This is a genomic window from Desulfomicrobium salsuginis, assembly GCF_054657795.1.
Window position 1 is genome coordinate 447,972 of the sequence record NZ_BAAHYA010000002.1, and the last position, 57,671, is coordinate 505,642.

45 protein-coding genes and 2 pseudogenes (2 of these 47 cut by a window edge) are annotated in these 57,671 nt (G+C 64.7%); 29 read left to right on the forward strand and 18 right to left on the reverse strand.

Annotated elements, in window-relative coordinates; translation table 11 throughout:
* The 10 genes from ACYQ3G_RS09305 to ACYQ3G_RS09350 form a co-directional block, all read left to right on the forward strand.
* Positions 1-357 carry the 3' end of a glycosyltransferase family 9 protein gene (locus ACYQ3G_RS09305; RefSeq protein ID WP_459825169.1) on the forward strand. The gene continues 900 nt to the left of window position 1, outside the view, so 357 of the gene's 1,257 nt are visible here — the last part of the coding sequence; the start codon falls outside the window, past its left edge; its stop codon occupies positions 355-357.
* Entirely contained in the window at positions 350-1,630 is a 1,281-nt protein-coding gene (locus tag ACYQ3G_RS09310) for a CgeB family protein (RefSeq protein ID WP_459825171.1), read from the forward strand. The genes ACYQ3G_RS09305 and ACYQ3G_RS09310 overlap by 8 nt, the downstream gene beginning before the upstream one ends.
* Positions 1,631-1,707: 77 nt before the next feature.
* Entirely contained in the window at positions 1,708-2,352 is a 645-nt protein-coding gene (locus tag ACYQ3G_RS09315; protein ID WP_459825174.1) for a phosphatidylserine decarboxylase family protein, read from the forward strand.
* 20 nt (positions 2,353-2,372) lie between these two features.
* Positions 2,373-3,131, forward strand: coding sequence for a CDP-diacylglycerol--serine O-phosphatidyltransferase (gene pssA, locus ACYQ3G_RS09320; RefSeq protein ID WP_028578362.1), 759 nt, complete (start codon positions 2,373-2,375; stop codon positions 3,129-3,131).
* Between the two features lie 118 nt (positions 3,132-3,249).
* Positions 3,250-4,782 carry a 2-isopropylmalate synthase gene (locus tag ACYQ3G_RS09325; RefSeq protein WP_459825176.1) on the forward strand — a complete coding sequence of 511 codons (1,533 nt, stop codon included), beginning with the start codon at positions 3,250-3,252 and terminating at the stop codon, positions 4,780-4,782.
* Positions 4,767-6,026 (forward strand): 3-isopropylmalate dehydratase large subunit, encoded by a 1,260-nt coding sequence (gene leuC, locus ACYQ3G_RS09330; RefSeq protein WP_459825178.1) that lies wholly within the window; start codon positions 4,767-4,769, stop codon positions 6,024-6,026. Before ACYQ3G_RS09325 ends, leuC begins: the two co-directional genes overlap by 16 nt.
* A gap of 9 nt (positions 6,027-6,035) precedes the next feature.
* Positions 6,036-6,530 carry a 3-isopropylmalate dehydratase small subunit gene (locus tag ACYQ3G_RS09335; protein WP_459825180.1) on the forward strand — a complete coding sequence of 165 codons (495 nt, stop codon included), beginning with the start codon at positions 6,036-6,038 and terminating at the stop codon, positions 6,528-6,530.
* 904 nt (positions 6,531-7,434) lie between these two features.
* Complete coding sequence (leuB, locus tag ACYQ3G_RS09340) at positions 7,435-8,508, forward strand: 3-isopropylmalate dehydrogenase (RefSeq protein ID WP_459825183.1); 1,074 nt, start codon at positions 7,435-7,437, stop codon at positions 8,506-8,508.
* A 97-nt stretch (positions 8,509-8,605) separates the two neighbouring features.
* On the forward strand, positions 8,606-9,319 hold the full coding sequence (locus tag ACYQ3G_RS09345; protein WP_459825185.1) for a hypothetical protein: 714 nt from the start codon (positions 8,606-8,608) through the stop codon (positions 9,317-9,319).
* A 15-nt stretch (positions 9,320-9,334) separates the two neighbouring features.
* Positions 9,335-11,332, forward strand: coding sequence for an elongation factor G (locus ACYQ3G_RS09350; protein ID WP_459825187.1), 1,998 nt, complete (start codon positions 9,335-9,337; stop codon positions 11,330-11,332).
* Positions 11,333-11,412: 80 nt separating this feature from the next.
* Here the strand turns inward: ACYQ3G_RS09350 and ACYQ3G_RS09355 are convergent, their stop codons facing one another.
* The 6 genes from ACYQ3G_RS09355 to ACYQ3G_RS09380 all read right to left on the reverse strand — a co-directional run bounded on the left by ACYQ3G_RS09355 (position 11,413) and on the right by ACYQ3G_RS09380 (position 15,391).
* Complete coding sequence (locus tag ACYQ3G_RS09355) at positions 11,413-11,943, reverse strand: rhodanese-like domain-containing protein (RefSeq protein WP_459825190.1); 531 nt, start codon at positions 11,941-11,943, stop codon at positions 11,413-11,415.
* Positions 11,934-12,437, reverse strand: a complete 504-nt coding sequence (locus tag ACYQ3G_RS09360; protein ID WP_459825193.1) for a MauE/DoxX family redox-associated membrane protein — start codon at positions 12,435-12,437, stop codon at positions 11,934-11,936. Before ACYQ3G_RS09360 ends, ACYQ3G_RS09355 begins: the two co-directional genes overlap by 10 nt.
* 66 nt (positions 12,438-12,503) lie before the next feature.
* Positions 12,504-13,232, reverse strand: coding sequence for a pseudouridine synthase (locus ACYQ3G_RS09365; protein ID WP_459825195.1), 729 nt, complete (start codon positions 13,230-13,232; stop codon positions 12,504-12,506).
* 2 nt (positions 13,233-13,234) lie between these two features.
* The gene (locus ACYQ3G_RS09370; RefSeq protein ID WP_459825198.1) at positions 13,235-14,011 is read right to left on the reverse strand and encodes a substrate-binding periplasmic protein; all 777 of its coding nucleotides are present in this window, start codon (positions 14,009-14,011) and stop codon (positions 13,235-13,237) included.
* On the reverse strand, positions 14,008-14,709 hold the full coding sequence (locus tag ACYQ3G_RS09375) for a hypothetical protein (RefSeq protein ID WP_459825200.1): 702 nt from the start codon (positions 14,707-14,709) through the stop codon (positions 14,008-14,010). The genes ACYQ3G_RS09370 and ACYQ3G_RS09375 overlap by 4 nt, the downstream gene beginning before the upstream one ends.
* Before the next feature lie 37 nt (positions 14,710-14,746).
* Positions 14,747-15,391 carry an arylesterase gene (locus ACYQ3G_RS09380; RefSeq protein ID WP_459825202.1) on the reverse strand — a complete coding sequence of 215 codons (645 nt, stop codon included), beginning with the start codon at positions 15,389-15,391 and terminating at the stop codon, positions 14,747-14,749.
* On the opposite strand from ACYQ3G_RS09380, the gene ACYQ3G_RS09385 reads away from it, so the two are divergent.
* Both ACYQ3G_RS09385 and ACYQ3G_RS09390 read left to right on the forward strand, forming a co-directional pair.
* Positions 15,390-16,064: an ABC transporter ATP-binding protein gene (locus ACYQ3G_RS09385; protein WP_459825205.1), complete on the forward strand. Its 675-nt coding sequence runs from the start codon at positions 15,390-15,392 to the stop codon at positions 16,062-16,064. The two genes, ACYQ3G_RS09380 and ACYQ3G_RS09385, sit on opposite strands and share 2 nt — an antisense overlap.
* The gene (locus ACYQ3G_RS09390) at positions 16,061-18,577 is read left to right on the forward strand and encodes an ABC transporter permease (protein WP_459825208.1); all 2,517 of its coding nucleotides are present in this window, start codon (positions 16,061-16,063) and stop codon (positions 18,575-18,577) included. Before ACYQ3G_RS09385 ends, ACYQ3G_RS09390 begins: the two co-directional genes overlap by 4 nt.
* An 83-nt stretch (positions 18,578-18,660) precedes the next feature.
* On the opposite strand, the gene ACYQ3G_RS09395 is transcribed toward ACYQ3G_RS09390, so the two are convergent.
* The gene (locus tag ACYQ3G_RS09395) at positions 18,661-19,701 is read right to left on the reverse strand and encodes a T6SS phospholipase effector Tle1-like catalytic domain-containing protein (protein ID WP_459825211.1); all 1,041 of its coding nucleotides are present in this window, start codon (positions 19,699-19,701) and stop codon (positions 18,661-18,663) included.
* Positions 19,702-20,122: 421 nt separating this feature from the next.
* Between ACYQ3G_RS09395 and ACYQ3G_RS09400 the strand changes: the two genes are divergently transcribed.
* From ACYQ3G_RS09400 to ACYQ3G_RS09410, 3 genes are all read left to right on the forward strand, one after another.
* On the forward strand, positions 20,123-20,341 hold the full coding sequence (locus ACYQ3G_RS09400) for a hypothetical protein (protein ID WP_459825214.1): 219 nt from the start codon (positions 20,123-20,125) through the stop codon (positions 20,339-20,341).
* Between the two features lie 750 nt (positions 20,342-21,091).
* Positions 21,092-22,306, forward strand: coding sequence for a DUF4297 family anti-phage-associated protein (locus ACYQ3G_RS09405; protein WP_459825217.1), 1,215 nt, complete (start codon positions 21,092-21,094; stop codon positions 22,304-22,306).
* A gap of 17 nt (positions 22,307-22,323) precedes the next feature.
* A complete protein-coding gene (locus tag ACYQ3G_RS09410) occupies positions 22,324-24,009 on the forward strand; it encodes an ATP-binding protein (protein WP_459825220.1) in 1,686 nt (561 codons plus the stop codon).
* 289 nt (positions 24,010-24,298) lie between these two features.
* Here the strand turns inward: ACYQ3G_RS09410 and ACYQ3G_RS09415 are convergent, their stop codons facing one another.
* From ACYQ3G_RS09415 to ACYQ3G_RS09430, 4 genes are all read right to left on the reverse strand, one after another.
* On the reverse strand, positions 24,299-24,733 hold the full coding sequence (locus tag ACYQ3G_RS09415) for a type II toxin-antitoxin system VapC family toxin (protein ID WP_459825223.1): 435 nt from the start codon (positions 24,731-24,733) through the stop codon (positions 24,299-24,301).
* Complete coding sequence (locus ACYQ3G_RS09420) at positions 24,730-24,981, reverse strand: type II toxin-antitoxin system Phd/YefM family antitoxin (protein WP_459825226.1); 252 nt, start codon at positions 24,979-24,981, stop codon at positions 24,730-24,732. Before ACYQ3G_RS09420 ends, ACYQ3G_RS09415 begins: the two co-directional genes overlap by 4 nt.
* 572 nt (positions 24,982-25,553) lie before the next feature.
* Positions 25,554-25,853, reverse strand: coding sequence for a hypothetical protein (locus ACYQ3G_RS09425; RefSeq protein ID WP_459825229.1), 300 nt, complete (start codon positions 25,851-25,853; stop codon positions 25,554-25,556).
* Positions 25,843-26,112, reverse strand: coding sequence for an AbrB/MazE/SpoVT family DNA-binding domain-containing protein (locus ACYQ3G_RS09430; protein WP_459825232.1), 270 nt, complete (start codon positions 26,110-26,112; stop codon positions 25,843-25,845). The genes ACYQ3G_RS09425 and ACYQ3G_RS09430 overlap by 11 nt, the downstream gene beginning before the upstream one ends.
* A gap of 269 nt (positions 26,113-26,381) precedes the next feature.
* Here ACYQ3G_RS09430 and ACYQ3G_RS09435 point away from each other — a divergent pair.
* Positions 26,382-26,837: pseudogene (locus ACYQ3G_RS09435) on the forward strand (DUF3465 domain-containing protein).
* A gap of 269 nt (positions 26,838-27,106) precedes the next feature.
* Here the strand turns inward: ACYQ3G_RS09435 and ACYQ3G_RS09440 are convergent.
* The 6 genes from ACYQ3G_RS09440 to ACYQ3G_RS09465 form a co-directional block, all read right to left on the reverse strand.
* Positions 27,107-29,095: a CHASE2 domain-containing protein gene (locus ACYQ3G_RS09440; protein WP_459825235.1), complete on the reverse strand. Its 1,989-nt coding sequence runs from the start codon at positions 29,093-29,095 to the stop codon at positions 27,107-27,109.
* Between the two features lie 2 nt (positions 29,096-29,097).
* Entirely contained in the window at positions 29,098-29,688 is a 591-nt protein-coding gene (locus ACYQ3G_RS09445; protein WP_459825238.1) for an OmpA family protein, read from the reverse strand.
* On the reverse strand, positions 29,685-30,131 hold the full coding sequence (locus tag ACYQ3G_RS09450; protein WP_459825241.1) for a FecR family protein: 447 nt from the start codon (positions 30,129-30,131) through the stop codon (positions 29,685-29,687). Before ACYQ3G_RS09450 ends, ACYQ3G_RS09445 begins: the two co-directional genes overlap by 4 nt.
* A 235-nt stretch (positions 30,132-30,366) precedes the next feature.
* Positions 30,367-31,797: a PAS domain-containing protein gene (locus ACYQ3G_RS09455; protein ID WP_459825244.1), complete on the reverse strand. Its 1,431-nt coding sequence runs from the start codon at positions 31,795-31,797 to the stop codon at positions 30,367-30,369.
* A 414-nt stretch (positions 31,798-32,211) separates the two neighbouring features.
* Positions 32,212-32,571 (reverse strand): hypothetical protein, encoded by a 360-nt coding sequence (locus tag ACYQ3G_RS09460; RefSeq protein WP_459825247.1) that lies wholly within the window; start codon positions 32,569-32,571, stop codon positions 32,212-32,214.
* Between the two features lie 476 nt (positions 32,572-33,047).
* A complete protein-coding gene (locus tag ACYQ3G_RS09465) occupies positions 33,048-34,556 on the reverse strand; it encodes a Fic family protein (protein ID WP_459825250.1) in 1,509 nt (502 codons plus the stop codon).
* A 773-nt stretch (positions 34,557-35,329) separates the two neighbouring features.
* On the opposite strand from ACYQ3G_RS09465, the pseudogene ACYQ3G_RS09470 reads away from it, so the two are divergent.
* Positions 35,330-36,163 (forward strand): annotated as a pseudogene (locus tag ACYQ3G_RS09470) (sulfide/dihydroorotate dehydrogenase-like FAD/NAD-binding protein); the annotation flags it as partial.
* Positions 36,164-36,214: 51 nt separating this feature from the next.
* Entirely contained in the window at positions 36,215-37,594 is a 1,380-nt protein-coding gene (gene gltA, locus ACYQ3G_RS09475; protein WP_459828304.1) for an NADPH-dependent glutamate synthase, read from the forward strand.
* 161 nt (positions 37,595-37,755) lie between these two features.
* Here the strand turns inward: gltA and ACYQ3G_RS09480 are convergent, their stop codons facing one another.
* The gene (locus tag ACYQ3G_RS09480; protein ID WP_459825253.1) at positions 37,756-38,712 is read right to left on the reverse strand and encodes a hypothetical protein; all 957 of its coding nucleotides are present in this window, start codon (positions 38,710-38,712) and stop codon (positions 37,756-37,758) included.
* Between the two features lie 393 nt (positions 38,713-39,105).
* On the opposite strand from ACYQ3G_RS09480, the gene ACYQ3G_RS09485 reads away from it, so the two are divergent.
* The 11 genes from ACYQ3G_RS09485 to ACYQ3G_RS09535 form a co-directional block, all read left to right on the forward strand.
* A complete protein-coding gene (locus tag ACYQ3G_RS09485) occupies positions 39,106-41,211 on the forward strand; it encodes a vWA domain-containing protein (protein WP_459825256.1) in 2,106 nt (701 codons plus the stop codon).
* 8 nt (positions 41,212-41,219) lie between these two features.
* On the forward strand, positions 41,220-41,978 hold the full coding sequence (locus ACYQ3G_RS09490; RefSeq protein ID WP_459825259.1) for an ABC transporter ATP-binding protein: 759 nt from the start codon (positions 41,220-41,222) through the stop codon (positions 41,976-41,978).
* Complete coding sequence (locus ACYQ3G_RS09495; protein WP_459825262.1) at positions 41,975-43,804, forward strand: ABC transporter permease; 1,830 nt, start codon at positions 41,975-41,977, stop codon at positions 43,802-43,804. Before ACYQ3G_RS09490 ends, ACYQ3G_RS09495 begins: the two co-directional genes overlap by 4 nt.
* Positions 43,794-45,479, forward strand: coding sequence for a formylglycine-generating enzyme family protein (locus ACYQ3G_RS09500; RefSeq protein ID WP_459825265.1), 1,686 nt, complete (start codon positions 43,794-43,796; stop codon positions 45,477-45,479). Before ACYQ3G_RS09495 ends, ACYQ3G_RS09500 begins: the two co-directional genes overlap by 11 nt.
* 23 nt (positions 45,480-45,502) lie before the next feature.
* Positions 45,503-46,150 carry a YMGG-like glycine zipper-containing protein gene (locus tag ACYQ3G_RS09505; protein WP_459825268.1) on the forward strand — a complete coding sequence of 216 codons (648 nt, stop codon included), beginning with the start codon at positions 45,503-45,505 and terminating at the stop codon, positions 46,148-46,150.
* The gene (locus ACYQ3G_RS09510; protein WP_459825271.1) at positions 46,147-46,689 is read left to right on the forward strand and encodes a hypothetical protein; all 543 of its coding nucleotides are present in this window, start codon (positions 46,147-46,149) and stop codon (positions 46,687-46,689) included. Before ACYQ3G_RS09505 ends, ACYQ3G_RS09510 begins: the two co-directional genes overlap by 4 nt.
* Before the next feature lie 2 nt (positions 46,690-46,691).
* Entirely contained in the window at positions 46,692-47,777 is a 1,086-nt protein-coding gene (locus ACYQ3G_RS09515) for a S41 family peptidase (RefSeq protein ID WP_459825274.1), read from the forward strand.
* A 64-nt stretch (positions 47,778-47,841) separates the two neighbouring features.
* Entirely contained in the window at positions 47,842-54,240 is a 6,399-nt protein-coding gene (locus ACYQ3G_RS09520; RefSeq protein ID WP_459825277.1) for a hypothetical protein, read from the forward strand.
* A 300-nt stretch (positions 54,241-54,540) separates the two neighbouring features.
* Entirely contained in the window at positions 54,541-55,665 is a 1,125-nt protein-coding gene (locus ACYQ3G_RS09525; RefSeq protein WP_459825280.1) for a WD40/YVTN/BNR-like repeat-containing protein, read from the forward strand.
* A 25-nt stretch (positions 55,666-55,690) separates the two neighbouring features.
* On the forward strand, positions 55,691-57,007 hold the full coding sequence (locus ACYQ3G_RS09530; RefSeq protein WP_459825283.1) for a hypothetical protein: 1,317 nt from the start codon (positions 55,691-55,693) through the stop codon (positions 57,005-57,007).
* A gap of 54 nt (positions 57,008-57,061) precedes the next feature.
* Positions 57,062-57,671, forward strand: the start of a protein-coding gene (locus ACYQ3G_RS09535) for an outer membrane protein assembly factor BamB family protein (protein WP_459825286.1). 932 nt of this gene lie beyond the right edge of the window; the window shows 610 of its 1,542 coding nt (coding positions 1-610); its start codon is at positions 57,062-57,064; the stop codon falls past the right edge of the window.

Genomic DNA, 57,671 nt, shown 5'->3' on the forward strand with positions numbered 1-57,671 from the left:
CAGGCCACGACCGACTGCGCCCCCTGCCTGGAGACGGCCCCGTGTCCCCACGACATCGCCTGCCGGCGGGTTTTTAGCGACCCGGCCGTCTTGCGCCGCGTCAGCGGCCGCGCAACGGGGGATATGCCTAGGGGGTGCGCCCTCATGGCCGGTGGCTTCGACTGGCTGGGCGCGACCTTCACGGCCGTGGTCGGGGATGACGCCGGCGCCGGGCGCAGGCGGGCCTTCAGGACCATGGCCGCGGCTTGCGCCGGGGTGCCGGGGCTCGGGGGCGGCGAGCGCGCGACGGATGAATCCTGGATGATGGAGAGGGACTGGATGCTGCCCCAAACACTGCGAGGTCGGGCCCATGAATGAGAGCCGGCGAATCCTGCTGGTGCTGCCCATGTACGGAGGCTCCCTGCCCGTCGGCAGGTACTGCGAAAACGCCCTGCGCGAGCTCGGGCACATGGTCGAGACCTTCGAGGCCCCCGGTTTTTACGGCGCCTTCTCGGCCCTGAAGACCCTGCGCGTGGGCACGGACCGCCTGGACTATCTGGAGAACAGCTTCCTGCAGGTCGTGTCCCAGGCCGTGCTGGCCAAGGTCGAGGCCTTCGCCCCGGACCTGGTCCTGGCCATGGCCCAGGCCCCGCTTTCGCGGCAGGCCCTCAGGCGCCTGCGGCGGGACAAGGTGGCCACGGCCATGTGGTTCGTCGAGGACCACGAGGTATTCCCCTACTGGCAGGCCTTCGCGCCCCTGTACGACCTTTTCGCCGTCATCCAGAAGGGGGACTTCCCGCGCAAGCTGGCCGAGGCCGGGCAGCCCAACTCCATCTACCTGCCCATGGCGGCGGACCCGTCCGTGCACCGCCCGTTGGAACTTTCGCCGGTTGAGCGTCGGCGCTACGGCAGCGAGCTGTCCTTCGTGGGCGCGGGCTACCCCAACCGCCGCCTGGCGTTTCGGCAGTTGGCCGGATTCGACCTGCGCATCTGGGGCAACGACTGGGACGGCGAGACGGCCCTGGCGCCGTTTCTGCAGCGCCAGGGGGAGCGCATCGAGACCGACGAGGTGGTGAAGATCTTCAACGCTTCGGCCATCAACCTGAACCTGCACTCATCGGTTCGTCCGGGCGTGCTGGTCGGCAACGGCGACTTCGTCAATCCGCGCACCTTCGAACTGGCCGCCTGCGGGGCCTTCCAGCTCGTCGACCGTAGGGGCCTGCTGCCGGAACTTTTTGGCGAGGGCGAACTGGCCCTCTTTTCGGACATGGAGGAGCTGCTGCAGGCCATCGAACATTTCCGCGCCCGTCCCGAGGAACGGGCGGCGGTGGCGCAACGGGGCAGGGCGAGGGTGCTGGCCGAACACACCTATGCCCACCGTATGCGCACCCTGCTGCAGCACGCCGAGGCCCTCATGCCGGAACGGGCCTCCCGGCCTTCGCAGTGGCGTGAGGAGATACCCGAGAGCCTGAGGGACCAGCTCGACGCGCTTCTGGCTCGACTGGGTCTGGCACCCACGGTGGCCTTCGACGACCTTGTCTGGGCCGTGCGCGGCCGCCAGGGCGAACTGAATCGTCTGGAAACGGCCATCCTGTTTCTGGACGAGTGGAAGAAACAATATTCGGGCGATCGCCCCGGCAAGGACGCCTAAATTAGCGCTTGCCTCGTGTTCGGCCCGGCGGTACAGATTCAGGTTCCTTTCGCATATCAGATAATTTTGGAGTTTTCATGCATAAGCCATCCATCGGCCTCTCCCTGGAAGGGATGCCCTTCATCTTTTTGACCACGGTCGCCACCCTGACCTTCGCGGTCCTGGACTGCTGGTTCATGGCCACGCTGCTCCTGGTGGTCCTCTTCCTGGTCCTCAACTTCTTCCGCGACCCCGAGCGCGTCGTGCCCCAGGAGCCCGGCGTGGCCGTGTCCCCGGCCGACGGCAAGGTCATCAAGGTCGAGACCATGCGTGACCCCTTGACGGGCGAGGACCGCACGGCCGTGTGCGTGTTCATGAACGTCTTCAACGTCCACGTGAACCGCATGCCCGTGGCCGGCCGCATCGCGCGCATTTCCTACTTCGGCGGCAAATTCATCAACGCCTCCTTCGACAAGGCTTCCGAGGACAACGAGCGCAACGCCGTGCTGGTGGAGGATGCCGATGGGAAGACCTGGACGGTGGTCCAGATCGCCGGGCTCATCGCGCGCCGCATCATCTGCTGGGCCGAGGAGGGCGACAGCCTGGCCCGTGGTCAGCGATTCGGACTGATCAAGTTCGGTTCCAGAGTTGACCTTTACCTGCCGAGTGACTATGAATCGGTCGTCCGCATCGGAGAAAAGGTCTTCGCCGGCCAGAGCATTCTGGCCCGGAAAAAGCGGTAGAAACAATTTTTCAGGATACAATGGACCACCCAAAGCCCAAGCACAAGGGGTACTACCTGCTCCCCAACATGATGACCATGGCCAGCCTGCTGACCGGGTTCATGGGCATTTTGTGGTCCATCGACGGCCGTTTCGAGATGGCGGCCGTAGCCATCATCGTCAGCTGCGTCTTCGACGGGCTCGACGGCAAGCTGGCCCGCCTGACCAACTCCGCCTCGGACTTCGGCGTGCAGCTGGACTCCCTGGTCGACCTCGTCGCCTTCGGCGTCGGGCCGGCGGTGATGATCCACCAATGGTGCACCCACGAGTTCGGGCGCCTGGGCATCATGGCCTCCTTTCTGGTCATGGCCTGCGGGGCTCTGCGCCTGGCGCGCTTCAACATCCAGACGGGCAAGATCAGCAAGAAGTTCTTCATCGGCCTGCCCATTCCTGCCGCGGCCTGCACCCTGGCCACCTTCGTCCTGTTCTCTTCGTACATCCCCGAGACCATGGTCGACTGGATTCCCCGGATCACCCTGGTTCTGGCCTTTCTCGTGTCCATCCTGATGGTCAGCAACGTCCGCTACGCGTCCTTCAAGGACGCCGAGGTCATCCGCGCCCATCGCTTCAGCGCCACGGTCACGGCCCTGCTGGTCTTCGTTTTGGTCGCCTCCGAGCCGAAGCTCCTGAGCTTCGTCTTCTTCATTTGCTACATCATTTCCGGCCTCATCTACTCCTACTTCATTCTGCCCCTACGCGGGAAATCCTTCCTACGAGAGTCTTCTCACAAGATCTCGTAAAGGAACACGCAACCCCCTCAGCATCGTTTGCAGGAAACGGCAATTCAGGGCGCGACAGCCGCCCAAGAACAGTATTTATCATCAATCGATTATAAATTATTGAAAAAGGAGAACAGCCATGTCCGACAGAATTTTCATTTTCGACACGACCTTGCGCGACGGCGAGCAGTCTCCGGGCGCGACCATGAACGGCAGCGAAAAGGTGCGTCTGGCGCGCCAGTTGGAGAATCTGGGCGTCGACATCATCGAGGCCGGCTTTCCGGCGGCCAGCCAGGGCGATTTCGAGGCCGTGCAGGCGATCGCCGCGGCCGTGCAGAACTGCCAGGTGGCCGGCCTGTGCCGGGCCCTGCCCGCGGACATCGACCGGGCCTGGGAGGCCGTCCGTGGCAACCCGCAGGCGCGCATCCACACCTTCCTGGCCACCTCTGACATCCACATGAAGTACAAGCTGCGCAAGGAGAGGCACCAGGTGCTGGAGATGGCCGAGGCCGCGGTCAAGTACGCCGCGTCCAAGACCTCCAACGTCGAGTTCTCGGCCGAGGACGCCTCGCGTTCGGACTGGCCTTTCCTGGCGCAGGTTTTCGAGCGCGTCATCGCAGCCGGCGCCACGACCATCAACGTGCCCGACACCGTGGGCTACACCCAGCCTCAGGAGTTCGCGGAACTCATCAAGTACCTGCTCGAAAACGTGAAGAACAGCCACAAGGCCGTCTTCTCCGTGCACTGCCACAACGACCTCGGTCTGGCCACGGCCAACACCCTGGCGGCCCTGAAGGCCGGGGCGCGTCAGGCCGAGGTGACCCTGAGCGGCATCGGCGAGCGCGCCGGCAACGCGGCGCTCGAAGAAGTGGTCATGTCCATGGACGTGCGCAAGGACTTCTACCAGCTGACCACGAACATCAGGAAGGAGCAGATTTTTCCATCGACCCGGCTCTTGTCTTTGATCATCGGTCAGCCTATACCACCGTACAAATCGATTATCGGTTCCAACGCCTTCGCCCACGAGTCCGGCATCCATCAGGACGGAGTGCTCAAGAACCGCCAGACCTACGAGATCATGACGCCAGAGTCCGTGGGCCGCAAGGAAGAGGACATGGTGCTGGGCAAGCATTCGGGCCGGGCCGCCTTCGACAAGCGCCTGAAGGACCTGGGCTACCGCCTGGACGAGGAACAGCTGGGCATCGTCTTCACCGCCATGAAACGCCTGGCGGACCGCAAGAAGGAGATTTTCGTCGAGGATCTCGAAGCCGTGGTGCTGGACGAGATCTTCCGCATCCCGGACAAGTACCGGCTGGAGTACCTGAGCGCCATCAGCGGCAACATGGCCATTCCCAACGCGGTGGTCAAAATGTACGTGGATGGTGAGGAGCGCATCCTGTCGGACTTCGGGACGGGCCCCATCGACGCCGTGTTCAACACCATCGGCAAGGTCGTGGGCCGCAGCCCCAAGCTGGTCCGCTACGCCGTCAACGCCATCACCGGCGGCACCGACGCACAGGGCGAGGTGACCGTCAAGATCGAAGAGAATGGAAGAACCTCGGTGGGCCGCGCATCCGACGCGGACATCATCGTGGCCAGCGCCAAGGCGTACCTGAACGCCCTGAACCGCCTGGCCAAAAGACAGGAGGATACGATATGCGACAGACTTTAGCCCAGAAGATACTGCAGCGCCACACGGACCAGCCCATCACGGCCGACGGACAGATCGTCCAGTGCCGCGTGTCCCTGGTCCTGGCCAACGATATCACGGCGCCCCTGGCCATCAAGTCCATCCGCGGCATGGGCGTGAAGCAGGTCTTCGACAAGGACAAGGTGGCCCTTGTCTGCGACCACTTCACCCCGAACAAGGACATCGACTCGGCCGAGCAGGTCAAGGTTGTGCGCGACTTCGCCCGCGAGATGGACATCACGCACTACTACGAGGGCGGCAACGTCGGCGTGGAGCACGCCATCCTGCCCGAGTACGGCCTGGTGGGCCCCGGCGACATCATTGTCGGCGCCGACAGCCACACCTGCACCTACGGCGGCCTGGGCGCCTTCGCCACGGGCCTGGGCAGCACCGACGTGGCCGCGGCCATGGCCCTGGGCGAGACGTGGTTCAAGGTGCCCGAGACCATCCGCGTCAACTTCACGGGCAAGCTGCCCGAGCACGTGGGCGGCAAGGACCTCATCCTCTTCACCATCGGCCAGACCGGCGTGGCCGGGGCCCTGTACAAGGCCCTGGAGTTCGGCGGCGAGGTCATCGACGATTTGTCCGTCGAGGCGCGCATGACCATGGCCAACATGGCCATCGAGGCTGGCGGCAAGGTCGGGCTCTTCGCGGCCGACGAGAAGACCCTCGAATACTGCCGGGCCCACGGCCGCATGGGCGACGAGCCCATCGCCGCCGACCCCGGCGCGGCCTACTGGAAGGAGATGACCTTCGACGTGTCGTCCTTTTCGCCCCAGATCGCCTGTCCGCACCTGCCGGACAACGTCAAACCCGTGGAGGAAGTCTCGGACGTGCGCGTGGACCAGGTGGTGCTCGGCTCCTGCACCAATGGCCGCATCAGCGACCTGCGCGAGGCGGCGGCCATCATCAAGGGCCGCAAGGTGGCCAAGGGCGTGCGCTTTATCGTCATCCCGGCCTCTCCCGGCGCCTATTCCATGGCCCTGGACGAGGGCCTGTTGCGCATCTTCCTCGACGCCGGGGCCATCATCAGCCCACCGACCTGCGGGCCGTGTCTGGGCGGCCACATGGGCATCCTGGCCGGCGGCGAGCGCTGCCTGGCCACGACGAACCGCAACTTCAAGGGCCGCATGGGCAGCCTGAAGTCCGAGGTCTACCTGGCAGGTCCGGCGGTGGCCGCGGCCACGGCCGTGACCGGCTTCATCACGCACCCGGGCAAACTGTAGGAGGACGCCATGACTTTCAAGGGAAAGACCCACGTGGTGGGTGACCATATCGACACGGACGCCATCATCCCGGCCAGGTTCCTGGTCACGGCCGACACGGCCGAGCTTGGCAAAAACTGCTTCGAGGGCCTGGAGGAGGGCTGGGTCAAGCGCGTCACCCCCGGCGACATCCTGGTGGCCGGGGAGAACTTCGGCTGCGGCTCGTCGCGCGAGCACGCGCCCCTGGCCATCATCGGCGCGGGCATGCCCGTGGTGCTGGCCAAGAGCTACGCGCGCATCTTCTACCGCAACGCCTTCAACATGGGCTTGTTGCTCCTGGAACTGGGCGACGACATCGGCCGCATCAAGGACGGCGACGAACTGGAGATCGACGTGGCGGCCGGTAAGATCGCCAACCTGACCAGCGGTGAGACCATCGGCTTCAACCCGGTCCCGAAATTCATGATGGACATGCTGTCCGGCGGCGGGCTGGTGGAGTACGTCAAGCGCAAGGTGGCGCAGTAAAGTGAATGCCTGGGGAGTGCGTGCACTGGCTTCTTGAAACGGGAAAGGCATGGATTCCCGCCTTCGCGGGAATGACACGTATGCCAGTGCGGTATTCGGATTGTTTATTGGAAGCGCACTTTCGCATCATCGCGACGTCATCCCCGCGAAGGCGGGGAGCCATGCCTTTCCGGACTAACGTACATAACCAACATTGCCGCATCGGCTGAGACGTCATCCCCGCGAAGGCGGGGAACCATGCCTTTCCGGACTGACGTACGTAACCAACATTGCCGCATCGGCTGCAATGTCATCCCCGCGAAGGCGGGGATCCATGCCTTTCCGGACTGACGTACGTAACCAACATTGCCGCATCGGCTGCAATGTCATCCCCGCGAAGGCGGGGATCCATGCCTTTCCGGACTGACGTACGTAACCAACATTGCCGCACCGGCTGCAATGTCATCCCCGCGAAGGCGGGGATCCATGCCTTTCCGGACTGACGTACGTAACCAACATTGCCGCACCGGCTGCAATGTCATCCCCGCGAAGGCGGGGATCCATGCCTTTCCGGACTGACGTACGTAACCAACATTGCCGCATCGGCTGCAATGTCATCCCCGCGAAGGCGGGGATCCATGCCTTTCCGGACTGACGTACGTAACCAACATTGCCGCATCGGCTGCAATGTCATCCCCGCGAAGGCGGGGATCCATGCCTTTCCGGACTGACGTACGTAACCAACATTGCCGCACCGGCTGCAATGTCATCCCCGCGAAGGCGGGGATCCATGCCTTTCCGGACTGACGTACGTAACCAACATTGCCGCATCGGCTGCAATGTCATCCCCGCGAAGGCGGGGATCCATGCCTTGTTTGACTGACGCACACAAACAACATTTGATTCGTTCAAGCTGGAGTTCTCAATGAACATGAAGATATGCCTCATGCCCGGCGACGGCATAGGCCCCGAGATCGTGACCCAGACCGTGAAGGTGCTGGAGAAGGTTGCGGCCAAATTCGGCCACGCCATCGAAACCACACAGGCCCTCATCGGCGGCGCGGCCATCGACGCCGTGGGCAACCCTCTGCCCGATACGACGGTGGCGGCGTGCAAGGCGGCGGACGCGGTGCTTCTGGGGGCGGTGGGCGGACCCAAGTGGGACACCATCGACCCGGCCATCCGGCCCGAGAAGGGGCTCCTGGGCATCCGCAAGGCACTCGGGCTGTTCGCCAACCTGCGTCCGGCGGCGCTGTTCCCGGAACTGGCGGCTGCGTCGTACCTGCGCCCCGACATCGTGCGCCAGGGCCTGGACATCATGGTCGTGCGTGAGCTGACGGGCGGCGCCTATTTCGGCGAGCCCCGGGGCGAGACCGTGGTCAACGGCGAGCGCGCGGCCTTCAACACCATGATCTACTCCGAGTCCGAGGTGGAGCGCATCGTGCGCGTGGCCTGCGAGATCGCGCGCAAGCGCGGCAAGCGTCTGTGCTCGGTGGACAAGGCCAACGTTCTCGACGTGTCGCGGTTGTGGCGCGGGGTGGCCATCCGCACGGCGGCCGAGTACCCGGACGTGGAGCTGTCGCACATGTACGTGGACAACGCGGCCATGCAGCTCATCCGCGACCCCTCGCAGTTCGACGTTATCGTGACCGAGAACCTGTTCGGCGACATCCTGTCGGACGAGGCCTCGATCATCACGGGCTCCATCGGCATGCTGCCCTCGGCGTCCATGGGGTCGGGCGGCCCGGCCCTGTTCGAGCCCATCCACGGCTCGGCGCCGGACATCGCCGGGAAGGACGTGGCCAACCCGCTGGCCACCATTTTGTCCGTGGCCATGATGCTCAGGTTCTCCTTCGGCCTGGAGGCCGAGGCCGCTGCCATCGACGCGGCGGTCAAGGGCGTGCTGGCCAGGGGCTACCGCACCGGCGACATCTATGTCGGCGAGGGGACGAAGGTCGGCTGCACGGAGATGGGCAGGCTGGTGGCGGACGCCATCTGAACTTCGCGGGGCGCGGCCTGTTGTGCAACGCCCTGAAATATGGAAAAGTCGGGCAGGTCATGCGTGACCTGCCCATTTTTTTTGCAAGGAGCCCCATGTGATCGAGGAACTGCTGGCGGACAACGGTATCGAGCCGGACATTGACGACGACGCCCTTGGCGAGGCCTACGACCGCTGCCCGGCGGTGCACAAGTCGGTCATCAAGAACGCCGTGGCCTTTGCCTGGGCCCTGGCCCAGGAGGGGAGCGAGCCGGTGACGGAAACGCGGCGTTTCGCCCACGTGGACCGCACGGTCGGCCACGAGCGGCTGGACTGGGCCTTCTTCGCCGTGGACCAGCGCCTCTTCCCGCTGCCGGCCGTGTTTTCGGCCATGGTCCAGGCACTGGCGGCGCGGGTGGAGAGCCTCGTGGTCCATGTCAGCGGCCCGGTCACGGACGCGCTCTTGTTCGGCTGCGACCTGCTCTCGGCGAACCAGATCTTCACCCGGGAGCCCGGCCCGCTGTTGAAGCTATTGGCTGGCGCGGGCGAGGGCGTGTGCATCGACCTGGCCGGCATCGCCATCGACCATCACCGCGTCGTGCGGCCCGATCCGCAGGCCTACGGCGCGTTCCTGGAGCTGCCGGACAGCGAATACGTCCAGGCCTACCGGGCTGTGACGGCCGAACTTACGGTCCAGGGGCGTCCCTACATCTCCTACGGCGGCGAGGCCGGAGCGGCGCCGGTGGTCATGGCCGAGCGGTTCCTGGGCTGCTGGCTGTGGGACGTCATCACTGCGGACACGTTCCGGCGCACTTCCACGACATTCTTCTAACCCCTTCGCGCACCCATGAAGAAACACGACATCTCGCGCAACATCGGCATCATCGCCCACATCGACGCCGGCAAGACGACCCTGACCGAGCGGCTGCTCTTCTATTCGCACAAGATCCACAAGCTCGGCGAGGTCCATGACGGCGCCGCGACCATGGACTACCTCGAAGAGGAGCAGAAGCGCGGCATCACCATCACCTCGGCCTGCACGACCATCCAGTGGCACGGCACGCGCATCAACATCATCGACACGCCGGGCCACGTTGACTTCAACGTCGAGGTGGAGCGGGCCCTGCGCGTCTGCGACGGGGCCGTGGTGGTCTTCTGCGGCGTGAACGGCATCGAGTCCCAGAGCGAGACGGTCTGGCGGCAGGCGCGCAAGTACGGGCTGCCGCGGCTCGTTTTCATCAACAAGACGGACCGGCCCGGCGCGGACTACTGGCGCGTGGTCGGTGACATAGGCGACCGTCTGGCCGTGCGGCCCGTGCCGGTGACGGTGCCGTCTCTGGCCGTGGAGGGCGGGGTGCTGCATCTGCTGCGCGGATTGGTGCTGACCTTCGACCTGGCGGATCATGGCTCGACGGTGCACGAGCATGAGCCGCGGGGCGCGGACACGGAGCAGCTGGAGGCCCGGCGGCGCGAGGTCGTCGAGACCCTGGCTGACTTCGACGACGTGGTCATGGAGAAGTACCTGGGCGAGGAGGATCTGGGCGACGACGAACTGAGCGCGGCCCTGCGCCGGGCGACGCTCTCGGGTCAGGCCGTGCCTGTCTATTGCGGCAGTGCGCTGAAGAATATAGGCGTGCAGCCGCTGATGAACGGCGTGACGCATTTCCTGCCCTCTCCCGAGGAGTCCCAGTCCCATGCGCGGGTGCTCTCCCGCATGGAGGAGGCCGGGGTCAAGGACGACCAGTTCGTGGGCTTTGTCTTCAAGGTCCTGTTCGAGGGCGCGCACAAGAAGATCTTCCTGCGTGCCTACAACGGCCGCGTGGCCGAGAACAGCGCGGTCTGGAACTCGCGCCTGGAACGCTTCGAGAAGATCCACAAGCTCTACACGGTCCACGCCAACCGCTTTGAGCCCATCCCCGAGGCGCGGAGCGGCGAGATCGTGCTGGCCACGGGCCTCAAGGAGTGCGTGACGGGCGACACGCTGTTCACGGGCAAGTCGGATCTGCGGCTGGAGAACATCGACGTCCTGCAGCCGGTGCTGAACGTGGCCCTGGTTCCGGGCAGCGCCAGCGATACGGACAAACTTCAAGCGTTGCTTGAGAGATATTGCATCGAGGACCCGACCCTGCGCTCCTTCACCGACGAGGACACGGACCAGCTCATCGTAGCGGGCCTGGGCGAGCTGCATCTGGAGGTGGTGCTGGAGCGGCTGCGCAAGGAGAGCGGGGTGGCCTTCCGCTACGGCAACCCGCAGGTCATCTTCCGCGAGACCGTCGAGGCCGCGGCCGAGGCCGAGGGCGCGTGCCGCAAGCTCATCGCCGACAACCTGCACCGCGCCCTGGTGCGCCTGTCCGTACAGCCGCGGGAACGCGGGGCGGGCAACGCGGTGGTCTCGGACGTCCCGGCGGGCAACATGGCGAACATCGCCCTCAAGGCCATGGAGGACGCCCTGCAGGCCGGGGCGGCCCACGGCTGCGTGGTGGCCGACGCCGAGGCTCGACTCCTGGCCGTGTCACCCTTCGAAGACGGCCTCACGGAACTGGGCGTGCGCATGGCCGCTCTGGAGGCCATGAAGACGGCCCTCTCCCAGGCCTCGCCGGTCCTGCTGGAGCCCATCATGAGCGTGGAACTGCGCATGCCGCCGGAGTACGTCGGCGACTGCGTCAACCTCCTGGGCGCCAAGAATGCGCGCATCCTGGACGTGCGCACGAGCGATTTCGATTCGGGCATTACGGCCATGGCCCCCATGCGCCAGCTTTTCGGCTTTTCGACGGAACTCAGGTCCCGCACCAAGGGCAAGGCCTTCTATTCGCTGGTCTTCAGCAAATACGACGTGGTGGGGTGATCTGCGGCGCTTGCCCCAAAAAATGAAGCCCCCGAGTCCGCAGACCCGGGGGCTTCATTTTTAGCTGATCAAGGGATGTGCTACTTCACTTCTTCCACAGGAAATCCTGCGCCCTTCCAGCCGAAGATGCCGCCGGGGAAGCGGTAGACGTTCTTGTAGCCGAGCTTCTTGGCCCAGACCGCGCCGTTGTGGCTGCGGGTGCATTTGACGAAGCCGCAGTAGACGATGACCGGCTTGTCCTTGTCGGGCCCCAGCAGAGCTTCGAATTCGGCCTGGGTCTTGCCGTCGGTCTCCTTGACGTCCCACTCCTTCATGTCCGGGATGGGGAAGAGGAACTGCACCGCGCCGGGCACGTGCTCCTTCTTGTAGCTGTCCGCGTAGGGCATGGTGTCGACGATGACCATGTCCTTGCCTTCGTCCATCATCTTCTTCAGCTCGGCGGCCGTGACCAGGTCGTAGCCACCTGCGGCCGTGTCGCGCACCAGCTTCACGGCTTCGGTTTCCTTGGTGGCTTCGGCCTCGAACTTGGAGTCGAAAAGGGCGAAGGACGGGTTGGCGAGAAACGTGACAAGCAGGACAACCACGGGAACGAGAACTTTCTTCATGCGCATTCTTCCTTCCAGATAAGAGTTTTGACGGACTGGTATTTTGAGGCGAAGGAGACCGGGCGCATGCCTAGGAACCAACGCCACGCGTACAGTGCGGCCGCGCAGGCCAGCATGAGAAGGTCGCGGCGCAGGGCGCTGCGGATTCCGGAGAAGGCTTCGGCCTCGGGGTCGCCGGGACCGTAGCAGCCGCAGTCGATGTCGAGCCCCATGTGCAGGCCCCAGGCGAGTACGGCGATGAAGGCGAGGAGCATGAGGGTGATGAGGCCCAGGCTCCCGCGGATGTCGAAGATGAGGGCCACTGCCCCCAGGATTTCGAGCACCGGCAGGACGAAGGCCGCCGGCAGGACCAGAAAGCCCGGCAGGATGCCGAAGGCGTCAACGGTCGCCGCGAAGGTCATGGGGTTCTGGATCTTGATGGCTCCGGCAGTCATAAAGGCCAGGGCGAGCCCCATGCGGACTGCGGAGTAGGAGAATGATTTCCAGGCTATGGAGAGCATGGAATACTCTCTGGCTTTTGGCAGTCCAGAGGTCAAATCGTTATTCTGGATGGGATCGAGGCAAAGTTATTGATAATTTTGATGCTTGCTCTGACGCGCTGCGGGCGGGGCGAGGGGAATGGGCGGAACGCCGGGTGCAAAGGCGCAGGGAGCGTGAAACACGGTCCACTGGCCCCCGTAGGGGTGAAACAATCCCAGCTGGCTGGCATGCAGCAGGAGACCCGCGGGGTCGGCGTCCCCATCCGGGCCGTAGAGATTGTCACCCACGATGGGGTGGCCGAGGCTGGCCATGTGCACCCGCAGCTGGTGCGAGCGTCCGGTGTGGGGCAGCAGGAGGACCAGGGTGGTCCGCGTGTCGCGTTTGAGCACGCGGTATTCCGTCAGGGCTGGCTTGCCGGTGGCATGGCAGACCATCTGCCGGGGGCGGTTGGGCCAGTCGCAGGCCAGTGGGAGGTCCACGACGCCTTCATCCCGAGTCATGGAGCCTTCGACCCTTGCCAGATAGGTCTTGCGCGTCAGCCGTTCCTGGAACTGTCGGCGCAGCTCGGACTCGGCCTTGCGTCGCGTGGCCATGACGAGGACGCCGGAGGTGCCCAGGTCCAGCCGGTGCACGGCCTGGGCGGCGGGGTGCAGCTCCCGCACCCGGGTCAGGGCCGAGTCGAAGAGCTCCGGGGTGCGGCCCGGTACGGACAACAGGCCGCCGGGCTTGTTGAGGACGACCATGTCCCGGTCCTCGTGGATGATGACCAGCCGCGGCTCGGTCGGCGGTTCGTAGCGCAGGGGGGCGAGGGTCATGGTCAGGGCTTGGGGGCGCCCAGCGCGTCCTGGTCGGTCAGGTCGGCGATGGCGGCGTTGATGCGTTGGAGGGTGCTGTCGGGAACGCTCTTGGTGAAAATGAGGTAGCGCAGGTTGCCCGCCGGGATGTCCTGCATGGTCAGGGTGGTGAACCGGCCTGCGTCAACCTCGGCCAGCCGCAGCAGGGTCGGGACTTCCTCGGGGGCCACGAGCATGTAGGCGGCGCGCCCCTGCAGAATCAGCTTCGGCAGGACTTTCTGGGAGGACGATACGGTCAGGCTGCGCACCAGAATCTCTTTTTGCATGCGGTCGACGGCCTCGCCGTAGGAGAACGAGGCCACCTGGGCCATGATCAGGGACCGATCGGCCAAGACGTCCCGCAGGGTCGTGTGGCGGCTGAACAGGTGCGCCTTGTCGGTTGTGGTCAGCAGGACCAGGGGCTGGTCGCGGTAGATGGGCAGGCTGAACGTGGCGAAGGTTTCGCGTTCGGGCGTCTTGAACCAGCCGATGGAGCACGTGGGGCCGCTGTCGGTGCGGAGTTCTTCCATGATCCGGTTCGGGGGGTGTTGGCTGAAGGACGCCGGAATCCCGGCCCGGTCGAGAATCTGTCTGGTCAGGCCGAGCAGGAAACCCCGCGGCTGCCCGTTTTCGGTCCAGTAATAGGGCGGGCGTTCGAGGTAGACCACGTGCAGGTCGGTGGCGTTGGCGGCCGCGGCCGGAGTCGCCAGGAGGCTGCCGAGCAGGACGAAGAGGACGAGAAGCGCCCGCCGCCTGGTCATTGCAGACCTTCCGGCGGTTCGTGCACCCCGAACTGGTCCAGCTGCCAGCCCACGTCCTTGCCGATCATCCGCCGTTTGCGCACGGTGATCCACCAAAGTCCCTTCCACTGCCAGCCCGGGATGGACCTGACGTAGCGCGCCTGCCGTTCCAGGGCGGCGCAGATGAGGTCCAAGGTCTCCTCGGGCCTGTCCTGGGGTTCGAGGCCCGTGCGGCGTTCCAGCGTGGCGCGCCCCGCATGATGGGCCTCCAGAAGCTGCGGCAGCGTCAAGCCCGGAAAGGACTGCACGAAGGCGCCGGGGACCGTGGGCAGGGTGTGGGCGTCGGGGGCGTTGGTCGTAGTCACGCCGGTCTTGTCGTCGTAGATGGTCACCAGTTCGAGGAAATGCTTGCCCAGCCCATGGTAGAAGACCAGATAGGTCTTTTCGGCGGCATTCTTCCAGGTCTTGCAGAACAGGGACCGGTTCTTGTCGGCGATGCGGAAGTCGAACATGACGTCTTCGGCGAAGCCGTGGTCCGCCGCCCAGTCCGCCGCCTGGCGCAGGGGCTGCCGCACGTCCTGGTCAACCGGGACATGGGAGCGGGGAACCATGCGTTCCTTGGGGGAGGACAGGGCGTCGACGGTGACTTTCATGATCTTGGTCGAAAGGTACCACACGGCCGTCATGACTGCCAGCAGCAGAACAGGAAATGCCATCATTTTTGCCTACCTCCGCCATGGGGAGCGGACTGCGTATTCATGAAGCCTTCTCCAGTGCGTCCAGCTCTTGGGTGACCAGGGGCAGGATGCCGTCGACGATGCGCGCCACGCCCGCGGCGTTGGGGTGCAGGCCGTCGTCCAGGACCAGGGACGGGTCGCGGACCACGCCTTCCAGGAAGAACGGGTAGAGGGCCAGATCGTGCTCGTCGGCCAGTTCGGGGAAAACGTCGTCGAACTGTTTGCGATATTCGAGTCCCCAATTGACCGGAGCGCGCATCCCGGCCAGAATGACCCTGGCCCCGGCCTCCAGGCACTGCCGGATCATGGCGTCGAGGTTGTCGCGCATGCGTACGGGGTCCAGGCCGCGCAGCCCGTCGTTGGCCCCGAGCTCAAGCACCACGAGATGGGGTTTGTCCTCCAGGGACCAGGCCAGACGCGCCAAGCCGCCGGCCGTGGTGTCTCCCGACACGCCCGCGTTGGTCACGCGCACGTCGCGGCCCATGTCGCGCAGGCGCCGTTCCAGCTGGGCGGCGAAGGATTGGTCGGCGGGCAGTCCGTAGCCCGCCGTGAGGCTGTCGCCGAAGGCGAGAATGTGCATTGTCGTATCTCCGTGAACGAGCCCGGCCGGGCAGGCGAGCAGCAGCGCGGCCATGAGGATATGTCGAATGAGCTTGGATGGCATGAATGTTCCCTCGGTTGTGCTTGAGGACGTCCACTTGACGCTAACCGCCGGCTCGGGGCCGGTCAACATCCTGAACGGGGTCAGCCTGACGGTGGGGCAGGGCGAGACCCTGGCCGTGGTCGGGCCGTCGGGTTCAGGCAAGACGACCATGCTCATGCTCATGGCCGGCCTGGAGCGGCCGTCCTCGGGAACGGTGCGCATGGCCGGGAAGGACCTGACGGCCATGGGCGAGGACGAGCTGGCGCGCTTCAGGCGCGAGAATCTGGGCATTGTCTTCCAGGCCTTCCACCTCATCCCGACCATGACGGCCCTGGAGAATGCGGCTCTGCCCCTGGAGTTCGCCCACCACCCCGAGGCCAGGCGCCTGGCCCGCGAGGCCCTGGAGCAGGTGGGACTGGGCCACCGCGCCGGGCACTACCCCTCCCAGCTCTCGGGCGGCGAGCAGCAGCGCGTGGCCCTGGCCCGGGCGTTTGCGCCGCGGCCGCGCATCATCCTGGCCGACGAGCCCACGGGCAACCTGGACGAGGGCACGGGCGAGCGGGTCATGGAGCTTCTTTTCAAGATGCAGGCCGAGGACCTGGCCACTCTGGTGCTGGTGACCCACGACCGGAACCTGGCCGGGCGCTGCGGCCGCACGGCGTCCATGCACTCGGGCCGCATGGAGGGAAAATGAGCGGCCGCGACTGGCTCGTGGCCCTGAACCTCTGCCGCCGCGAGCTGCGCGGTGGGCTGCGGGGCTTCGGCGTGTTTCTGGGCTGCCTGTTCCTGGGCGTGCTGGCCATAAGCGCCGTGGGTTCCCTGGGCCGGGCCCTGGAGGCCGGCCTGGCGGGCGACGCCAAGGCCATCCTCGGCGGGGACGTGAGCGTCAGCCTGACTTCCCGCGACCTGAGTCCGACCGAGTCCGGCTACCTGCGCGGCTTCGGGGACCTGTCCCGGACCCTGTCCACGCGGACCATGGCCCGCGCGGGCGAAAAATCCGTGCTGGTGGAACTCAAGGGCGTCGACGCCCTCTATCCCCTGTACGGGCGCATGGACATCGAGGGCGGGGCCGAGCTGCAGGACCTGCTGACCGAGCGCGGCGGGTTGCCCGGCGCCGTGGCCGACCGGGACCTCCTGGCAAGGCTGGGCCTGGCCGTGGGCGACGAGGTGGCCGTGGGCGAGGCCCGCTTCCAGGTGCGCGGCGTGATCCTGCGCGAGCCGGACCGGGTCATGGAGTTCTTTTCCCTGGGGCCGCGCCTCATGGTCGGGGACGAAGGTTTCGCGGCCACGGGCCTGGCCGGGGCCGGCAGCCTCTTCCGCACCGAATACCTGCTGCGGCTTCCGGACCGCGACGCCGCGAAGACGGCAGAGGCCATCCGCGCCGCGTACCCCGAGTCCGGCTGGCGGGTGCGCGACTTCCACCGCGCCGCGCCGCGCATCAGCACGGTCCTGGAGCGTCTGCGCGTGGATCTGACCCTGGTCGGCCTGGGCGCGCTGCTGGTCGGCGGCCTGGGCATCGCCGGAGGCGTGCGCGGCTACCTGGGCGGGCGCCTGTCGCACATGGCGGCCATGAAGTGCATGGGCGGCCCCGTGCGCGTGCTCTTCGCCTCGTACCTCATGCAGGTTCTTTTTCTGGGCTCGGTGGGGGCCCTGGCCGGCATGGCCGGCGGGAGTCTCGTGCCGTGGCTGGGCGCCCGGTTCTTCGCCGACATCCTGCCCATCCAGGCGCGCGGCGGCCTGTACGCGGCGCCGCTGATCCAGGCCGCGCTCTTCGGCCTGGTCACGACCCTGGCCTTCTCCATGCCGCCTCTCTTTCGCGCCGTCATGGTCAGCCCCTCGGGCATCTTCCGCGGCTACCTCTCGGCCGACATGGGCCGCATGCCCCGCGTGGCGGTCCTGCCCACGGCCGCGGCCTTCGCGGTGCTTGCGGCCATGGTCTTCCAGTTCGCCGGCGACACCAGGCTCGCGGGCTGGTTCGTGGGCGGCACGGTAGGCGCGTGGCTCCTGTTCAAGGGCCTGGCCAGGGCCATCCGCTGGCTGGCGGGCAAGGCCCCGCGCCTGCCGTGGGGGAGCTGGCGCATCGGCGTGGCCAACATCCACCGGCCCGGGTCGCCGGGCGTGAGCCTGGTCTTCGCCCTGGGTTTCGGCCTCACTGCCCTGGTGGCCGTGGTCATGGTCAACGTCAGCCTGACGCGGGCGCTGACGGCCGAACTGGCCGAGGAGGCCCCGGCCTTCTTCTTCATGGACATCCGCCCCGAGCAGGTCGGGGATTTCCGCGCCCTGGTCGAGGGCACGCCCGGCGTGACAAGGCTTGACCTGCGGCCCATGATCCGCGGCCGCATCGTGCGTATCGCGGGCACCCCCGTGGAGAACGCCACGGTATCCGAGGAGGTGGCCTGGGCCGTGCGCGGGGACCGCGGGCTGTCCTGGAGCGAGAAGTTCCCGGCCGGCAGCACGCTCCTGCGCGGGAAGTGGTGGGACAAGGGCTACGACGGCCCGCCGCTCATCTCCCTGACCTCGGACCTGGCCGAGGGCTTCGGCGTGGACCTGGGCGACACCCTGACGGTCAACGTCCTGGGCCGCAACATCACGGGCACCATATCGAACATCCGCGAGGTCAACTGGCGGACCCTGGCCATGCAGTTCGCCATCGTCTTTTCGCCCGGCACCCTGGACCGCGCCCCGCAGACGTGGCTCGGCGCGGCCTACGGGCATGGCGGCGAGGACGGGCTCTTCTCCCGCGTGACGTCGGCCTACCCCGAGGTGGCCGTGGTCACCATCCGCGAGGTCTTGGACAACGCGGCCATGCTCATGCGCCGCACGGCGAGCATCTTCCAGGCCATGGCCGGAGTGGCCCTGCTGGTGGGCTTCCTGGTCCTGGCCGGGGCCTTCTCGGCCGACCAGCACCGCCGCATCTACGACAGCGTCATCTACAAGGTCTGCGGCGCCACCCGCCGCGACATCCTGGCCATCCTCGTGGCCGAGTTCTCCCTGGCCGGCCTCTTCACGGGCCTGGGCAGCCTGATCCTGGGCACGGTCACGGCCTGGGGCGTGGTCCAGGGCCTGCTGAAGATGCAGTTCACCCCGGACCTGCCCACGGGCTTTTTGACCGTGCTGGCCGGCGTGGCCATCTCCCTGGCCATGGGCCTCCTGGGCACCTGGCGGGTATTGGGAAAGAAGGCTGCGCCGTTTTTGCGCAACGAATAACAAACAGCAAACGCCCTGCCGGGTCGAGTCCGGCAGGGCGTTTTTGTTCCTTCGATGCGTTCGCGTTCGGCGTTATCTTCCAGTCATCGAGGATGCCCCTCCCGGGCCAGCCCGGCCAGATTGGGGCAGGCGGTCCGGTAGGCCTGGTCGGCGTCGAAGCGTTGCCAGGCTTCGGGGGCCACGGCGGTGTTGTCGGCTGAGGGTTCGATGGGGCGGACGTATTCGGGCACGAGCCTGTAGAGGCCCGTGCGGGAATCGACCAGCCTGCCGTTCCAGTCCGGGCGGATGTCGAGGCCCAGGCGCCCGAGGGGGGCGAAGTCGAACTCCAGGCCGCATTCGCCGGCCCGCGCCATCATCCACTCCAGGGCGATGTCCGAGAGGCCCGTGTCGCGGTAGCCGCCGCCGATGTTGGAATGCACGCCCGCAAACCAGACCTGCTCCAGGCGCTGGCGGCATGCCCCGTCCGGCTTCCTCCACACACAGGGCTCGAAGGCCCGGCGGCGCTCATCGATGGCCAGGGCCTGGAAGGCGTTGTCGACATGGGCGCCCAGTTCCACGTCGTGGAATTCGAGGTTCAGCAGCCAGTTGAACATGCCGAAAACCGGGATGCCCAGGGCCCCGACCGTGTCCCAGACGCCGACGCAGTGCACGCGGACCTCGCGGGCGTAGGTCCGGCGGAAGAGTTCGGACTCGATGGCGCGTGGGTGGGACTCGGGGTCGCGGCGGCGGTAGAGCCTGTAGGCGTCTTCCAGCCTGTGCAGGTACTCCGGGAGCAACAGCCCCGAGTTGCGCAGCAGCCCGGCCAGGCTGCGGACCGTGTAGGCCCCGCGGCTGAAACCGAAAAGAAAGATGTCGTCGCCTTCCCCGTACAGTTCCATCAGAAAGCGGTACGCCTGCAGGATGTTCCGCGAAATCCCCACCCCCGAAACCCCGCCCCGTATCCTGTCGTACCAGTGCGTACCCACCCCCGTATCGTAGTAGAGCAGCTGCCGCCTGCCGTCCCCGGCATACGGCGCCACGGCCATGGCGAGCCTGGTCACGTTGGTCGGACAGACCACCCCGTCATCCTTCTGATCCGGGGTGTTCCACGTGCCGTCGCAGCAGACGACGATGCGTTTGGACATGCGACCTCCTTGATGAATCGTTTGCAACTTGCGGTGCCGAGCGCGGTAGCAGGACGTCATGCCGCGCAGGGGAAGGCGAAGGCCTTGCGGCCTTGCCGCTTTTGTCTTCCGTCCGGACGGATGGCTGCAAAGCGGGCCGGCAGCTTCAACAGGAGATTGCTACGTGATTTGTGCAGGAGATGAATCGGGATGCGTCATGAAATGTTCCGGGAAATGCTTGCGGAAAATACCAACGAGAGCGGCTGGCATCGGGTGATGGGCTTGGAGCGCAGTCAACGCTTCTTGTCGATAATCAGCACAGGGGATACGTATGTAATGCGTACTCGTAATGACTGTATGACATCAGGAAATATGTTGCCTGCGTACTTCATGTGATGTATGCGCTTCAAAATTTTGTAATCATTGATCCGTGTCGGAGGCAATGATGCATCAACGGCAAGGCAGGGGAGACGAAGGCGGTTCCGAGGGCCGGAAAGAGGGCGGTTTTTCCGTCTGGCGGCTGGATGACAACAATAATGAGTTTCTGGTCCGGGATGGTTTGACCGAGGAAGAGGCCCTGGTGCTGGTGCGGGAGTATGAGGGGCGGGGGCATAGACAGGCGTATTGGGTGGAAAAAGAGACCGGGCGGCTGGTTCTGTGAAATCCACTGCTTCCTGACGGTTCAAGAAGATGAGCCAAAGTAAGACCCGACCCCTTTTCTTAATCAGCGGGCTGCCTTGTTGGCGAAATCCGGAAAATATCACTGTTGATAGGGAAGATGGAGGAGGTTTATCCATGAGGCTTGTGTATGATTCGCACATCTCAGGTGAGTTTGAGGGATGGGACGGAGATAAGGTCTATCTACTGGATGACGGGTCGAGATGGGAAATGACGAGCTATCGGTACAGTTACCGATATAGCTACAGGCCCAGAGCGCGAATATGGGACGATGGCGGCCAATTCTTACTTGAGGTAGACGGCATGTCGGAAAAGGTGCGAGTAAGAAGAGCGTAGTCTGCGCACGAACGAAGTTTTCTATGTATCTAATGGACGGTGAAGATCTAAGCGCGGTCCTGGAGGGATTTATCGATCTCCGGGAGTTGCTCCAAAGAAAGTAACGGCACGCCGCGCAAACCGGCGAGGTATATAGACGCTTCCGCGACATGACAGGCAAGTAGGAATCGCTATCAACAACGCTCTGCAAGCGGATTGTCTCCAGCGCTGGTGCGCTTCCGGCAACCGGTGAGGGCTGGCGTTGGGCTTAAACAACCGGGATCCCAGTTATGGCATGTCGATTTGTATCTTCACCTCATTCCCGACGTCGAATCAGTAGGTGCTCTGGTATGTGTAGGTTGCAGGAGGGCTTCACCGAGTCACTGCGATTCCACGGCGACCTGTTGGGGAAGAGCGCATGACGGACCGCAGTGCCGTTGACACGATACGTGGGTACTTCTACCAGTTCGACTATTCGATACTGAGAGTGCTCCAGTTGCCAGGCCCCGGCGACTCGATTGCCGTCGAGTGCATCGAAGACGTCGATATTCGCACTGCAACGGAAGTTACGGCCATTCAGTGCAAGTACTACTCGGGCACGGAGTACAACCACTCGGTTATCAAGCCAGCCGTCAGGTACATGCTGAGTCATTTCAAAGCGATCAGGGATGAAGGGAAGTCTGTCATCAGGTACTCCCTCTGCGGACATTACAGCGCCGGCCAGCACAAGCTGACGTTGCCAATAGACGTTGCATTTCTGAAACAGCACTTCCTGACCTACAGCGAAAGGAAAGTCGAGCGCCGCCATCACGACGAGCTCGGTCTTAGCGACGCCGACCTCGCCGAGTTCCTGTCGGTTCTTGACGTGGATATAAACGCGGCCAGCTTTGAGGCTCAATTCGCGCAGGTCATTCGAGAGTTGCAGGCCGCATACGGCTGCTCGCCGTTCACCGCGGAGTACTTCTATTACAACAATGCCCTTGCGCTGATGCGAGAGTTATCGATCCAGCCGTTGCCGACCGACCGAACCATTACCAAGAGGGCGTTCTTAGAGCGATCAGACACATCGAGCGTGCTGTTCAACGAATGGTTCGTGCGGAAGAAAGGTGAGAAAGCTCACTTTGCCGCACTGCGAAAGGAGTACTTTTCTGGCCTCAACCTATCTCCTTTCGAGCGTTTCTTCCTCTTCGAAGTTGACCCCACAACACTCGTCCGGAGTGATCTCAAAGACGTGCTGCACATACTGTCTAAGAAGTGGTCAAAGACGACCAAACGCGACGGAAACTCGTCGTTCTGCCCCTACGTATATGTTCACGGGCTACCCGCAGACGAATTAGTAGGCTTGAAGAAGGAGCTGGCGACCGAGGGATTCGGCTTCATCGACGGCTACGACTTCCATGGTGCCGACTTCAACGTGAAATCGATCGCAAAGCCCGCCACACACAACAATGGGATAAAGTTGAAAGTGCTGAATTCAATTGCCGATCTTGCGGCGACTGTGGGCGCCGTCACGAAGACTCGAGAGGTCTACCAGTTCCACTTGGGAAAAAGCTACTTTGATCCCGCGAACAAGGCAGTCAAGCACGTTCAGATCCAACTGCAAAAGCTCACAGATATCAAGGCTATCATCTAACCGAATCGGAGTCGCAAATGGCAGTCGAAACTACAGCAGACAACCTCAATGCCCAAGTGGTCGCAGTCTTCCCAGACAAGGTGCGCATCGTCGTCGACAAGCTGGAAGACTTCAAACTTGCAGAGGAATGCCTTCGCGTTGGCTCGTATGTCCGGATCGCCGACAACGAGAACGCTATTCTCATCGCCATCATTGAGAACTTCGAGATTGTGGTTCGGGACGATGGCATGCGAAATCACATCATTGAGGCCTTCCCGCTTGGTGTTCTGCGGGATGGAAAGTTCGAGCGCGGCGGTGACTCGCTGGCGATACCGCCGAAGGATGTCCAACCGGCGACGATTGAAGACATCAAGCGCATCTACTCAGATTCGGTGAATGTCGAAGAGAGCTTCTGTTTCTCCAGACTTTCGTCGAATTCCGCCGTCGAAGTGCCGGTTAATGGCAACAAATTCTTCAACAAGCACATCGCCATCGTGGGTTCCACGGGTTCTGGAAAGTCCCACACGCTCGCGACCATTATTCAGAGAGCGGTCGCAGAGAAGGCCGGTGACTTCACGCTCAACAACTCCCACGTGATTGTCTTCGACATTCACTCGGAATACCGGTCCGCGTTTCCGGATGCCAACTTCATTGATGTTTCGAACTTGGTTTTGCCTTACTGGATGTTGAATGGCGAAGAACTGGAGGAATTCTTCATCGACACCGAAGCGAATGATCACAATCAGCGAAATGTCTTCAAGGAAGCCGTGCTGCAAGACCGGCGTGCGAAGTTCACCGGTTCGTCAGGTGATGAGCAACGGATTCACCTTGACTCGTCGCTTCCTTTCGATATCCAAGAGGTCTTGAAATATGCCATTGCAAAGAACACGGAGCGTGTGGCCACAGGTGAAGTATACGCTGCAAGTAACAAAGAGAAGGCGGGTCAGCCAAAATTCGAGAACGGGAGTCTGCACTCTAAGCTCACAAACTTTATCAATCGTTTGGAAAGCAAAATCAACGATAGCCGGCTTGACTTCTTTCTGGGTGAGCGGTCGAAAACCATCACATTTGAGCACACGCTCGAGACTTTGCTCGGCTACTCGGCAGCTGGCAAATCGAACGTTACAGTCATCGACCTGAGCGGCGTACCTTTTGAAGTCCTCAGCATAACGGTTTCGCTCATTTCTCGTCTGATCTTCGAGTACGGGTACATCTATAAGCGTGTGCGATGCGCCAAAGATCCGAATGAGAAGATTAACAACGACGTACCAATCCTCCTCGTCTACGAAGAGGCGCACAAGTACGTGCCCAACAGCGAGCTCTCGAAGTACCGCTCTTCGAAGACGTCCATTGAGCGTATCGCGAAGGAAGGCCGCAAGTACGGCGTGACTTTGCTCCTCGCAAGCCAACGCCCGTCCGAAATCTCGGAGACGATCTTCTCTCAGTGCAACAATTTTATCGCGATGCGCCTAACGAATCCAGTTGACCAGAGCTACGTCAAGAAACTGCTACCGGATTCCCTCGGGTCGCTAATCGACAAGATGACCTCCTTCCGCCAGGGCGAGGCCCTGCTTGTCGGCGAGTCGGTCGTTCTGCCTTCGATTGTTCAAATCGTTCAATGTGATCCCGCACCTTCGTCGAATGATATTCCATACTGGGAACTTTGGAAGGAAGAGTGGAAGGACATGAACGTCGCAGGAATCAAGGCAGAATGGTATAAGTAGAGCGCGGAGCACAGTCGATGCTCAGTCGCTCGACCCCGTCCTGGCAATGGGAAACGATGAGGCCCAACAGCAGCATGCAACGCACGGCGGAAAGGCAAAGTGGTCGGGTCTTCCTTTGACGCATCTTATCGCCTGAGCCAGTTTATGACCACTTGAGCCAGCACTGGAAGCGGGGTCGCATATTGAATCTTGGGCTGGCAGGGGGTCAGGTCTTCCTTTGACGCACCTTCGCTCACGAGTCCGTCAATCAAGACAAACCGTCTGAAATAGCTGACAGAAAACGGAATCGTCACCCTTTCTCCTCCCACGGATTCAAAATACCCAGCGCCTCCGCCTTGAAGTCCGCCACATTGCGGGTCACCAGCACCATGCGGTTCTGCAGGGCGGTGGCGGCGATGAGGGAATCCATGACGCTCATGGGCTGGCCTTTCTGCTTCTGCTCCGCCGTGATCTTGCCCCACGTCACGAATGCTTCCGCATCAAGAGAAAGCACGCGACCGGCAAACTGCATCGGCAGCGTTTCATGCAGCCAGATTTCGAGTTCGGTGCGCCGATTCGAAGGAGGACGAAGACTGATGCCGTGCTGAATCTCACCGATAGTCACGGCGCAGATGTACAGGCTCTCCGGGTCGATGGCGTTCAGCCACGCCACGACACGCTCTTCCGGCCTCGGCTTGACGAATTCCGAAAGTACGCAGGTGTCGAGCAGGTAACGCGTGTTCACAGGTCAATCTCACGCAGTTCTGTGGTCTGATCCCGCTTGATGACCAGTTCGCTGTTCCGCAGAGGAGAATTCAGCAAAAAATCACCCAGTCGTTGTTTGGGTGCGGTGAGCCTTCGGAACTGTTCAATCGGTATAACCACCGCAACTTCAGTTCCATGCTTGGTGACTACCTGCGGACCTTCGGACAGTGTCTTGTCGATCAATTCCGAGAATTTATTCTTTGCTTCCTGAATCTGCCATGTTGTCATGCGAACCTCCCTCCGGCCATTCTGGCCAGACTAGCCAGAATATAGCGATGAACTCCTCAAAATGCAATGGCAGGGCTTGGCCGTTCACTCGCGTGAAGGCTCTTTGACCTCGTTCAGCAGGAAATGGGTCGCGAGAAATGGATCGCGCAGGAAGCGGGGTCGCATCTTGAATCGTGAAATGTAACGTCTGGCATGGAGCGCAGGCAGTCCTTGAAGGTGGAAGAAGCGTGAATGGACCGGGTGGCCTTTCAACCCTTCCAGCCTTCAACGCTTGCGGTATGCCTTGTCGTGCTGGACGTGCAGGCTCATCAGCACCAGAGTCGGCCCGCTGAGTAGGCATGTCACTGCTCGGGCGCTGCCGGTGACTCGCAGGGAATAGTCCAGGCAAAGGGGTCAGGTCTTCCTTTGACGCATCTTATCGCCTGAGCCAGTTTATGACCACTTGAGCCAGCACTGGAAGCGGGGTCGCATATTGAATTTTGAATTTCCACGTCGGGGAAGGGGCACTTCGGCCAGCTATTCAAAGTGGAAGAGACGTGCATGGGCCGCGAACCCTTTCTGTAACCCAGCCTTCAACGCTTGCGGTATGCCTTGTCGTGCTGGACGTGTAGGCTGACCAGTACCAGGGTCGGGCCGCTGAGCAGGCATGTTACGGCTCGAGCGCTGCCGGTGACGCGCAGGGAATAGAACTGTTGACCTGTGCCCGGTTCGATCATGCCGTGGAGTTTTTCAAAATTGAGGCCCGGGTGCTTCCAGAGATCCGAGAGGTCAAGGGATTGGAGCAGGACGAGCGTTTTCGCCGCCGCCTTGCGAACCGCAGGTTCGGCGGCCATGACCGCCTCGTCGAAAGCGGGCCGGATTTCAATCCTCATCAGCCCATCTCTTGGCCACGTCACGGGCGGCTTCGGCGGTTTCGACGACTTCCGAAGGGCGAGGGTCTTCCAGCGAGCGGACAATGGCCTGCTTGCTGTCAGCGGTCCAGGCCCAAAGCTGGTGACGCGGGATGGTTTCCATGGGAATCAGCAGAATGCGGCCGTCCTCCAGGACCTCTATTTCAACCGTGTCGCCGGGCTTGATGCCCGTTGTCGGCGGCAGTGTGATGCGACGGCGGGAATCGGTTTGCGTGAGCATGTTTTGTTCCTCCATGAGTTGGTGAATAAGACGGAATAGGTGAAAGGGCAATGCCCATATTGGGCATTTGTCCTAAGTGAGAGACCGGGTGAGATGGATTCAGGCGTTCAGTGAAAATGAGTGCTGCGTCCTGAGGATGTAGGAAATTGAAGGAAGGAAATAACTGAGTGTTTTGGGCTGTTGTAATATGGATCAAGAAGATAGGGCAATTGCCGACTTGTCCTCTTTTATGTCCTAATCCCTTGCAACCTATGAAAGGCTAAGAATCAATGAAGAAACTCCTCCTGATTGTCGCAATCGCAATAGCCATTTATGTAGGGTACGGAAAGACGAATGGCTTTCGCCAACTCACAGGATCACAAGCTGCCTATACGAGCAGCGAGCAAGCAAGTTCTATCGATGTATTTCAGACTGCTTTTACTGAACAGAAAAGCGGAATTCAGGTTCAAGGTGAAGGTATAGTATCTAAAATTCTTGCAGATGACAGTAATGGAAGTCGTCATCAACGCTTTATTCTTACGCTTCCTTCCTGACAAACGCTACTCATTGCTCACAACATTGACTTGTCCCCGCGAGTTGCATCGCTGAAAGCGGGAGATTCCGTTGCGTTCAATGGTGTGTATGAATGGAACGCGAAAGGCGGCGTGATTCACTGGACTCACCACGATCCTGCCGGTCGCCATGAAGTTGGTTGGCTCAGGCATGCTGGTCAGACCTACCAGTAAAGGGAAAACGGGGCCGCATCTTGAATCTTGAATTTCCTGAAATCCAAAAAATCATCCAATTCAATCCAAATCACATGCACCCGGTCATGCGTCCCGATATCGATGGGAATGATCTCATTGTCGTCGATAAGAAATTCGATGGTATCCTGAAGCTCAACGTGATGGAGATGGAGTGGAGGCCCCTAAGGTTGCTGTGCTGCGGGTGGATGCGCAGGGAGGGGGCAAGAGGGCTGTCCCGGGTCGACGGCCACGTAATGGCGGTCCGGGCCTCAGGAGTAGCGGGTCAGGATGTCGCGGAAGCGCGTTTCGGACTCCAGGAAGGCGTCGACCACGGTGGGATCGAAATGCACCCCGCGGCCTTGCGTGATGATCTTGACGGCCTCTTCGTGGGGCATGGCTTCCTTGTAGACCCGCTTTGTCACGAGGGCGTCGTACACGTCGGCAAGGGCCATGAGCCTGCCGCCGAGGGGAATCTCTTCACCGGCAAGCCCGTAGGGGTAGCCCGAGCCGTCCCATTTTTCGTGGTGGGACACGGCAATGTCCCTGGCCAGGGCCAGAAAGGACTGCTCGGCGCCATGCGTGGTATGGCGCGCGGTATCGGCCAGGGTGTCCGCCCCGAGGATGGTGTGCCGCTGCATTTCGGTGAACTCCTCGTCCGTGAGGCGGTCCGGCTTGAGGAGGATGCTGTCGGCGATGCCGACCTTGCCGATGTCGTGCAGGGGCGCGCACTTGTAGAGCAGTTCGATGGTGCCCGGAGTGAGCACGTTCCTGTATTTGGGCTGCCGCGCCAAGCGTTGGGCCAGGGCCCGTACGTACTCCTGCGTGCGCCTGATGTGGCCTCCGGTTTCCGGGTCCCGTGTTTCGGCCAGGGACGTGAGGCCCAGGATGATCGCGTCCTGGGTATGGAGAAGCTGCTGACTGCGGATGCGCAGTTTGTGCTCCTCGATGCCGTACTTGATCAGGCTCAGGACGGCCAGGTTGAGGACGAGGACGAACACCGCCGGCAGCGGTGAGATCCAGTAACCAGGAACGTCGAGGAGCCAGAGGCTCGCGCTCCATAAGCCCAGGCTCCCGGCGACCAGGCCTGCGACGCAGGTCAGCGGCCTGCCGACGATGATGAGCAGCGTCGAGAGGACGCCGAGAACCATGACGGAAACCGCCTCCGCGCCCACGGCCCAGGAGGGGCGGCGGAGAAAATCGTTCTGCAGAATGTTGTCGAGGGCGGTGGCGTGGATCTCGATGCCCGGAAAGGAGCGGTCCAGCGGGGTGACGTGATTGTCGCCGAGACCCGCAGCCGTCGGCCCGACGATGGCGATGCGGCCGGACAGGTCCGGCAAGGGCCCTTCCAGGATTTCCGCAGCGGAGATGGTCTCGAATGTGCCGCTTGGGCCGCGGAAGCGCAGCAGCATGTTCCCCTGGGCGTCGGTGTGGATGCGGTTCCTGCCGAGCTGAACGAAGCCGCCGTCCTGGTCGCTGCCAAGCACCGCGTCCTTGCCTTCCGCGAGGCGGACCATGGCCAGGGTGAGGCTGGGCAGGAGGTTCGATTCATGGAGCGCCATGAGGGGAACGCGGCGGATCGCGCCGTCGAGGTCGTGCGCGGCGTTGATGAAACCGCCCGACACGGCTGTCCGGGCCAGGGCCGGCAGTGCGCAGACCACCGACTGCGCTTCATGTAGACGGAAGAATGGCGGGACTATGGCATCGGTCTGCAGGGGCCGCAGGATGCAGGGTTGCTGCACGGTACTCGGTGAGAACAGGAGCTTGTAACCCAGCACCGTGGGCACGCTTGCCAGGGATTGGGCCAGGGCTTGGTCGAAATCCAACTCGACCTGGGGCCTGCCGGCCATGGTCCTGGCGAGTTCCGAGGCCTTGAGCAGGGATTCCAGGACGACACGGGGGGACGTCTGGTCCCGGTTGGAGAGCACGAGGTCAAGGACGACGTTCCTGACGCCCGCCTCCCGCAGGCGCGAGATCACCCCGGCCAGTGTGACCCTCGGCCAGGGCCACTGGCCCAGGAGGTTCAAGGCCCTGTCGTCGATGGACACAAGCACCGGGACAGGACCGGGCTCGCGCAACCTCGTCTGCGAGAAGAGCACGTCAAAGGCTTTGTGCTCAACGTGTACGTACAGCGCAGGCCGAAAGATGCCCAGGAGCATGACGCAGACCGTGACGATGACGCCGGTTCCCAGCAGGCGGGCCAGGTCTCTTTTGCGGAGATGGTCCCCTTGCGGGCTCCCGCTGTCCTTCCTCCACGCCATGGTCAGCGGACCAGGACTTCGACCCGGCGGTTGCGCGGTTCAGGCACTTCGTCCTCGGTTGGCACGAGCGGGTTGCCCTCACCGTGGGAGGAAGTCCGGATGATGTCCTTGGAGACGCCCATGTCCACGAGGATGGCGGACATGGCCTCGGCGCGTTCCATGGACAGCCGCTGGTTGATCTCGGACGTGCCGACGCGGTCAGAATGGCCGTACACGCGGACGTCCGTCGAGCCGCGGCGCGCTATGGATGCGAGAATCCGCGTGGGCACCGATCGTGACTCCGGAGTCAGGTCCGAGGTGCCCGTCTTGAAATAGAGGACAAAGGTCTCGACGGGTTCAGGCAGGGCCTTGAGCGCCCGTCCGTACTTGGTGTCGATTTCCGCCTGATCCGCCAAGCGTACAGGGGAAGGGGCCGCGGATGTCGTCGCGGTGGTGCTCTGCCGGGCCGCATCGAGGGTCTGTGTGCCGGCCTGGTTGCTGACCGTGACTTGTCCCACGGTTCCTCCGGGGTCCTCGATGAGGACGACGGAGGTGCCCTTGGCCGCGCAGCTTGTCAGGGCAAGACAGAGGAGGAGGAACCATGCCTTTTTCATCGGGCATCCTCCACGTTGACCAGAAAGCGGGTGCCATGGACGGCAATGACGGCGTCCGGGGTTTCGATGCGGATTTTTTCCGGGGCCAGGTGTCCGATGATTCCGGACATGTAGGCGAAGGAGCCCTTGATGAGCTTGATGGCTACGGCGAACAACCCGTTTTGGGGTTCGAAGGCGAAATCATTGAGATCCAGGCGGCTGCCGGGGCCAAGCGAGACCAGCGTGTTGTCTTCGAGCATGATGCCGGCGCTGCCGGTCGCTTCCGTGGTCACCGTGTCGCCGACGTGGAGCGTATCGCCGATCTTGGCCTCGATCTGGCGCCCGTCCCGCAGAATGGCCGCCTTGCCTTCGAGAGATTTGATGACCCCGGCCGTAGACTGCCCGGCCCGGGCCGCGGTGACACTCAGCAGGAGGGTCAAGGCGAAGAGGAAAAACGTTTTCATGAAACGCACCTTGTGATTGGATGTTTCGTGTCCGACATATTATGTACGACAAAAAATGAGTACATACAAGATCGAGGCTGGCCCTTCCCAAGCATACGCATTTATATTCATGGTCGAGAGTTTTTGTCACCAAGATGTTGTAAGATGGAGTACGGTGATTTCATCGGATTTTTGATTTTCCGTGGGATCAGGGGAAGCCTGTTCCTACTTGAACTGCGATGGTTCCGGCCCGGCTTCAGTCCGGGCGGCAGGCGCCGAAGATGTCGAGGATCGTCTTGTCCAGGTATGATTCCTCCCGGTAGGTGAGGAACGCGGAATTGAAGGCCCGCGTGAGTTCGCTGATTTTTCTGTACGCAAGGTTCACGTCCCGGAGGTAGCCGCCCACGGCGTCCCGCCCACTGGTCCAGATTTCATCCTTTTCCTCCGGCCGCGCGGACGTCAGGAAGCGTTCGTCCATTTCCGCGAGTTCCTCCTTCATGCCGTCCAGGGCGGCCGAGATGTGCATGAGGTGCGAGTTCAGGTAGTGACACATGCCTGCGGCAGTGTTCCGCAGCACGCGGTTGCGCTGATCCTCCAGGGCCTGCGTGATGTTCGAGGCGATCCCTTCGTAATAGAGCACTTCGCCGGACTCGTCTCTCTTGGCCCGCGCCGTGATGTCGACCTCGATGTGTGCTCCCGCCGTCGGTTTGAGGGTCACGGACCTGTTGGAGATGTGCCCCTTTTCGTCGAGTTCGCGCAGCATCCCGTCCAGGGCAGCAGGCTGTTCCACAAAGTCGTACACGTTGCTGCGCAGGGCCGCCTTTCTGCAGGACAGGCCGAGCAGTTCGATGCCCGCGTCGTTGATGTCCAGGAAGAGCCCGGACGGGGAAACGCTGAAGGCCATATCCTTGGTCTTGTGGAAGAAATCCTTGTAGCGCTGTTCGCTTCTGTGCAGTTCCAGGATGGCCTGCCTTTCCTCGGTGACATCGCGGATCATGTGGTCGAAGCGTTGCCGGCCCCGCGACCTGCACGACACGACATACCCTTCGTCGCGCACCCAACGGACTTTGCCGTCGCTGCGCACGATCCTGTACTCCAGTTCGTCGAATTCCCTTTCCCTGACGGAGCGGTAGAAGTTACCGACCCGTTCGCTGTCCGCGGGGTGGGCCAGGGCGACGATGTCGCTTTCGGCCGCCTTCGCCAGGTTCCGCAGCGGCACGCCGTAGAGGAGTTCGGCCGCAGGGTTTATGGACAGGACGCTGCCGTCCTCGGCCGAGAGGGAGACGACCACGTCGTGCATGGAATGCAGGATGCTCTCCAGCCTGTCGTTCAGTTCCCTGATCTCGTCCATGCGCTTGCGCCTGGGCGTGACGTCGACGACCGTCAGCAGCACCGCCGCGGCCTCGCCTGAACCCAGCGGGGCCATGGTCATTTCGATGCGCGCCCGGCCCGCGGGTGTCTCAATCCAGAATTCGTGCGGCCGGGAATTTTGGCCGCTTCGCAGCACATCCTCGTGCTCCCGCAGGATGGCGGCCTGTTCCGGGCCGGGAAACGGCTCCTGCAGCTCCTTGCCCATCAGGGCGTCCGGCCGGCAGCCGGTGATGGTCACGAAGGCGGGATTGGCGAACGTGAAACGGCCGTTCCGCAGGACCGCGACGCCTTCCTTGAGTCGCTGGATTATCTCCAAATGATCTGTTGCGCATTTCTGAACGATATCATTCCCGTATGTTTGATTCTTCATCACTGTTTCACCCTGAATTCTCAGCAAGGAAATGTTTTTCAGCATACGCTGAAAATAAAAATGGCGTTCCGTGGAACGCCATGCCGTGTACTATCCTTTGTATTGGCGAGCGTCGTCACGTTTCTGTCGGCGGACAGAAATCGTAATTTTCTGAAATTGTTGCGATCATGTTTCGATAAATCGTGGTTATTTTCATATAAATTGAGTAGATACAGACATATTTGATACGCAAAGTTGTCTTGGATGGAGAAGCCAAATTCGATCCATAGCCTCGCGCATACGGCTTTGCAAGCGTGAAAAGTCGAAAATGCGCATCACGGCGTCCATCGAGGCTTTTGAGCCGAAAGGCCGGACCGGCGGTTATCCACCGCAGCTCTCACTCACCGAGCTGAAATTCGTGACCACGGCTTCCCACATGTGCAGGGCGTCTTCCTGCGCCTCGACCCGGCAGGACAGCTTCAGCTCCACGTGCGGCTTGTGCGGGTCGCCGCCCGCGCCTTCATATTCCCAGCAGGCTGTCAACCTGGGCGAGTCGGAGCAGTCCTTGTCTTTGGGCTGCAGGATGTAGACCTCCTCCAGACCTTTCAAGCCTGCCAGAACCCTCTCGCCGGAGCGCAGAATCTTCAACTCGATCCGGTACTTGCTGGTCACCGATTTGACGACCTCGGTAATGCGGGGCGGGTCGCAGGGCTGAGCGAAAAGATGTGTGGCAAACCTCATGCGGATTCTTTGCCGCGATCCCGCGGGCGGCCGCTCAAGGCTTATGCCGGCTTGTTCGCTCCAGATTTTGAGGCCCTCGATCCTGCCGCTCGATAAAAAAAGGCGTCCGGGAAAGGCAAAGGGGTCGGAAAGGCAAAGGGGTCGGGTCTTCCTTTGACGCATCTTCTCGCCTGAGCCAGTTTATGACCACTTGAGCCAGCACTGGAAGCGGGGTCGCATATTGAATTTTGAATTTCTACGTCAGGGAAGGGGCACTGCGGCCAGCTATTCAAAGAGGGGGAAAGCGGGGGCGCATCTTGAATCTTGAATTTCCTGAAATCCAAAAACTCATCCGATTCCATCCACACCTAATACACCCGGTCATGCGTCCCGATATCGATGGGTATGATCTCCTTGTCGTCGATCAGAAATGGGGGCAAGGAGGCAGGTCGTCCTTTAACGAATCTGTCCGAGCCCGTTCCTCTCCCACTTGAAACTCAGTTCCTCGCGTATCCTTCACGAACGGCGTTTTCCATGCTGGCCAACTCGTCATCGGTCAGAAACCCGAAATGTGATTCCCTCTTTCTTGCCGAAAGACGACCATTGTTCTGCAGGCAGAGCTGGATGAAAAGATCGACGAGGCGGTCTGGCATATCAACGATCTGCTGCATGGCCTGCTTGGTCTTGTCGTAATTCGCCAGAAAATCGAGTTCTTCCACGAGCTCGTGCTCGATGGTGAGCTTGACGAAATCATACAACGCTTCCGCCTGCGCGGTCATGTCGATGTACCTGTACAGAGGCCCGGTCTCATCCGTCACGGTCATCTGGCCGAGATCGTCCAGGTTGTATTCGACCAGCCGCATCAGCGGGTTTGAGAACGCCTCCAGGGAGTGATCGTAAAGCTCCGGATTTTTCAGCATGGCGGCGGAGACCGGGAACATGAGTCCTTTCGGGATCTCACCGCGCAGGCACAGGATATTGTGAATGAGAAAGCGGTGAATGCGGCCGTTGCCGTCCTCAAAGGGATGCATGAAGACGAACCCGTAGGAGATGGCGGCGGCATGGATAATGGCGGGGACAGCGCCCTCCTTCATCACGTGATGGGCAGCGATCAGTCCCGCCATCAGTCCCGGGAGGTCGGACGGTCTGGGACAGACATAGTGAACGACCTGCTTCTGATAGGAAACAGCTTGACCGACGTAGTTCTGGTTGGCCCGGTAGTCCGAGTCTTGAAATCGGGGATCGACGATGCGGTTCTGAACGTCGATCAGGAGCGGCTTCTCGCAAAAGTCCTTGTGCTCGGCCATCTCCAGCAAGCCGATGAATTTCTCTGTCCGGGAGGCGTTTGGCTTGATGTGCTCGATCTCGAATGAGGACTTGGTCTCCTTGTTGTACAGGTACGTGAGTGCCCGCCTGAGAAGCTCTGGTGGATAGGAGGCCGCGACCTCTTCGCACCGTTTCCGCAGGTCGATTCCTTCCATGGCGTCGAGCTTTTCAGTGCGCCGGATGATGGGGCAGAAATCTTTCCCCCCAAGCAGATTGTCGATGACTCTCTGGCGCTGCATACGACGGCCGGGCGCTGCGGTGTAGTAACGGTCCGGTTCAAGCAGTGGGGTGTAATTTCCCTTGGTCAGATCCGGCAGCGGGAGTTCCCGTCCTGTCAGGAATTCATACAGGAACCAGATTTTGCGGGCGTATTTCCCGGTCGGTTTTGAACTGACCCAGGCCGCTATCTCTTCTGGCTGGACCACGTCAAAAAGGGCCGACAGGATGCCAAGATTTACGCCGTCGTACTTGAGGGCGAACTCCAGATGGTCTCCCGTCCCGTCTCCGGGCCAATAGGACTGGGGATAGACGGATTCCTCCCGCCCATCCTGAACAGTCGAGCGCAGCGTCCCCGTCGGGCTGACTGAGGACGTGTGCCAGTTCGGCAAAGCGCTCAAGCCGTATTGCTCTATCAGAAACGCATAGCCCGCTGGTCGGATCTGTGTCGTGCCCAATGTCATCACACCTCAAAAAATCGTTACGGATCTCAAAAAATGATTATAAAAAACATATTTTCTAAAAATATAGTTACTTTTGCGGTAATTTTCAAGATGATTGTTAGAGATGCCTGAGGTGAGGTCAAAACGGGGGGAGTTCTCAAAAAATGAGTTTGTGTCTTAAAATATGATTACAAATTGGCACTATTCAAGAAAAACAGTTATCGAGGCCGTCGGGGTAGCGGCAGACGATACATGGGAGCGAGGTGGCATCTTGAATCTTGAATTTCCACTCGTGCAGGCATGGGGCCAAGCCTTCCTTTGACGAATCTGGCCTCGTGCGCCAGTTCCACTTGTCTGCTTGAGCTCCTATCTTTGCCTCTCCTGCCCACCCTTGCCATGACCCGCCCCGTCCCCCGTTTTGGGGCGCGATATGAGCGTATTTCCACGGCGCAGGTTCCGGGGCTTACGTAATCCATTTTCAAGCCGCAAATCCGATTTCGCCCGATTCGCGCTGCCGGGTCGAGCCGGGGCCGACGTCTTCAGCCGCCGAACCATGAATCCTGCGGGGCGACACTTTTCGGACGGTGGTTTCCGGACGACGCTTGCCCGTTCCTCTCCTGCGCGGAATCACGCCGTGCATGGGGCGTGAAGTAAAGTATCTTTATTCACGTTAGTCGCGAAACGAGACGCGGCGCCTTGTCCGGTGCATGTATCCTCATGATGCAGGGACTGCAGGGCGGCAGCCCGGGACATTTCACGATCAGGTCCGAGGACCGAAACAGAGAGGATAAAGCATGCCGAACACCATCCTGGAAAAGAAACAGCTCATTCCCGACCAGACCTCCAAACTCGTCATCCATGCCCCGGAGATTGCGGCCAAGGCCCGTCCCGGAAATTTCGTCATTCTGCGGGTGCACCCCAAGGGCGAGCGCATACCTCTGACCATTGCCGACGCGGACAGGGAGAAGGGCGCCATCACCATCGTCTACCTCGTGCTCGGCAAGACCACGGCAATGCTTGAGGACTTGAAGGAAGGGGACGAGATTCTTGACCTGTGCGGCCCCCTGGGCAAGGCCACGCATATCGGGAAGCCGGGGACGGTCATCTGCGTGGGCGGCGGCACGGGCATCGCGGCCATGCACCACATCGCCAAGGGGCATCACGAGGCCGGGAACAGGGTCGTGGCCATCATCGGTGCCCGCAGCAAGGCTCTGCTGCTCTTCGAAGACGAGCTGAAGCTTTTCGCCGACGAAGTTCTCGTGTCCACCGACGACGGCAGCTACGGCCACAAGGGGCTGGTCACCGAACTGCTGGCGCAGCGCCTGGAAAAGGACGCGAGCGTCGGCGAGGTCGTGGCCGTGGGCCCGGTGCCCATGATGGCCGCCGTGGCGCGGACCACCAAACCCTTCGGCGTCAAGACCACCGTGTCCCTCAACTCCATCATGGTCGACGGCATCGGCATGTGCGGTGCCTGCCGCGTCAGCGTGGGCGGCAAGACGCAGTTCGCCTGCGTGGACGGGCCCGAGTTCGACGGGCACGAGGTAGATTTCGCGGAGCTCGGCAAGCGCCTGAGCTTCTTCAAGACCCTGGAAGGGCAGAGCATGGCCCGCCGGCACGAGTGCACGTGCGCCGCCGAGGTCGGCAAGAAGCCGAGGAAGACCATCGCCCCGCGCGTGCCCATGCCGCACCAGCCGCCCGAGCAGCGTGTGAAGAATTTCGACGAGGTGGCCCTGGGCTACACCATGGGCATGGCCGTGCAGGAAGCCAAGCGCTGTCTGCAGTGCAGGAAGCCCCAGTGCGTCAAGGGCTGCCCCGTGGAGGTGCCCATCCCGCAGTTCATCGCCGCTCTGGCCGAGCGCGACGTCGAGAAGGCCTACCGGATCATCAAGAGCACCAACAGCCTCCCGGCCATCTGCGGTCGCGTCTGTCCGCAGGAAAGCCAGTGCGAAGGCGGCTGCGTCCTGGGCGCCAAGGGCGAGCCCGTGGCCATCGGCCGCCTGGAGCGCTTCGTGGCCGACGAGTTCTTCCACCGCGACTCCTGCGACCTCATCTCCGACAAGTTCGAGTGCCCCCACATCGATCCGGACAGAAAGGTGGCCTGCATCGGCTCGGGCCCGTCGTCCCTGACCGTGGCCGGGTTCCTGGCCTCGCGCGGCTGCAAGGTCACTGTCTACGAGGCCCTGCACGAGCTGGGCGGCGTGCTCGTCTACGGCATCCCGGAGTTCCGGCTGCCCAAGAACAAGATCGTGGCCAAGGAGGTCAACGCCCTGCAGGACCTGCAGGTCGAGTTCGTGCGCAACGCCGTGGGCGGCAAGACCTTCGGCATCCAGGACCTCTTCGACAAGGGCTTCAAGGCCGTGTTCATCGGCGTGGGCGCGGGCCTGCCCCGGTTCATGAACATCCCCGGCGAGAACCTCAACGGCGTCTTTTCGGCCAACGAGTACCTGACCCGCGTCAACCTCGGCCGGGCCTACGATTTCCCGAACTTCGACACGCCCATCATCCGCGGCCGCCACGTCACGGTCTACGGCGGCGGCAACGTGGCCATGGATGCGGCGCGCACGGCAAGACGCCTGGGCGCCGAGAGCGTGCGCATCGTCTACAGGCGCACGGTGGAGGCCATGCCCGCCCGGCGCGAGGAGGTCGAGCACGCCATCGAGGAGGGCGTGATCATGGAATGCCTGGCCGCGCCCCTGGAGTTCATCCCTGGCGAGGACGGGAACCTGGGCACGGTCCGCCTGCAGCGCATGGAACTCGGCGAGCCCGACTCCTCCGGGCGCCGCAGTCCCAAACCCGTCGAGGGGGACATCTACGAGCTGCCGACGGACCTGGCGGTCATCGCCGTGGGCACCCGCTCCAACCCCGTGCTGCTGGAGAACGAGCCCGGCCTGGCCCTCAACAAGTGGGGCTACATTCAGATCGACGAGGAAACCGGCGAGACGAGCATACCGAACGTCTTCGCCGGCGGCGACATCGTCACCGGCGCGGCCACGGTCATCCTGGCCATGGGCGCCGGACGGCTGGCGGCCAAGGATATAGCCCGCAGGCTCGGCTGCTGAAAACGGCCCGGCCGGGCGGGCTTGATGTCCGTCCGGTCGGGTTTTTCGGGCAAGGGGTCATGGACAGGGGGCAGGCCTTGCTATGACGCATCCAGGCAGGTGCGGCGGAGCGCATGCGGTCTTCGGGGCCAGGCTTAGGGAGAGCGCTGCCCCGTCCGCGGTCATGTGGCGTAATGCCGCCGTATTGAACTGAAATTCGTGACGATGGCGTCCCACATGCGCAGGGCGTCTTCCTGCGCCTCGACCCGGCAGGACAGCTTCAGCTCCACGTGCGGCTTGTGCGGGTCGCCGCCCGCGCCTTCATATTCCCAGCAGGCTGTCAACCTGGGCGAGTCGGAGCAGTCCTTGTCTTTGGGCTGCAGGATGTAGACCTCCTCCAGACCTTTCAAGCCTGCCAGAACCCTCTCGCCGGAGCGCAGAATCTTCAACTCGATCCGGTACTTGCTGGTCACCGATTTGACGACCTCGGTAATGCGGGGCGGGTCGCAGGGCTGAGCGAAAAGATGTGTGGCAAACCTCATGCGGATTCTTTGCCGCGATCCCGCGGGCGGCCGCTCAAGGCTTATGCCGGCTTGTTCGCTCCAGATTTTGAGGCCCTCGATCCTGCCGCTCGATAAAAAAAAGGTGTCCGGCGTAACCTGCCCGTTGCCGTGTCGATACTGCCTGAAGAGGTTCAGGATCGGCCCATTGATGGTCAGGCACGGCCCGCACGTGTCGAAGGGGCGGTTTTCCGTCAGGCGCAGAATGACGTCCGGCAGGCCGATGTAGACCTCAAGGTTGTGGTCGGCCCTGCTGCCGTTGCAGCAGCGAAGCAGGGCCGGGAACCCGCAGAGGTCGGTGACGTCCGTTTCGTCCCATCTCTCGCGCACGGACAGGCCCGTGATTTCGTGCGCCGTGCCAGCTTCGGTGCCGATGGATTTCCTGAGTTGGTCCATGGAACGACCATGCCCCGGACCGGTTTTCCACGGCACTTCATCAACGGCTATCCCGTTGACCTTGAACCACGCCGCGGACGGTTCCATGCCCTCCGGCACGGGCAGCACGAACCTGCCCACGGGACGCATGACCACCGGGAGCGGCGGGAACTTCGGATCGGGGTTGGCAGTGTCGATGTGCATGAAACGGAACCCTCCGGAAAATGGATTCTGCGCGAAAACGCGAAAACCGGATGAAGAACGCTCGTATCAGAAATGTCAGCACCGTACGGCAGCCGGGCCCGGGGTGGCAAGTTTCGCAACGCGCCATGTGCCGGGCGGTACGCATCGGTTTCGGGCCGCTTCCGGGTTGGTCCAAGGCGCACCGGGAAGTTCTCGTCCGCGACGGGTTCTCCCAGAGGACGGAGGCGCCGCGGCAGGCCGCACATGCGTTTGCGGTCGATTGCACTGTCGGTGCGGGGAGATTGGTCTTGCGACGGCCTGCATTCAAGTTTGCCTTGAGCTTCAATTAGTTGTATCGTCCGTAAAACCTTATTCTTACCGTACGTAGTACCTCAACACGAGTCAGGAGGATGCATGTCCCGTTCTCTAGCTTCTGTGCGCACGATGCTCTGCATGAGCGTTCTTCTGGGGTTGACGACTTTCGGGGGCTTGAGCCGCGCCGAATTGGCCGATCTCGAAGGGACCCAGGGGCATGCCGCCCCCGAAGGGCTTTCGGCCCTGGAAGGGACGGCGGGACACGCCCCGGCCGGGGGGCAGCCCGTCGACGACGGCATCGTCTGCCAGCCCGGCGCGCCCTGCACGGAAGCGGCCACGCAGCAGCCCCTGCGCGTCCTGCCCCGACCTTTCTCCAGCATCTACCGTGAGGCGGCCGCGGACCAGGGGGCGGTGGTCACGGCCAATGTCCCGGCCTTCAAGCCCCTCTTCGTCTTCGACCGCAAGGACCTGGACCTCTCCCGGCCCGCGGAACCCCAGGGGTGGTATCAGGTAGGGCGCACGCGCACGACGCCCGACGGCTGGATGCAGGCCAAGGACGCGCTCGAATGGCGGCAGGCCCTGCTCGTCTCCTACACCCATCCCGGCAACGAGCTCGAAGGCCGCAGCCCCGTGCTCATGTTCCGCGACCGTACGTCCCTGGAGGCCATCGTCGACGACATGGACATGTCCGGCAAGGCCAAGGCCCTGTACGAGGGCGTCGGCGCCGGCAACATTCCCGAGAGCGTGGTCAGCATGGAGCCCAAGCGCTTCGTCGACATCACCAAGCAGTTCTACGTCCTGCCCATCCTGCAGTGGTCCCAGACCCAGATCGGCGGCGACGACGTGCGCCTCCTGCAGGTGGCCGCGGCCGTGCCCGGCGCCCGCGGGGCCGACACGGTCGGCAACGCCGACTACCTGGAGCAGGCCCAGGTGGGCCGCGACGCCGGCGGCGCGGTCATGCGCGACGTCAAGACCGACATCGTCTTCGTCATCGACACCAGCCGCAGCATGCAGCCCTTCATCGACATGACCCGCGAGGCCGTGTCGCAGATGAGTAAGCAGTTCAGCGCCGAGACGGCCGACCGCTTCCGTTTCGGCCTGGTGGTCTACCGCGACTCCCTGGAGGTCGCCCCGCAACTGGAGTACGTGACCCGCAACCTGACGCCCGAGCTCGTCAGCGCCGACCAGCTGGTCGGGCTGCTGGAGAAGGACGGAGGCGCCACGGCCGTGGGCAGCGTGGACTACGCCGAGGAGGCTTTCGCCGGCGTGGACGCGGCCCTGCACTCCAAATGGCGCGAAGGGGCCCTGCGCTTTGTCATCCTCCTGGGCGACGCCAGCTCCCACCCCAAGGGGCACAAGCAGAACACCACGGGCAAGGACGAGACGGACCTGCGCCGCGAGTACGACGACGCCCAGGTCCACCTCTTCGCCATCCACCTGCAGGACCCCCGGGCCAAGGAGGACCACCCGCGCGCCCTGGCCCAGTTCAGCCACCTGGCGCGGGTGCGCGGCGACGAGTCCAGTTCGGCCATCAGGGAGGTCAACGCCTTCGACGAGAACGAGTACCGCGCCCTGGCCGAGCACCTGACGGGCCGCATCAACACCCTGCTGAGCCAGACCATGGGCGGGCCGGCGCAGAACGCCGCGGCGCCCCTGGCCGAGTTCGACAAGCTCTGGGAGGCCGCCCTCATCGAGTACGTCGGCAAGGACGCCAACCCGCCCAAGGACATCGTGGCCTGGACCCTGGACCGCGACCTCATCAACCCGGCCGACAAGGCCCTCGACGTGCGCGTGCTGGTCACGCGCGAGCAGCTCTCGTCCCTGTCCCAGACCCTGGACCAGGTGGTGCAGGCCGTCATGCGCGCCGAAGTCACCCAGGGCCAGTTCTTCGAGGCCCTGCAGGGCGTGGCCGGACAGGCCATGAAGCGGCCCGAGGACCTCGGCGGGGCGGTGCGCCTGGCCGACACGGGCCTGCTGCCGGCCTTCATCCAGAGCCTGCCCTACAAGAGCGACGTCCTGGCCCTGACGGACGACATGTTCGCCAGCATGACGGCCGAGCAGCGCTCGCAGCTGGAGTGGAGCATCCTGGCCAAGCTCGACCAGTACCGGACCATCAACGAGCAGGTCGACGCCTGGTTCCGCGTCAACGAAGCCGACCCCGACCAGGACATGGTGTACCCGCTGCACCTCGACTACCTGCCGTAGGGTTGTCCGTGAGCGGCACCACGGCGCCCATGGTCCGCCTGGAGGGACTGGTCAAGACGCGCAGCCAGGGCGGGAGCGTCTTCGAGCTGCGCGTGCCGTCCTTCGAGGTCGGGCCGGGGCGCATGGTGGCCGTCATCGGCGAGAGCGGCTGCGGCAAGAGCACGCTCCTGGACATCGTGGCCCTGGTCATGGAGCCCACCGTCGTGGGGCGCTTCGAGATAGCTGCCGGGCCTGCGGGCCTTCCGGCCGACGCAGCGGCCCTGTGGGCCCGGGGCGACGAGGATGCCCTGGCCGCCCTGCGGCGCGAGCATTTCGGCTACGTCCTGCAGACCGGGGGGCTGCTGCCCTTTCTCAGCGTGCGCCGCAACATCCTCCTGCCCGCGGAGCTGGGCGGCGGGAGCGTCCCCGCCGGGCGCCTCGAAGCCCTGGCCGAGGGCATGGGCCTGGCCGGGTGCCTGGACCGCATGCCGTCCTCCCTGTCCATCGGCCAGCGCCAGCGCGCGGCCATCCTGCGCGCCCTGATCCACCGGCCGCGTCTGGTCCTGGCCGACGAGCCCACGGCGGCCGTGGACAAGGGCAGGGCCCGGGCCATCATGGACGACATGCACCGTCTGGCCCGCGAGGAGTCCGTGGCCGTGGTCGTGGTCACCCACGACACGGACCTGGTCCTGGGCCGTGCCGACGCCTTCTACTCCTTCGATCTCGAACACGTCTCCCCGCACATGACCCGTTCCGTCTGCCGGCCCTGCCCGGGAGGCGCCCCGTGACGCCCGCCGGCCCCCTGCGGCGCATCCCGTTCCTGGCGGCGGCCCACCTGCGCCACGAATGGGTGCTGACCCTGTGCCTGGTCACGGCCCTGGCGGCCGTCATCTCGCCGCTGCTGGTCCTGCTGGGCCTCAAGCACGGCACCATCCAGACCCTGCGCGAACGCCTGGTGGAGGATCCGGTCTTCCGCGAGATCCGGCCCACCCAGACCCGGGAGTTCGCGCCCGCCTGGTTCGACGACGTGGCCTCCTGGCACGGGACAAGCTTCCTGACCCCGACCATCCTGCCGCTATCCTCGGTCATCTCCGTGGCGCTGCCCGACGGCTCCGCGCTCTTCGACCTCATCCCCACGGCCCCCGGCGACCCGCTGCTGCTGGAGAACGGCGGAGCCGTGCCCGGCGAGGGCGAGGTCGTGCTGACGGCCGAGGCCGCGCGGCGGGCCGGTGTCGCGGCAGGCGGCGAGATCGTGGCCCGCGTGACCCGCTCCCGCGGCGGACGGGGCGAGGCCGTGGAGGCGAGGCTGCGCGTGGCCGCAGTGCTGGACCAGCGGGCCGGCTCCCTGCCGCGGGTCTACGCGCCCCTGCCCTTCGTGCTGGACGTGGAGGCCTACAAGGAGGGCTACGCGGCCCCGGCCAGAGGCTGGGCCGGCGAGACCCCGCAACCCTACCCGAGCTACGACGGCGCCGTGCTCCTGCTGCCCGCGCCGCTGCAGCCCATCGTCCGTTCGGGGCTGGTCATCAACACGGGTTTCGGCCGCATCGCCGAGATCGGGGCCGGCCGCGTGCGGGAACTGACCGGCCTCGCGCCGCCTGAGGGCTTCGCCTGCTACGACCTGCCCGCGCCCGGCGCGCCCGTGACCGCCTCCAGCCTGCGGGCCGTGGACCAGAAGTTGCGCGGCCATTCGCGCGTCCTGCTGCCGTACGTCCGCGACATGGTCCTGCGCGCCGGCGACCGCGAGCTGCGCCCCGTGGGCCTGTCCCTGGACGCGTCCCAGGCGGTGCTGCTTGGCCTGGAGCCGACGCCCTGGCCGGGCTTCGGCGGCCGCCTGCCCGAGGGCGGGGCCCTGGTGGGATGCCTGTGGCCGGCCGCCGACGGCCTCGCCCCGGGGGCCACCGTCGACGTGCGCGCCCCGGGCCAGGCCGAGGTTTCCTTCTTCTTGCGCGTGGCCGGTTCCATCGACCTGGACCGGCCCGTGGTGCCGGCGGAGCTCATGGGCGTGCTGCGCACGGCCGCCCAGCGCGCCGTGGCCTTCGACCGGCAGGCGGAGTCCTTCCGCATGGCCCGCGGCGGATACCGGGGCTTCCGCCTCTACGCCGCAAGCATCGACGACGTGCCCGGCCTGTACCGCAGGCTGAAGGAGCAGGGCGTGGAGGTCGTGGCCGAGGTCGAGGCCATCGAGCGCATCCGCGTCCTGGACCACGGGCTCTCGCGCCTCTTCTGGCTCATCGCCACCCTCGGCCTCTTCGGCGGCACGGGGGTGTTGGTGGCCAGCCTCTACGCGGCCGTGGAGCGCCGCCGCCGGGACCTGGGGGTGCTCCGGCTCCTGGGCTTCGCGCGGCGGCACGTCTTCTTTTTCCCCATGGCGCAGGGCCTCATCATCTCGGTCCTGGGGCTTGCGGCCGGCTTCGGCGGCTACGCCGTGCTGGCCGGAGCCATCGACCGCGCCTTCGCCATGGACCTCGCCCCGGGGGAGGCCTTCTGCACCCTGCCGGGCGCCTACGTTCCCCTGTTCTGTCTCTCAACCCTCGTCCTGGCGTCCCTGGCCTCCCTGGTGGCCGCCTGGCGGGCAACGTGCATCGATCCTGCGGAGGTCATTCGTGAACAGTGACGGTTTGTGGAGGCGGCGGCTGGCCGCGATGCTTCTCTTCCTGACGGCGGCCCTGGCCGCGGCGATGCCTGCGGCATCCGAGGGGCCCGCCCCGACGCCGTACAACCCCAAGCCGGCAGAAGGGGATCTTGTCCTGCCCATGCCGGGCGACGCGGAGATGGTTTTCCGGCGGGTGCAGGTCCCGGGCAAGGGCTTCTGGGGTGACCAGAGCCGCATCATCCAGATTGGCGACGCCTCGGGCGGCATCTTCGAGGGCCTGCAGCGGACCCAGATCAGCGGCTCCTTCCCGGCGGGGAAGTCCGAGGCCTGGGAGATCGTGCTGGCCAAGTACGAGCTGACCCGCGGGCAGTTCGCGGCGGTCATGGGCATGGACGCGCTGCTGGCGGCCAGCGCCGACCCCGAGGACCAGAAGCTGCCGACCCTGCAGGGCCGCGCCCAGCGCGACGCCCTGATGAAACCCCTGGCCTACGTGGGGCACGGCGACGTGGTGGAGTTCATCCGCCGCTACAACCTGTGGCTCTTCGACCCGGCCCACCCCGAGCGCGTGGCCGACATGCCCAAGGTCGAGACGGTGCCGGGCTTCGTGCGCCTGCCCACGGAGGACGAGTGGGAGTACTGCGCGCGCGGCGGCCTCGAAGCCATGCAGGCCGGCACTTTTGACGACAGGTTGCCCTTTCCGGCCGGCAAGGCCGACGAGTTCGCCTGGCATCTGGGCAATGCCAAGCACCAGTTGCGGCCCGTAGGCCTTCGCCAGCCCGACGCCCACGGCTTCTACGACCTGTTCGGCAACGCCCAGGAGATGACCTCGGGGCTGTTCCGGCCCGAGGTCTGGCAGGGCAAGCCCGGAGGCGTGGCCGTGCGCGGCGGCAGCGTGTCCACGCCGGCCGCGGACCTGCGCAGCTCCCTGCGGGCCGAGCTCGACGTGTACGGCTGGAACGCCGACGCCAAGCGGGTGGAGGAGCGCAAGTCCTTCAACACCGGCGCGCGGCTGGCCCTCGGGGCCAACGTCGTGGTCGGCACGGCCCAGCGCGGCGCCATCGAGAAGGAATACGAGGCCTACAAGGCCGACCTGCGCAAGACCATGCCCGTGGGCCGCACCCTGGACAACCTGGTCAGCCAGGCCTCGGTCCAGATCGGCGCGGCCGACCCCATCATCGAGCGCCTCATCAAGGACAACCCGGCCCTGAAGGAGTCTCTGGGCGCGGTGCAGTCCACCCTGGACAAGGCCAGGGAGCGCCTGGAGCTGGCCCAGCGCGAGAGCGCCCGCAGCCTGGCCCAGGACGCGGCCCGCAACGGGGTCAACCTGTCGGTCTACCTGTCGCGGCTGTCGCGTCTGACGGATACACTGAAGCTGGCCAAGGAGCTTGCGGAGACCTCGACGCGCTACCAGGAGCAGGTCGCGGCCGTGGAGAAGTCCATGGGCGAGCTGGAAACAGCGCTGCGGGAACAGCTGGACGGCTACAAGGGCAAGATCGGAACGCTGGGCGACTACGAGAAGGGCTACATCGATTTCGCCTTCACGGAGCTCGAAGCCAAAGAGATGACCAAGCGCGAGCGCCTGGTCATGAAGCTGCTCAAGGGGCATGTCCAAAGCTTCGCGGAGCAGCGCCGGGCCGACTCCGAACTCTGGCTGGAGGATTTCCGAAAGGGTTTTGCCGAATTTTCAGATTCATGAAACCAACTATTTCAGGAGGCTGTATGAAGAAGATCGTGAATGTGCTTGTCGTGGCGCTTTTGGTCTGCGCTCTGCTGCCCGGCTGCGCGACCATGTCCGACCAGACGCGGACCAAGGCCGAAGGCGCTGGAGTCGGGGCCGTTCTGGGCGGACTGCTCGGCTATGCCGTGGGCGGCGAAAAGGGTGCGGCCATCGGAGCGGCGGTGGGCGCAGGTGCGGGCTTCCTCGTGGGCAACGAAATCGCCAAACGCAAGCAGGCCTACGCCAACACCGAGGACTTCCTCGACGCCGAGATCGCCAACACGCAGGAGTACAACAAGACCGCCGTCGCCTACAACGCGAAGCTCTCCAAAGACGTCGCCCAGTTGGAGAAGGAATCCACGGCCCTGCGCGCCAAGTACGACAAGGGCCAGGTCGACAAGAAGGCCCTGGCCGCCAAGAGCGACAGCCTGCAGAAGAAGATCGACGACAGCAAGAAGCTCGAGGACACGCTGGCCAAGGAGCTCGAGGTGCAGACGGCAATCCTGGCGGATGAGAAGAAGACGCGGCCGGCCGACGACCAGTACATCGTCCGCCTGGAGAAGGAAGTCGCCGCCCTGCAGAAGAACCTGGATACGCTCCGCGACGGCAGCACCCAGCTGGCCAAGATCGATCAGAGGCTGTCCGTATGAAGGCGCGCACAGTTCTTCTCTCCCTTGTGACGGCCGCTCTGCTCTGTGGCTGCGGAGGCCAGCATGATCCGCGCTCGGGCGGCTTTTTCGGGGGCGTGGCAGGCCTGGGCGGCGGGAGCTACGACAACCGGGTCAAGGAACGCGAGGCCAGGCTTGAGCAGCTCAGGGCCACCCAGGCCCAGCTCGACTCCGAAAAGGGCCAGTTGGAGACGCAGAAGAGCGCGGCCCAGGCCAAGCTGAGTCAGGACCAGGCCAAGGTCGACGCCATGCAGGCCGACGTCGCGGCCCTGGAGAAGAAGACCAAGGCCCTGTCCTCGCAGCAGGGCGCGGACCAGAAGCGCGTGGCCGAACTGCAAAAGCGCTTGGACGGCCTCAAGACGGGCATGCAGAAGCAGGAGTCGTCCCTCGACGCCCTCGAAGGCAGCGGCCTCGGCGATGCCGAGGTCGACCTGAAGCGCCAGCAGCTCGAAAAGCAGCGCGACGCCCTGCGCAAGGAGTACGACCTGCTCATGAAGATGCAGATGGAGCTGGCGAAGTGAGGATGGCCCAGGTTTTGGCCGTCCTGGCTGTTCTGGCCCCATTGGGGGCTCACGCCGTGCCCCTGGATGAGATTCGTCAGGTTCTGCGGGCCCAGGCCCTGTCCGCTCCGTCCGAGGCCGATCTGACCGGCCTGCGGGAGGACAACTTGCCACAGGCCCTGGCCCGCATGGACCCCTACGCACGGTTCTACGCGCCCGGCCGGTACGTCTCACCCGCGGCCGGGCGCGAGGCCAGGGTCGGCATCGGCGCCGACCTGGTGCCCCGCGGCGGGGAGCTCTTTCTGTCCGTGTACCAGGGCGGGGCGGCGTTCCGCGCCGGCGTGCCTGACCGCGCCAAGCTCGTCTCCGTGGACGGGCGCCAGGTGTCGGGGCTCGACCCGCAGGCCGCTGCACAGCTCCTGCGGGGCGGCGAGCATTCTCCGGTCCGTCTCGGCATCGTCGGCCCGGACGGCTCACGGCCCACGGTTGCCGTCCGCCGAGAGGTCTTCAGGCCCCTCGATGTGGAGGCCGTATTGCCGGGCAACCGGGTGGTGCGCATCCGCGATTTCGCGGCGGGTCTGACCAGGCCGGCCCTGCAGGCCACGCTGGGTGTCCTGGACAGGGCGCCGGGGTCGCTTGACGCGCCGCTGATCATCGACTTGCGCGACGCCACGGGCGGCGACCTCTACGAGGCCTTCGACATGGCCGCGCTGTTCCTGCCGGCCGGGACGCTTCTCGGAACGCTGCGCGGCCCGGATGGCAAGGCCCGGCATGTGCGGGCCCAGGCCGGCGAAAAGTACGGCATGCCCGTGGCCCTGCTGGTGGGCCCCGACACGGCCAGTGCGGCCGAGATCTTCGCCGGGGCCCTGAACCGGAACGGCCGGGCGAAGCTGGTGGGGCGGCGCACCTTCGGCAAGTGCAGCACCCAGACCGATGTCCGGCTGTCCGACGGGTCTGTGCTGCGTTTCACCAATCTTGAGGTCCTGCTCCCCGGCGGGGATTCGTGCTCCGGCACGGGCCTTGTCCCCGACAGGGAGGTCGATGCCGTTGCGGCAGAGGATCTTGCGCGGCTGGTTGCCGCGGTTCGAACGATGTTCAACACCGACTGAACGGGCGGCGTCCGCCGGCGCCACGTTCAGCGCATCCGCCCGGCTCCGCGGGCAGGCAGGTGGTATGGGACGCGCGCTGCATTGCCTCTGTGTGATGGTCCTTTCGACGCTCTTCTTCGCCTCCGCGCCCGCGGCCCAGAGCCTGAGCCCTGAGGAGAGGGCGCTGCTGGCCCTGCTCGACACCCACGCGGCCAACATCCCGGACATCGTCAAGGTCATGGCCGCGGCCGACAGCGATATGGTCGTCGATCTCAAGGGCAAAGAATCCCGGCTTGTTTCCGAAACCGCCGCCTTCTTCAAGACCCTGCTCCAGAGCGGCAGGGGCACGAAGGCCTTCCATTCCCTGCGTGCGAAACTGCCCGACTGGCAGGTCCGGTACCGGGGCATCGAGCGTGCCCTGATGCTTGGTCGGTCCCGCATCGTGCAGCAGGTCTTCCGCGACACCCTGGTCCGTTTCTTCAACGAGCACCCGGAGGCCATCGGCACCATCTACGGGGAGATCGACATCGGCACATGGGTCAGCCTGAAGGTCAAGACCCTGCAGCTGGACAAGGACATCGACCTGAGCACCGTCTCCATCGACGACCGTCTCAACGAGATGTTCCGCGACGATTTCGTGGTCGGGCTCGGGGACTTCATCGGCGTCGCCGACCCGTCGATCACGGCGTCCATGGACGTGCTGCTGACGCCCCACGGGCGGGCCACGCCCGAGGTTTTCATCCGCGAGTGGGGCAAGACCTTCGCGGAGATGGACCTGCTCAAGCGAGGGAAATGGAAGCTCATCCTCTTGCGCCTGGAGGACGGGCGCCTGGTGCCCCCGGACGAGGCCAGACGGCTGCGAGAACAGGGGCGAAACCTCCGGGTCCTGGCCATCGAGACGCGGGAGATGCCCGGTGCCCAGCTCTTCTGGTGGCGGGCCTTCATGGAGAACCGTGAACTCGCGCCCCCGAGGGTTACGCACAAGACGGAGCCGATGCTCAGCCTGGAGATGTCCCGGCATCTCATTCACGATATCGAGCACGGCAGCTACGCGGGCGTCGACAAGCTGCTCAAGGTCATGAAGTACGTCGAGCGCAGCTACCTCGCCAACAAGCAGGCCACGGCGGGCGTTCGCCCCCAGTGGAACCCCTTCGACAAGAACGATTTCATGCTCGCCGAGTTCGCCCGGGATCTGACGCGCGCCAAGGAACTCCCGAATTCGGGCCTCGAAATCGCCAAGGTGCTGGATGCGCACCAGAATTGGCTTTTTCCCGGCGGTCTGAAGGGGGGGAGGCTGGATCAGTCCGAGGACGCCATCAACGATCTCCTGGACCGCTCCAAGAAGGCCATCATCAAGAATGCCGAGGTCGCCCTGGCCCTCAGGCTGCGGGAAATCGCCAGGATCAAGGACGAGAACCGGCGCAACGCGGACCTGGACTTCATGCTCGAGCAGATGGCCGCGGAACTCGAAACGTACAAGGACAGCATCGGGAAGTATCCCGAAGGGCGCATCGGCGATATCGTCTGGCTCGCGCGGAAGCTGCGCGAGGGCGACAAGTGGGGCCCGGATGTGGTCGCCCAGACCATGGACGACCTCATCGAGGCGCTGCAGGAGGACACCTACAAGCTCGACAAGGACCTCATCGACTACTTGTTCTCCCCGGACGACGCGCGGGAACTGCGACGGTATCTCAAGGAAACGCTGCGCTGGAAGGACGAGCAGATAGCCGTTTTCATCGACGGCCTGCGCCAGAGGTTCCCCTCCCTGGCCAAAGGGTACGACCGGCTGCGCGGCGATGTCCGGAAGATCGGCAAGGAGCTTCCGACTTTCGCCCTGGTCCATTCGAAGATCAAGGCCTTCAACGAGGAGTGGTCGCAAACGACCGAAGGCAGCGCGTTGCTGGGCAGCATGGATTTCGCCGACAACGCCCTGACCGTCTACGACGCCTTCATGTCCGGGGAGAACAACGGCGACGGCGCCTACAGGGCGGGCGGGGCGATGCTGAAGATCAAGCTCACGGGCGCCTTCCCCAGCCTGCAGGTCGCAGAGGGGATTCTGCAGGCCTACAGGGAGGGCGACGTCGGGCCCGCGATCAAGTCATTCACCTTCTACTATTTCCCGACCTTCGGCGCCTTCTGGGGGCTGGGAGAGAGCCTGGCCAGGCTCGACACCTTCGCCCACGACCGGGAGTTCCTGTCCCATCTCGACGCCATGCGCACCCGCATGGTCTTCGATCCCAAGACCGGGCACATCACCGACATCAAGCTCAAATCGGGCTACGGCGACGCGCTGGAATTCCGGTATTCACCGGACATGCGCCAGCGGGCCGAGAACTTCGCCGACTATTTCACCAACTCCGGCAACCTCGTCTCCGCCGACGCCTTGCCGGAGTTCCGATTCTGGATGACTCTCATCCCCAGGTCTGCGCAACGTTACGGGTACGGGAGCGACCTCGTCGAAAAGGGCGACGAGGCCACCCAGCAGGCCGGCGAGACCTGGGCCGGGGGCAAACTCGGCCTGGGCGGGACGGACGTTTCCGGGCGCAAGGGCAAGTACTTTCGCCTGCGACGGTACTTCCACACCAACGAGAACCTGCTGGCCGCGGTCCTCGTCCTCGAGTCCTCGGCTGTGGCGCCGGGCTTCACAGACCTGGCAGGGCCCAAGCTCAGGAAGAAGCGCGACGAGGACCTGGCCGGGCTCGAGAACAAGATCGAACGGGCCATGTGGGTTTCGCTGTTCGGCCTGCTCGAGGCCTCGGCCACGCCGCCGGAGGAACTGAAGGGGCTGGTCGAGAGGCTCGAAAAGCTGCAGAAGGAGCTGAGCCTCTCGGACACCCACCTGATGGACATCCGCGGACACGGCAACGGCCTGGTCAGCACCGTCAACAGGGAGATCAAGGCGCAGTTGTCCAAGGATTACTACGGGAAGTTCATCTATGAGCGTTACGTAGGCGTCTACGACCAGATCCTGCGCATCCAGAGCGACATCATCGGGCTGTGGACCCGGAAATACGAGGTCGACTGGAAAAGGATGATCGCGTCGCCCCTCAAGATGGTCCTCGACGGCAGCGCAAGGAGCGCGCCGCGGCTGACCCTCGACACGGACCAGGACCTGCCGCGGGCCCAGGAGTGCCTGGCCGCCCATTTCGCGCGCGGCCTCAAGGTCGACTCCGACCTGGCCGAAGCCCTCGGCCACCGACCTGCGTCCCCCGAGGAGATGAAGCATCGGCGCCACCTGGCGCAGCTCGGTTTCGAGATCGAGCACCTTTTCGACGATTGCGGTGGGCGGACCATCGACTCGTGCCGGCAGGACATCGTCACGGAGATCACGGACAGGCTCAGGCTGTACCGCGAGTATCTCGCGGCCCTGAAGCCCGCCGACTGCACGTACGAATACTCGGACTGGGGGCCGTGTGACCCGGTCACGCGCACGCAGACGCGCAGCCTGCAGGGCAAGAGCCCGAAGGGCTGCACCGAGCGGGAGGCACCGGTGCTGCAGCAGGGCTGCGTCCCCCCGGATGCCGGGCCGGGCAAGGCCAAAGGGTCCGCCGCGGCCGATCTCCCGCCCGGCGGCCCCGACGGTTCGGGCCCGGGCAGTGGCGACACCCTGTTCACGGACGATCCTTCGTCCCTGACCGTCACCGCGCCCTCCATCTGGCCCGGCGATGTCGGCGCCAAGGGGTTCATGCTCCGGCGCGAGGAGGCCAAGGGCGGGGCCATCTACGACATGTGCCCGTACCCGGCCAGCGTCGTGGCCGAGGCCTCCGGGGCCGTCGACTCTTCCTCGGCCCCGGGCAGCCTGGAGGACATTCGCTCCAGGTTCGAGCGGGACAAGGCCGAGCACGAGCGATGGGGGCGGACCGTGGAGATTCGGCCCTTCTCCGCCGGCGGCTTCACGGGTCTGATCCTGGAGTCCGCCCAGCGCTACCTGCCGGGCGGGTGGTCCGGAGAGGGCTTCAGGGACAGCGGCGCGGAGGCCTTCGCCCAGGCCTTCCTCCTCAAGGACGGCCGTTCCCTGGACCTGCGCTACAACGTCGCCTCCAGCGGGTGTTTCGACAACTCCCAGCGCCCCTTCCAGGAATCCCAGACCGCCGCGGCCCTGGCCGAAGCGAAATCCATCATCTCCGGCATCGTCCTGTCCGAGAAGCCGGCCCTGAAGCATGTCCCGTATGCCGGGCCGAAGCTGGACGGTTCGGACCAGCCCAGGGTCACGCTGTCGCCGCCGGCCCTGGAGCGCCTCAAGGTCGGGGACCGGGTCAAGGTCACGGCCGAGGTGCATAACGCCAAGGCGGAGGACGCGCCGTACGCGTACGCCTGGGCCGGGACCTTCGGCGGCCGGCCTGCGGACAGCAGGTCGAGCCCGTCCGTAACCATCGCGCCGACTGCCCCCGGGAAATTCGACCTCTCCGTGACGGTCGAGGGGGCCCGGTTCCCCCTGGGCAGCGCCGGCCTGCAGTACGAGGTCTCGGACTACAGGGTCTCGGCCAGGCGCGTGCAGCCCGAATCTGGACCGGTCCCGGCCGGCCGCGCGGTGGAGTTCGCCGCCGCCCTGACCGTCGACGGCCAGCCCGCCCAGGGGAGCTTCATCTACCGCTGGCAGCCGCATCCCGAGGTGGCCTTCGACAGGCTCGACGCCGACTCCCCCGGGGTCCGCGCCACCTTCTCCAGGCCCGGCGCGACCAGGGTCTGGGTGCAGGTGCTGGAGAGGCGTGACGGGCGCGAGGCGACGGTGGCCGAATCGGAGCAGATCGACATCGAGGTCGTGGCCCCGCGCCTGGCCCTGGCCTTCGACCCGACTGAGCCCATGGTCGGTCAGGACGTCAGGGCGCGCCTGACAATCGAGCCTGAAAGCGCGGACATCGACCTGCGCTGGGTGCCCCTGCCTTTCAACGCCAGGCAGACGGGCGCGACCCCCGACGGCAGGGAGGTTTCCTTCTTCCCCCGGGACGACAGGCCCGTGAACGTGACGGTCATGGCCAGGGTCCCGGGGGCCGGCGACGGCCTGGGCCTGGCCCAGGGCAGCCTCACGGCCAGGAAATACACGGTGCGGGTCTCGGGCCCCAGGGCCCTTGGGCCCAGGCCGCGCGTCTGGAAGGAGGGCGTCGGCCTGGTCGAGGCGGAAGGGGCCTTTGCCGTTGGTCAGGCCGTGGAGTTCTCGGCCGAGACCCAGCCCGAGGCCTTGAGCGGGCCCGTCGCCTACGCCTGGAAGGTCGCCTCCGGGCCGTGCTCGATCGGCAACCCCTCCTCGCGTGAGGTCAGGGCCACGGCCTCCGAGGCCGGGACCTGCGACCTGTCCGTCACGGTCCGCGACCGCAACGGCGTTGAACTGGGCTCGGGCGCGGCCGGTTTCACGGCCAGCCCGACCGGCCCGCCGGCCGCCAAGGGGCAGAAGAAGGCGGCGGATGGCGGCGCCGGGTCCCGGGAGGCCACCGCCCTGACGCAGGCCGCCAAGGACAAGGCCGCCAGGGGCGACTACGACGGGGCTGTGAGGGATGCCGAGGCCGCGGCGGCCCTGGGCCCGGCCGGGTCCGAAGCGGCCGCCCTGGCCCAGGGCCTGCGTGCGGACAGGCAGGGCCTCGACGCGCGGCTCCAGGCGGCACGCGCGCTCATGGCCCTGAACCGGCTGGCCGAGGCCAGGCGTGAGCTGGCCGCGGCCGCGGCGTTGAGCGCGTCCTACCCGCCGGTCCAGGGTGTCGAGCGCGAGCTGAACGAACTGGAGCGCAAGCAGGCCGCGGCGAAGCCGGGCGGTCCCGTGCCTGTGGCCTCTCCCGGCGTGGGCGCGACCGGCGCCGACGCCCCTGGCTCGGCCCGGGCCGGCGCGGGTTCGGCCGAAGGCTCCGCCTTACCGGCCCGGCCGTCGGCGGCGGGTGCGTCGGCGTTGGTCGGCCTGTGGGCCATCGACGCCAACGGCTACGCCGGGAAGATCGAGTTCGTGCGCTCGGGGACCCTGTACATGGGGCGGCTGTGGCTCGACTTCCACGGCGTGTGGGAAGTGCTGGAGGACGTACGCTTCGACGGCCGCGAAGTCCGGTTCACCCGGCCCATCCCCGAGCTGACCCAGCGTTACTCCGGGACCCTGTCCGGGGACCGGGCCTCCGGGACATTCGATCAGGCCGGCGCCGGGAGCTGGAACTGGTCCATGCGCAAGGACGCTTCGACGCCCCCGGGCATGGAGGGCTGCCGCAACGTCGCAGGCGCGTGGAACGTCGTCCAGGGCTCCCTGCGGGGCGTGCTCAGTCTGGCCCAGTCCGGGGACGCGCTCTCGGGCTCCCTGAACTGGGACGGCCATGCCGACGGGACCGTCGAAGCGGGATTCTGCCGGGACGGGCATGTGGAGTTCACGGTCGTCTACCCCGGCGGGGTGCGGAGGGCCTACTCGGCCAGCGTCGACGACGGGTGCACGGCGCTGTTCGACGGCAGCACCGTCACGGGGTCCGGCGATACGGCAGCCTGGTCCGCCAGCCGGGCGGGGGACGGGCCGTAGGCCAGGTCAGGGCGATGCAGGCTTCGCAGGGGGCGAAGGGGGGACGCATGATGATCGCCATCGTTCTTTGGGCACTGTTCTCCTCGGACCGGCCCGGGGGACAAGGAGGGTACGATATCTACCTGATCGCCCTGCCGGCCCCGGGGCCGTCGATGACGGGTGACTGATTCGCGGGGGGCCAAGCGAACTGGAGGGGCTGCCGGGCGCATGGCCTTGTCAGGGGCTGCGGCCAGAAAATTCAGAGGGGGACCTGTGCATCAACCAAGGCAAACCATCATTCAGAGAGTCATGTATGCGGCTATGCTGCTCCTTGCGGCCTTCCTGGCCTCGGGAGCCACGCGGTGCAGCGCCGGGGAGGGGCCCCGGATCACGCAGCTCGCGGCCCTGGAGGGCGGACAGGTCCTGGTCCTGACTACGGAGAAGGGCGGGGTGTACCTCGCCCAGAGACAGGGGTGGCGACGCGCCGACGGCGCGCCCGAGTTGTACGTCCACCGTGCCGCGGCGTCCCGGGGCGGTCGCGTCTATCTGGCCACGTCCCAAGGCCTCTACGTCTTTCGGAACGGCGTCTGGGACAAGGCGGCCGAGGGCGCCTTCGCCGGCTTCTTCCCCGGCGCCGACGGAGGGCAGGCCCTGCTGCATTTCTGGGGTCTGGGGCTGCACATCCTCGACGCGCGGGGCATGACGCAGGAGTCCCTGCAGCTGCTGCGGGAGGCTTCGGCGCGCGAGGAGGCCCTGGTCCGCGAAGAGGAGGACCTGCGCCGCCAGATGGCCCTGCTGCCACGCGGCGACGCCGCCACCCTCGACGAGAAACGCGCGGTCATGCGCGTCTACCAGCAATGGCAGGACGTGCAGCGCCGCCTGGAGGAGGCCGCGGGGCAGGCCCGGGCCGGGGAGCCCCGGCCGGTCACGGAAGGGCTGCCCGAGGACGCGTACGTTTCGGGTGCAGCCCGGTATGGGGATGGCTGGGTCGTCGGGGTCTTCGGGCACGGGACGTTCGGCCTGTCCGCGGACCGGCGGCGCTGGGAGCCCCTCGGCCACGGCCTGCCCGGGCCCTGGGTCCTGGCCGTGGAGGCCGCGCCCTGGGGCGGCGTGTATGCGGGCCTTTACGGCGCGGGCCTGCATGTCCTGGCCCCCGGCGCCACTGTCTGGGAACGCGTGGCCGGGGTGCCGGACGACAGCACGGTGCAGGGCGTGTCCTTCGGCCGGGCAGGCCAGGTTCTGGTGGCCACGCGAGAGCACGGCGTGCTCTTTTCCCCGGACGGCGGGCGGACCTGGCCTGCACCTGGCGGCCGCCCGGAGGGCAACGTGCAGGGTGTGGCCGTCGGCGAAGACGGCAGCCTCTGGGCCGGACTGTGGGAAGGGGGGCTTCTTGTCTCCACCGATGACGGGGCCACCTGGCGGCCCTGCGAACGACTTGAACAGTAGACGCCGCCTGCGCGGCGGAGGCAGCATGCTTCTTTTGCTCAGAAACTTTGTCGCGGCCTGCGTCGTCGCCGCCGCGGCCATGGCTTGGTGGTACCCGGAGCCGGTCCTGCTGCGGGGCGAACTCGTGCGCTGGGGCAGGCTCTACGAGGACAGCAACACCCCGCCCGGCCGCATGTCCGGCGCCATGGGTCTGGGAAAGGCATTCGTGCAGTCCGTCTCGGAGCCCCTGCCCCTGACGGAGTTCATCGCCGCCAAAACCAGGGGGCGCACCGTGACCGTCACGGGCCCCGCCTGGGCGCAGGCCTTCGGCGAACTGGAGCATGGTCTGGCCGTGGGCCGGCGTCCGGTGAGGTTCGACCGGCCGGACCTGAGCCCCTTCTATGAGCTGCCGGGGCCATCCGGGTACGCCGAGTACCGCGACGCCGCGGGCATCCGCCACATGGACTACCGTCGCATCCCGGCCAGGGAGTATGCGACATCCGACGTCCCTGACGAGGCGGCCTTTCCCCTGCGGCGCCATTGGCCGTGGCTGCTCGGGGCCGGACTGGGCGCCCTGGCGGTAGGCCTCTTTGCCGGCCGCGCGGGCGATGTGGTCGCCGGGAGCTCCGCCGGCCGGGGGGTGCGCTGGTCGGCGGTCTGCGCAGTCATGTTCGGCGCCCTGGTCCTTTGGCCCTTCGTCTTCGACACCGTGGGCAGCGGGGCGAGCTACGCGTCCATCGTGATCGGCGGCCTGTTCCTGTTCGGCGCGCTCGTGGGCATGTGGCTCTTTGGCCGGCAGGCCGGCCTGCTGCGTGACATGGTCGAGGGCGGCCGCCATCTGGCCCATTTCACCTTCGAGCCCGAGGAGTGGGAGGCCTTCGCGCGCTGGGAGCACGGCGAGGAATCGTCCCGGAAGAGAGGCGTCTGGCTGCTCATCTTCGTCATTTCCGTGGTCGTGGGCGCGGGTCTGATGATCGTCAAGCGCGACGAGGCCTCGGTCTGGGTGTTCGGCTTTCTCATGGCCTTCATGGTGCTGCTCCTGCTCCTGGCCACGGGCCTGCCGGCCCTGACCTACCGCCGCGACATGCGCAGACCCGGCGAGGTTTATGTCGGTGAGCGGTGCGTGTACGTCAACGGCACGGTGCATTCCTGGGGGACGCTGGGCAGCAGGCTCGATTCCGTGAAACGCGAGCGCAAGCCCCTGCCGCACATCCTTCTCGTTTATTCGTACATCATGGTGGCCGGGCGTTCCCTGTATTTCTTCCGCAATTACGTCACGGTGCGCATACCCGTGCCGAGCGGTCTGGCGGACGGCGGGGACATGATCGTCAAGGCCCTGGAAAAATCGGCCCACGGCGGCTGATCGGACTTCGTCATGCGTATTTTCCTTGGCATGTCTGCCGAACATGGAGGCTTCATGCGACTCTGGCTCCTGCTTCTGCTTTTGTTCGCCTGTCCGGCGTACGCTTCGGAACCGGCCGTGGACACGCTGCCGCCCGAACTGGTCAGGCTACGCGACGAGGGGCGTCTGACGGTCCGGGCCCTGTGGGCCTGGAAGCTTGTGCCCGCGGCCACCGCGACCGCGGCCATGGAACTGCGCGCCATGGGCCTGGACCTCATCGGGGCCGACCGCGCGCAACTGGCGGCGTGGGTCCGGGAGGCGGAGGAAGGGACCGCGGCATTCTCGCCGGCTCAGCGCGAGGTCTTGTCAGGCCTGCTGGCGATGATGGATTCCGGAGATGCCGCCGCGTCTGCGGACATGCTACCGGCAGATGCACCCGCCGCTGCGGCCCTGCCCGTGCCTGGCGTGGTCGATGCGGTCCCTGCTGCGCCTGACACGGTCGATACGGCCCCGCCTGCACCGGACGTGGCAGATGCTGCCCCGCCGTTGCCGGATGTCGCCGAGGCCGCACCGTCGGTGCCCGGCGCCGCTTCTGGTCCGGCCATGTATCGTTGCGGGGCGGCCCGCACGGGCGTTTCGGACGCGTCGGGTCCGGCCGGTCCTCCGGTCGAGCTGTGGAAACTCA

Excerpts from the sequence above, each read along its gene's own strand:
- ACYQ3G_RS09310 (WP_459825171.1), top strand. The coding sequence starts at position 350 with ATGAATGAGAGCCGGCGAATCCTGCTGGTGCTGCCCATGTACGGAGGC.
- ACYQ3G_RS09315 (WP_459825174.1), top strand. The coding sequence starts at position 1,708 with ATGCATAAGCCATCCATCGGCCTCTCCCTGGAAGGGATGCCCTTCATC.
- pssA (WP_028578362.1), top strand. The coding sequence starts at position 2,373 with ATGGACCACCCAAAGCCCAAGCACAAGGGGTACTACCTGCTCCCCAAC.
- ACYQ3G_RS09325 (WP_459825176.1), top strand. The coding sequence starts at position 3,250 with ATGTCCGACAGAATTTTCATTTTCGACACGACCTTGCGCGACGGCGAG.
- leuC (WP_459825178.1), top strand. The coding sequence starts at position 4,767 with ATGCGACAGACTTTAGCCCAGAAGATACTGCAGCGCCACACGGACCAG.
- ACYQ3G_RS09335 (WP_459825180.1), top strand. The coding sequence starts at position 6,036 with ATGACTTTCAAGGGAAAGACCCACGTGGTGGGTGACCATATCGACACG.
- leuB (WP_459825183.1), top strand. The coding sequence starts at position 7,435 with ATGAACATGAAGATATGCCTCATGCCCGGCGACGGCATAGGCCCCGAG.
- ACYQ3G_RS09350 (WP_459825187.1), top strand. The coding sequence starts at position 9,335 with ATGAAGAAACACGACATCTCGCGCAACATCGGCATCATCGCCCACATC.
- ACYQ3G_RS09355 (WP_459825190.1), bottom strand. The coding sequence starts at position 11,943 with ATGCGCATGAAGAAAGTTCTCGTTCCCGTGGTTGTCCTGCTTGTCACG.
- ACYQ3G_RS09360 (WP_459825193.1), bottom strand. The coding sequence starts at position 12,437 with ATGCTCTCCATAGCCTGGAAATCATTCTCCTACTCCGCAGTCCGCATG.
- ACYQ3G_RS09365 (WP_459825195.1), bottom strand. The coding sequence starts at position 13,232 with ATGACCCTCGCCCCCCTGCGCTACGAACCGCCGACCGAGCCGCGGCTG.
- ACYQ3G_RS09370 (WP_459825198.1), bottom strand. The coding sequence starts at position 14,011 with ATGACCAGGCGGCGGGCGCTTCTCGTCCTCTTCGTCCTGCTCGGCAGC.
- ACYQ3G_RS09375 (WP_459825200.1), bottom strand. The coding sequence starts at position 14,709 with ATGATGGCATTTCCTGTTCTGCTGCTGGCAGTCATGACGGCCGTGTGG.
- ACYQ3G_RS09385 (WP_459825205.1), top strand. The coding sequence starts at position 15,390 with ATGAATGTTCCCTCGGTTGTGCTTGAGGACGTCCACTTGACGCTAACC.
- ACYQ3G_RS09380 (WP_459825202.1), bottom strand. The coding sequence starts at position 15,391 with ATGCCATCCAAGCTCATTCGACATATCCTCATGGCCGCGCTGCTGCTC.
- ACYQ3G_RS09390 (WP_459825208.1), top strand. The coding sequence starts at position 16,061 with ATGAGCGGCCGCGACTGGCTCGTGGCCCTGAACCTCTGCCGCCGCGAG.
- ACYQ3G_RS09395 (WP_459825211.1), bottom strand. The coding sequence starts at position 19,701 with ATGTCCAAACGCATCGTCGTCTGCTGCGACGGCACGTGGAACACCCCG.
- ACYQ3G_RS09400 (WP_459825214.1), top strand. The coding sequence starts at position 20,123 with ATGATGCATCAACGGCAAGGCAGGGGAGACGAAGGCGGTTCCGAGGGC.
- ACYQ3G_RS09405 (WP_459825217.1), top strand. The coding sequence starts at position 21,092 with ATGACGGACCGCAGTGCCGTTGACACGATACGTGGGTACTTCTACCAG.
- ACYQ3G_RS09410 (WP_459825220.1), top strand. The coding sequence starts at position 22,324 with ATGGCAGTCGAAACTACAGCAGACAACCTCAATGCCCAAGTGGTCGCA.
- ACYQ3G_RS09420 (WP_459825226.1), bottom strand. The coding sequence starts at position 24,981 with ATGACAACATGGCAGATTCAGGAAGCAAAGAATAAATTCTCGGAATTG.
- ACYQ3G_RS09425 (WP_459825229.1), bottom strand. The coding sequence starts at position 25,853 with ATGAGGATTGAAATCCGGCCCGCTTTCGACGAGGCGGTCATGGCCGCC.
- ACYQ3G_RS09430 (WP_459825232.1), bottom strand. The coding sequence starts at position 26,112 with ATGCTCACGCAAACCGATTCCCGCCGTCGCATCACACTGCCGCCGACA.
- ACYQ3G_RS09440 (WP_459825235.1), bottom strand. The coding sequence starts at position 29,095 with ATGGCGTGGAGGAAGGACAGCGGGAGCCCGCAAGGGGACCATCTCCGC.
- ACYQ3G_RS09445 (WP_459825238.1), bottom strand. The coding sequence starts at position 29,688 with ATGAAAAAGGCATGGTTCCTCCTCCTCTGTCTTGCCCTGACAAGCTGC.
- ACYQ3G_RS09450 (WP_459825241.1), bottom strand. The coding sequence starts at position 30,131 with ATGAAAACGTTTTTCCTCTTCGCCTTGACCCTCCTGCTGAGTGTCACC.
- ACYQ3G_RS09460 (WP_459825247.1), bottom strand. The coding sequence starts at position 32,571 with ATGAGGTTTGCCACACATCTTTTCGCTCAGCCCTGCGACCCGCCCCGC.
- ACYQ3G_RS09465 (WP_459825250.1), bottom strand. The coding sequence starts at position 34,556 with ATGACATTGGGCACGACACAGATCCGACCAGCGGGCTATGCGTTTCTG.
- gltA (WP_459828304.1), top strand. The coding sequence starts at position 36,215 with ATGCCGCACCAGCCGCCCGAGCAGCGTGTGAAGAATTTCGACGAGGTG.
- ACYQ3G_RS09480 (WP_459825253.1), bottom strand. The coding sequence starts at position 38,712 with ATGCACATCGACACTGCCAACCCCGATCCGAAGTTCCCGCCGCTCCCG.
- ACYQ3G_RS09485 (WP_459825256.1), top strand. The coding sequence starts at position 39,106 with ATGTCCCGTTCTCTAGCTTCTGTGCGCACGATGCTCTGCATGAGCGTT.
- ACYQ3G_RS09505 (WP_459825268.1), top strand. The coding sequence starts at position 45,503 with ATGAAGAAGATCGTGAATGTGCTTGTCGTGGCGCTTTTGGTCTGCGCT.
- ACYQ3G_RS09510 (WP_459825271.1), top strand. The coding sequence starts at position 46,147 with ATGAAGGCGCGCACAGTTCTTCTCTCCCTTGTGACGGCCGCTCTGCTC.
- ACYQ3G_RS09515 (WP_459825274.1), top strand. The coding sequence starts at position 46,692 with ATGGCCCAGGTTTTGGCCGTCCTGGCTGTTCTGGCCCCATTGGGGGCT.
- ACYQ3G_RS09520 (WP_459825277.1), top strand. The coding sequence starts at position 47,842 with ATGGGACGCGCGCTGCATTGCCTCTGTGTGATGGTCCTTTCGACGCTC.
- ACYQ3G_RS09525 (WP_459825280.1), top strand. The coding sequence starts at position 54,541 with ATGCTGCTCCTTGCGGCCTTCCTGGCCTCGGGAGCCACGCGGTGCAGC.
- ACYQ3G_RS09530 (WP_459825283.1), top strand. The coding sequence starts at position 55,691 with ATGCTTCTTTTGCTCAGAAACTTTGTCGCGGCCTGCGTCGTCGCCGCC.